48 protein-coding genes and 1 tRNA gene (1 of these 49 running past the window's edge) are annotated in these 57,671 nt (G+C 49.5%); 28 read left to right on the top strand and 21 right to left on the bottom strand.

Translation table 11 applies throughout. The features are described from left to right. The 13 genes from ACJ2PR_RS12250 to ACJ2PR_RS12190 all read left to right on the top strand — a co-directional run. A protein-coding gene (locus ACJ2PR_RS12250; RefSeq protein WP_446877192.1) for a condensation domain-containing protein crosses the window boundary here: on the top strand, positions 1-2,716 show its 3' portion. Its footprint begins 1,331 nt before the window's first position; only the last 2,716 of its 4,047 coding nucleotides appear in the window; its start codon lies off the left edge, out of view; it ends in the stop codon at positions 2,714-2,716. Between the two features lie 139 nt (positions 2,717-2,855). Beyond that, positions 2,856-3,983, top strand: a complete 1,128-nt coding sequence (locus ACJ2PR_RS12245) for an SLBB domain-containing protein (RefSeq protein ID WP_446877191.1) — start codon at positions 2,856-2,858, stop codon at positions 3,981-3,983. Between the two features lie 147 nt (positions 3,984-4,130). Further along, positions 4,131-6,473 carry a GumC family protein gene (locus ACJ2PR_RS12240; protein WP_446877190.1) on the top strand — a complete coding sequence of 781 codons (2,343 nt, stop codon included), beginning with the start codon at positions 4,131-4,133 and terminating at the stop codon, positions 6,471-6,473. A 98-nt stretch (positions 6,474-6,571) separates the two neighbouring features. After that, positions 6,572-7,768, top strand: coding sequence for a glycosyltransferase family 2 protein (locus ACJ2PR_RS12235; RefSeq protein ID WP_446877189.1), 1,197 nt, complete (start codon positions 6,572-6,574; stop codon positions 7,766-7,768). Between the two features lie 36 nt (positions 7,769-7,804). Further along, positions 7,805-9,073, top strand: a complete 1,269-nt coding sequence (locus ACJ2PR_RS12230) for a glycosyltransferase (RefSeq protein WP_446877188.1) — start codon at positions 7,805-7,807, stop codon at positions 9,071-9,073. After that, positions 9,070-10,464: an oligosaccharide flippase family protein gene (locus ACJ2PR_RS12225; protein WP_446877187.1), complete on the top strand. Its 1,395-nt coding sequence runs from the start codon at positions 9,070-9,072 to the stop codon at positions 10,462-10,464. Before ACJ2PR_RS12230 ends, ACJ2PR_RS12225 begins: the two co-directional genes overlap by 4 nt. 58 nt (positions 10,465-10,522) lie before the next feature. After that, positions 10,523-11,515, top strand: coding sequence for a class I SAM-dependent methyltransferase (locus tag ACJ2PR_RS12220; protein ID WP_446877186.1), 993 nt, complete (start codon positions 10,523-10,525; stop codon positions 11,513-11,515). Between the two features lie 65 nt (positions 11,516-11,580). After that, entirely contained in the window at positions 11,581-12,402 is an 822-nt protein-coding gene (locus tag ACJ2PR_RS12215; RefSeq protein WP_446877185.1) for a 2OG-Fe(II) oxygenase, read from the top strand. Positions 12,403-12,429: 27 nt separating this feature from the next. Further along, positions 12,430-13,854, top strand: a complete 1,425-nt coding sequence (locus tag ACJ2PR_RS12210; RefSeq protein WP_446877184.1) for an O-antigen ligase domain-containing protein — start codon at positions 12,430-12,432, stop codon at positions 13,852-13,854. Between the two features lie 108 nt (positions 13,855-13,962). After that, on the top strand, positions 13,963-14,946 hold the full coding sequence (locus tag ACJ2PR_RS12205; RefSeq protein WP_446877183.1) for an exostosin domain-containing protein: 984 nt from the start codon (positions 13,963-13,965) through the stop codon (positions 14,944-14,946). Positions 14,947-14,968: 22 nt separating this feature from the next. After that, positions 14,969-15,952 (top strand): glycosyltransferase family 2 protein, encoded by a 984-nt coding sequence (locus ACJ2PR_RS12200; protein WP_446877181.1) that lies wholly within the window; start codon positions 14,969-14,971, stop codon positions 15,950-15,952. A 218-nt stretch (positions 15,953-16,170) separates the two neighbouring features. After that, positions 16,171-16,686: a serine O-acetyltransferase gene (locus ACJ2PR_RS12195; protein ID WP_446877180.1), complete on the top strand. Its 516-nt coding sequence runs from the start codon at positions 16,171-16,173 to the stop codon at positions 16,684-16,686. Between the two features lie 206 nt (positions 16,687-16,892). Then, the gene (locus tag ACJ2PR_RS12190) at positions 16,893-17,930 is read left to right on the top strand and encodes a glycosyltransferase family 4 protein (RefSeq protein ID WP_446877179.1); all 1,038 of its coding nucleotides are present in this window, start codon (positions 16,893-16,895) and stop codon (positions 17,928-17,930) included. Positions 17,931-18,225: 295 nt separating this feature from the next. Here ACJ2PR_RS12190 and ACJ2PR_RS12185 read toward each other — a convergent pair whose 3' ends face one another. Together ACJ2PR_RS12185 and ACJ2PR_RS12180 are read right to left on the bottom strand one after the other, a co-directional pair. Beyond that, complete coding sequence (locus tag ACJ2PR_RS12185; RefSeq protein ID WP_446877178.1) at positions 18,226-19,473, bottom strand: glycosyltransferase family 4 protein; 1,248 nt, start codon at positions 19,471-19,473, stop codon at positions 18,226-18,228. A gap of 149 nt (positions 19,474-19,622) precedes the next feature. Further along, positions 19,623-20,612, bottom strand: a complete 990-nt coding sequence (locus ACJ2PR_RS12180; protein ID WP_446877177.1) for a glycosyltransferase family 2 protein — start codon at positions 20,610-20,612, stop codon at positions 19,623-19,625. Positions 20,613-21,423: 811 nt separating this feature from the next. Here ACJ2PR_RS12180 and ACJ2PR_RS12175 point away from each other — a divergent pair. Genes ACJ2PR_RS12175 through rfbB form a run of 5 tightly spaced genes read left to right on the top strand, consistent with a single transcriptional unit; the run spans position 21,424 to position 28,047 of the window. Then, complete coding sequence (locus ACJ2PR_RS12175; RefSeq protein ID WP_446877176.1) at positions 21,424-24,405, top strand: PA14 domain-containing protein; 2,982 nt, start codon at positions 21,424-21,426, stop codon at positions 24,403-24,405. 25 nt (positions 24,406-24,430) lie between these two features. After that, positions 24,431-24,976, top strand: a complete 546-nt coding sequence (rfbC, locus tag ACJ2PR_RS12170; RefSeq protein WP_446869200.1) for a dTDP-4-dehydrorhamnose 3,5-epimerase — start codon at positions 24,431-24,433, stop codon at positions 24,974-24,976. A gap of 19 nt (positions 24,977-24,995) precedes the next feature. Then, positions 24,996-25,895 carry a dTDP-4-dehydrorhamnose reductase gene (gene rfbD / locus ACJ2PR_RS12165; protein ID WP_446877175.1) on the top strand — a complete coding sequence of 300 codons (900 nt, stop codon included), beginning with the start codon at positions 24,996-24,998 and terminating at the stop codon, positions 25,893-25,895. Then, entirely contained in the window at positions 25,892-26,965 is a 1,074-nt protein-coding gene (locus ACJ2PR_RS12160) for a glucose-1-phosphate thymidylyltransferase (protein ID WP_446877174.1), read from the top strand. The genes rfbD and ACJ2PR_RS12160 overlap by 4 nt, the downstream gene beginning before the upstream one ends. Next, entirely contained in the window at positions 26,965-28,047 is a 1,083-nt protein-coding gene (rfbB, locus tag ACJ2PR_RS12155) for a dTDP-glucose 4,6-dehydratase (RefSeq protein WP_446869204.1), read from the top strand. The genes ACJ2PR_RS12160 and rfbB overlap by 1 nt, the downstream gene beginning before the upstream one ends. Here rfbB and ACJ2PR_RS12150 read toward each other — a convergent pair. Together ACJ2PR_RS12150 and ACJ2PR_RS12145 are read right to left on the bottom strand one after the other, a co-directional pair. Beyond that, positions 28,032-28,286, bottom strand: coding sequence for a hypothetical protein (locus ACJ2PR_RS12150; RefSeq protein WP_446877173.1), 255 nt, complete (start codon positions 28,284-28,286; stop codon positions 28,032-28,034). The two genes, rfbB and ACJ2PR_RS12150, sit on opposite strands and share 16 nt — an antisense overlap. Before the next feature lie 143 nt (positions 28,287-28,429). Then, a tRNA-Lys gene (locus ACJ2PR_RS12145) sits at positions 28,430-28,501 on the bottom strand. A 342-nt stretch (positions 28,502-28,843) separates the two neighbouring features. Here ACJ2PR_RS12145 and ACJ2PR_RS12140 point away from each other — a divergent pair. After that, complete coding sequence (locus tag ACJ2PR_RS12140; protein ID WP_446877172.1) at positions 28,844-28,981, top strand: hypothetical protein; 138 nt, start codon at positions 28,844-28,846, stop codon at positions 28,979-28,981. A 211-nt stretch (positions 28,982-29,192) separates the two neighbouring features. On the opposite strand, the gene mfd is transcribed toward ACJ2PR_RS12140, so the two are convergent. The 9 genes from mfd to ACJ2PR_RS12095 form a co-directional block, all read right to left on the bottom strand. After that, a complete protein-coding gene (gene mfd / locus ACJ2PR_RS12135; RefSeq protein ID WP_446877171.1) occupies positions 29,193-32,717 on the bottom strand; it encodes a transcription-repair coupling factor in 3,525 nt (1,174 codons plus the stop codon). A 450-nt stretch (positions 32,718-33,167) separates the two neighbouring features. Continuing rightward, complete coding sequence (locus ACJ2PR_RS12130) at positions 33,168-33,380, bottom strand: hypothetical protein (RefSeq protein WP_446877170.1); 213 nt, start codon at positions 33,378-33,380, stop codon at positions 33,168-33,170. Further along, on the bottom strand, positions 33,373-33,675 hold the full coding sequence (locus ACJ2PR_RS12125) for a UPF0175 family protein (RefSeq protein WP_446877169.1): 303 nt from the start codon (positions 33,673-33,675) through the stop codon (positions 33,373-33,375). The genes ACJ2PR_RS12130 and ACJ2PR_RS12125 overlap by 8 nt, the downstream gene beginning before the upstream one ends. Before the next feature lie 28 nt (positions 33,676-33,703). After that, a complete protein-coding gene (locus tag ACJ2PR_RS12120) occupies positions 33,704-33,988 on the bottom strand; it encodes a hypothetical protein (protein WP_446877168.1) in 285 nt (94 codons plus the stop codon). Between the two features lie 29 nt (positions 33,989-34,017). Further along, positions 34,018-34,176 carry a hypothetical protein gene (locus tag ACJ2PR_RS12115; RefSeq protein WP_446877167.1) on the bottom strand — a complete coding sequence of 53 codons (159 nt, stop codon included), beginning with the start codon at positions 34,174-34,176 and terminating at the stop codon, positions 34,018-34,020. Further along, positions 34,166-34,408, bottom strand: coding sequence for a type II toxin-antitoxin system RelN family antitoxin (locus tag ACJ2PR_RS12110; protein WP_446856879.1), 243 nt, complete (start codon positions 34,406-34,408; stop codon positions 34,166-34,168). Before ACJ2PR_RS12110 ends, ACJ2PR_RS12115 begins: the two co-directional genes overlap by 11 nt. 42 nt (positions 34,409-34,450) lie before the next feature. Next, positions 34,451-37,489 (bottom strand): HEAT repeat domain-containing protein, encoded by a 3,039-nt coding sequence (locus tag ACJ2PR_RS12105; protein WP_446877166.1) that lies wholly within the window; start codon positions 37,487-37,489, stop codon positions 34,451-34,453. Positions 37,490-37,573: 84 nt separating this feature from the next. After that, positions 37,574-38,044, bottom strand: coding sequence for an HNH endonuclease (locus tag ACJ2PR_RS12100; RefSeq protein WP_446877165.1), 471 nt, complete (start codon positions 38,042-38,044; stop codon positions 37,574-37,576). 5 nt (positions 38,045-38,049) lie between these two features. Continuing rightward, complete coding sequence (locus ACJ2PR_RS12095; protein ID WP_446877164.1) at positions 38,050-38,289, bottom strand: hypothetical protein; 240 nt, start codon at positions 38,287-38,289, stop codon at positions 38,050-38,052. Between the two features lie 482 nt (positions 38,290-38,771). Here ACJ2PR_RS12095 and ACJ2PR_RS12090 point away from each other — a divergent pair, with 482 nt between their 5' ends. Continuing rightward, complete coding sequence (locus tag ACJ2PR_RS12090; RefSeq protein ID WP_446877163.1) at positions 38,772-39,134, top strand: hypothetical protein; 363 nt, start codon at positions 38,772-38,774, stop codon at positions 39,132-39,134. Positions 39,135-39,172: 38 nt separating this feature from the next. Here ACJ2PR_RS12090 and ACJ2PR_RS12085 read toward each other — a convergent pair whose 3' ends face one another. Further along, positions 39,173-39,343, bottom strand: coding sequence for a hypothetical protein (locus ACJ2PR_RS12085; protein WP_446877162.1), 171 nt, complete (start codon positions 39,341-39,343; stop codon positions 39,173-39,175). 72 nt (positions 39,344-39,415) lie between these two features. Here ACJ2PR_RS12085 and ACJ2PR_RS12080 point away from each other — a divergent pair, with 72 nt between their 5' ends. Further along, entirely contained in the window at positions 39,416-40,753 is a 1,338-nt protein-coding gene (locus ACJ2PR_RS12080; protein WP_446869145.1) for a hemolysin family protein, read from the top strand. A 315-nt stretch (positions 40,754-41,068) separates the two neighbouring features. Here the strand turns inward: ACJ2PR_RS12080 and ACJ2PR_RS12075 are convergent, their stop codons facing one another. From ACJ2PR_RS12075 to ACJ2PR_RS12060, 4 genes are all read right to left on the bottom strand, one after another. Continuing rightward, positions 41,069-42,718 (bottom strand): AMIN domain-containing protein, encoded by a 1,650-nt coding sequence (locus ACJ2PR_RS12075; RefSeq protein WP_446877161.1) that lies wholly within the window; start codon positions 42,716-42,718, stop codon positions 41,069-41,071. Positions 42,719-42,797: 79 nt separating this feature from the next. Then, positions 42,798-43,379: a DUF1802 family protein gene (locus ACJ2PR_RS12070; RefSeq protein ID WP_446869147.1), complete on the bottom strand. Its 582-nt coding sequence runs from the start codon at positions 43,377-43,379 to the stop codon at positions 42,798-42,800. After that, a complete protein-coding gene (locus ACJ2PR_RS12065; protein WP_446856885.1) occupies positions 43,376-43,726 on the bottom strand; it encodes a hypothetical protein in 351 nt (116 codons plus the stop codon). The genes ACJ2PR_RS12070 and ACJ2PR_RS12065 overlap by 4 nt, the downstream gene beginning before the upstream one ends. A 754-nt stretch (positions 43,727-44,480) precedes the next feature. Further along, positions 44,481-45,440, bottom strand: coding sequence for an isopenicillin N synthase family dioxygenase (locus ACJ2PR_RS12060; protein ID WP_446877160.1), 960 nt, complete (start codon positions 45,438-45,440; stop codon positions 44,481-44,483). Between the two features lie 21 nt (positions 45,441-45,461). Here ACJ2PR_RS12060 and ACJ2PR_RS12055 point away from each other — a divergent pair, with 21 nt between their 5' ends. Then, positions 45,462-45,812 carry a TMEM14 family protein gene (locus tag ACJ2PR_RS12055; protein ID WP_446856887.1) on the top strand — a complete coding sequence of 117 codons (351 nt, stop codon included), beginning with the start codon at positions 45,462-45,464 and terminating at the stop codon, positions 45,810-45,812. A gap of 197 nt (positions 45,813-46,009) precedes the next feature. Here ACJ2PR_RS12055 and ACJ2PR_RS12050 read toward each other — a convergent pair whose 3' ends face one another. After that, positions 46,010-47,299, bottom strand: coding sequence for an ABC transporter substrate-binding protein (locus ACJ2PR_RS12050; RefSeq protein ID WP_446877159.1), 1,290 nt, complete (start codon positions 47,297-47,299; stop codon positions 46,010-46,012). A 292-nt stretch (positions 47,300-47,591) separates the two neighbouring features. Between ACJ2PR_RS12050 and ACJ2PR_RS12045 the strand changes: the two genes are divergently transcribed. The 5 genes from ACJ2PR_RS12045 to ACJ2PR_RS12025 all read left to right on the top strand — a co-directional run bounded on the left by ACJ2PR_RS12045 (position 47,592) and on the right by ACJ2PR_RS12025 (position 54,457). After that, positions 47,592-48,530, top strand: a complete 939-nt coding sequence (locus tag ACJ2PR_RS12045) for a hypothetical protein (RefSeq protein WP_446877158.1) — start codon at positions 47,592-47,594, stop codon at positions 48,528-48,530. Between the two features lie 790 nt (positions 48,531-49,320). Next, complete coding sequence (gene pilM, locus ACJ2PR_RS12040; RefSeq protein WP_446856890.1) at positions 49,321-50,436, top strand: type IV pilus assembly protein PilM; 1,116 nt, start codon at positions 49,321-49,323, stop codon at positions 50,434-50,436. Position 50,437: 1 nt separating this feature from the next. Then, on the top strand, positions 50,438-51,274 hold the full coding sequence (locus ACJ2PR_RS12035; protein WP_446869153.1) for a PilN domain-containing protein: 837 nt from the start codon (positions 50,438-50,440) through the stop codon (positions 51,272-51,274). Further along, positions 51,271-52,176, top strand: coding sequence for a hypothetical protein (locus ACJ2PR_RS12030; protein WP_446856892.1), 906 nt, complete (start codon positions 51,271-51,273; stop codon positions 52,174-52,176). Before ACJ2PR_RS12035 ends, ACJ2PR_RS12030 begins: the two co-directional genes overlap by 4 nt. 85 nt (positions 52,177-52,261) lie before the next feature. Beyond that, positions 52,262-54,457, top strand: coding sequence for a secretin N-terminal domain-containing protein (locus ACJ2PR_RS12025; protein ID WP_446877157.1), 2,196 nt, complete (start codon positions 52,262-52,264; stop codon positions 54,455-54,457). A gap of 332 nt (positions 54,458-54,789) precedes the next feature. On the opposite strand, the gene ACJ2PR_RS12020 is transcribed toward ACJ2PR_RS12025, so the two are convergent. Continuing rightward, on the bottom strand, positions 54,790-55,575 hold the full coding sequence (locus ACJ2PR_RS12020; protein WP_446856894.1) for a metallophosphoesterase family protein: 786 nt from the start codon (positions 55,573-55,575) through the stop codon (positions 54,790-54,792). A 232-nt stretch (positions 55,576-55,807) separates the two neighbouring features. After that, entirely contained in the window at positions 55,808-56,533 is a 726-nt protein-coding gene (locus ACJ2PR_RS12015; RefSeq protein ID WP_446877156.1) for a DUF1995 family protein, read from the bottom strand. Between the two features lie 152 nt (positions 56,534-56,685). Between ACJ2PR_RS12015 and ACJ2PR_RS12010 the strand changes: the two genes are divergently transcribed. Beyond that, on the top strand, positions 56,686-57,621 hold the full coding sequence (locus ACJ2PR_RS12010; protein ID WP_446877155.1) for a class II fructose-bisphosphate aldolase: 936 nt from the start codon (positions 56,686-56,688) through the stop codon (positions 57,619-57,621). Positions 57,622-57,671: the final 50 nt, after the last annotated feature.

Genomic DNA, 57,671 nt, shown 5'->3' with positions numbered 1-57,671 from the left:
GACCTCTCTGTTTGGCTACATCTACCACGGAGAAACGAAGTACGATTTGATGCTGGTCATGCGCGAACAAGATGAAGGGTTTGGCATGGTGTTTGACTACAATGCTGAATTGTTTGACGCAAGTACGATCGCTCGGATGCTCGACCAGTTTCAAATCCTACTAGAAGGCATTGTTGCTAACCCAGATCAGGCTATTGCAACCTTGCCGCTTTTGACTCCAACAGAACAGCAGTTTTTGGTAGCCATTGACACAACCACTCAACCTCCCTGTATTCATGAAGTCTTTCAAGCTCAAGTAGACCGAACTCCCGATGCCGTTGCAGTGACGTTTGGGCATCAGACTCTCACCTATCGACAACTCAACCATCGCGCCAATCAACTCGCCCACTACCTACAAAGCTGGGGATTACAATCAGGCGATCGGGTCGGCATTGATTCAGACCGATCGCTAGAAACCATTGTAGGACTATTAGCAATTCTCAAAGCAGGGGGCGCTTATTTGCCTCTGGCACCTCGTCAAAGCCAATCAGAACTATCGTTGTTGTTGACAAAGAAACCTGCGGATCACTCAAAGCGATCGATATCGAACCAAACGCCGATCGTCTATCTGGACGACTGGGACAAACTCAGCCAGCATAGTCCAGAAAATTTGGTGGGATATTCCAGCGATCGCGCTGCCTATATTGCGAATGCTGCCCCCGATCGATTTCAGGGATTTGGTATTCCGCATTCACAGGTCGTTAAAACGGCTACCAACCCGTTCGTCGAGTTGAGTCGTCAAGAAGTTGTCCTACAATTTGCTCCGCTCACTTCTGGGATGGCAGCCTTTGAGATCTGGAGTAGTCTACTAAACGGCGCACAGATTGTCATCGCTCCGCCTCACCTTGTAGACCAATTGGGTCAATTCCTTCAGCAGTCTCAGATCACGACGCTCTGGCTGGCTCCTCGCTTGTTAAATCGTCTGATTGATCAGCAGATCGAAGCCTTTACATCCGTGCGTCAAGTGTTAACGGGAGGTGATGTTTTATCGTCCCATCTCCAAAAACTCCAACAAAACTTTCCAACCTGTCAACTGATCAACGTCTATCAACCTTCTGAATCTTTGCCGATCGCTGCCCACCATCCGATTACAAAATCCACAATTCCCACACCAATTGGACACCCGATCGCATCCACCCTATATCTACTAGATGCCAATTTACAACCCCCTGCGATCGGCGTTCCGGGTGAGATCTACAGTGCGGGGTTGCTGCCTAATTGTTCTGACTCGATGGCGGAAATTATCCATCCATCCACAAATCAACCGCTGTATCCAACGGGGGAATTGGCTTGCTACTTACCAGACGGCACGCTTGAGCAGATAGGAGCACTGGCTACAATTCAAGGCTTTCGAGTTCAGTTGAGTGAGGTGGAAGCTGCGATCGACACTCATCCCCAAGTCCAAGAAGTCGCAGTTTTGTCTCAAAAAGATCTGGCTGGAAACGATCACTTAGTTGCGTATGTAGTGCCTCATTCAGTATCAGAACTCACTAGCCACGAACTTTATCGCTTTCTCAAACAGACATTACCGACCTACAGGCTACCTTCGGCCTTTGTGTATTTAACGACGCTGCCGCTTACAGACAGAGGCACCCTCGATCGCTCCCAACTACCCAGCGTGAACGATCGCCAACTTGCTCAACAACTCCAGGCCACCTTTGTCACCTCGCGAGACGACCTGGAACTTCAGCTTACTAAGATTTGGGAGGATGTGTTGGGCGTGGGAGCGATCGGGATTCGAGATAACTTTTTTGAACTGGGGGGACATTCTTTGTTAGCCGTTCGCCTGTTTGCAAAAATTGAAGAAGTTCTCAACAAAAAGCTTTCACTCTCAACGATTCTACAGGCTCCGACGATCGAGACTCAGTGCCAACTCATCCGCGATCAGGGGTTTGCACCACCCGCACAGTGGCTTGTTCCGCTTCACCAGGGAACTGCTAACACACCGCCGCTATTCTGCATCTATGGCATCTTGCTCTACTACACTCTGGCGCGTCATCTGGGTGACCAAACTGTTTACGGAGTCTACCTGCAAGAAGAAGTCGATCTTTTACTAAACGATGAAACTGCGTCACCGCTCAAGAATGTTCCCCAGATTGCCAGCTTGTACTTAGAAAAGATTCGCACCATTCAGCCCGTGGGCCCCTACTTGCTGGCGGGTGAATCCTTTGGAGGAGTTGTCGCCTATGAAATGGCCCAACAGCTACAAGCCCAAGGAGAACAAGTGTCTCTACTCGCTCTATTAGATACGCAAGTGCCCAACAACACCCTGAGACTGCCCTGGTATCAACGATCGTTCCTCCACTTTTCTGAACTATTGAACAAAGGGCCCAGCTATCTCATTCACAAGCTCAAACCTAAGCTCAAGTCTTATCTACCCCAGACGAGCGATCGTCGCTCCCAGTTTCGTCGTCAAGTTGGCAACCACTATGTTCCGCAGCCCTACTCCGGCAAAGTTACCCTCTTTAGAGCCATGCAGCGCAGCCCCTTTGAATCAATTACCATCGACCCGACCTTTGGCTGGGATGCGATCGCCCTGGATGGAGTCGAACTGTACGACATTCCCGGCGACCACCTGGGAATCTTGCAAGAACCCAACGTCCAAATTTTGGCAAAAGATTTAAGAACCTGCATTGATCGCACGCAGATTGGCGATCGCAGCCTTCCTCAAACGTGATGCTTGCCAAACTGTCTCATGGTCATCCCCCAGACAAGGACATAATCTGGTAAGACTAATCTCATAAATATCTCAAGACAAAAAATATCGGGACGGCTTTTCTTCACTCCTTACTTCACTAATGCCATCCAGCGTCACAATGCCTGATCAAATCGTCCGCATCAAAAGGTTTTCATCTATCGCCTTGACTTTGACTGTGACACTTGGGGCGGCGGTCTGCCTGCCTGCTGATAGTCAGACGGCCCTTCCTCCGGTCACGCCCTACCATCAACTCGGTTCTGCAACTTTAGGGGTCGCCCCATCCGAAAATGCCTACACGCTGGGGCCGGGCGATCTCGTTCGCGTGGATATGTTTGATGCCCCCGACCTAAAATTAGAACCCCGGTACACCGTTTTAGTCGATGGATCGCTCAATTTGCCCTGGGTGGGGACAGTGTTTGTTCAAGGATTGACGCTAGAAGAAGCCGCTAAGGCCCTGTCACAAAGCTATGCCCGATTTATTCGCAAGCCGCTGATTACCCTTAGCTCGATCTCACCGCGACCGCTCAAAATTGCTGTTTTGGGGCAGGTGAATCGTCCCGGTTCCTATATCATCAGCCCGATCGGAAATGAAACCTCGCGATCGAACCTGAGCGAACGGTCAACCGTCGATACCGGGAGCCAATGGCCAACTGTGACCAAAGCCATCCAAACTGCTGGAGGCATCACACAACTAGCCAACGTTCGCAAAATTCAGGTGCGCCGTCCTCAAAGAAGCGGCCCTGAGCAAGTCTTTGACATCGACCTCTGGAAATTTTTGCAGGCCGGGGAGCAGCGTGAAGATCTGGCGCTACGCGATGGAGACTCGATTATCATTCCAGAAGCCACCAATCTTGACCCCGCAGAAGCCACCGAAATCGCCACGAGCAACTTTTCCCCCGAAATCATCAAAGTCGGCATTGTTGGAGAAGTCGTCACCCCCGGATCGGTTTCTATTCCCCCCAATACGTCGCTCAATCAGGCAGTCTTGGCAGCAGGAGGATTTAAGAGTGGACGATCGCGCCGCGATGTAGAACTGATTCGCCTCAATCCCAACGGCACCGTTACTCGTCGCAATATCTCCGTCGATTTTTCTCAAAACTTAGATGCCGCCAACAATCCTGCCCTTCGCAACAACGACATTGTGGTGGTCAAGCCCACTGCCCTGGCTAGAACTTCAGACTTTTTAAGTGTTCTATTTAGTCCCATTACCGGAACGCTGGGAGTGCTGAAGCTTTTGGGATTTTGACGCGAGGTTTGGTCAAGAATTTTGGCGAAGAAGATTGGTCAAGAACATTGGCGAAGAACATTGGCGAAGAACATTGGTGAAAAACATTGGCAACGACAGTCCGGCTTCGATTCAATTCAACTGCAATAGATGGATAGAGGTCAGCGCATGAAACGAGGAAACACGGCTCAAGCATCCCTGCATCCAGGTGACGAGCCACTAGAATCGCCCGCAGAACTAGATCCTACGCCCGACTTTAAGCGGCTGCAAAAAGGACTCAACCTGCGGCCCTTAATTAGAACCGTTTGGCGGAATGCTTTGCTAGTGTCAGGTCTAGCAGTCACGATCGCCGTTGCCAACACCTTACATTCTTTGAGAACGCCCTACAGCTATTCGGGGGGATTTCGGCTGCTAGTCGAACCGATTACCAGTGAAGCCAAGATGACTGATCCCTCTGTGCTTTCTCGTGGGGGCGAAGTTTCATCTTTCACAGTGGACTATCCGACGCTGCTGCAAGTTCTGCAAAGCCCTGGAATGTTAGCAAAAGTTGCCAAACGAGTTCACCCCAGCTATGGCGATGTGACCCGTGATTCTCTGTTAGCAGACTTAGCCCTCAAACGATTGGTGATTCAGCGCATCGGCACCAATTTGCTAGACAATACTAAGCTGATCGATGTGAGCTATACGGCGGGCGATGTGGGCAAAGTGCAGGCGGTTTTAGAGGCCTTCTCAAAAGAGTATCTCAACTACAGTTTAGACGCGCGCAAGTCTCGGATTAGCGGCGGGGTTGAGTTTATTGAAGGACAACTTCCCAAACTTTTGCAACGAGTCGAAACCTTGCAGCAACAGCTACAAATTCTACAACAACAGTACAATCTCACCGACCCCAACACCCAAGGGGCAGAGTTAGTCAAACAAGCCCAAGCGATCGAGAACCAGAAACTAGAGGCTCGTCGCGCCATTCAAGAACAACAGATTCTTTATGCGGGACTACAAAAGCAACTGGCACTGTCTCCTAATGAAGCGATCGCCGCCTCAGTCCTCAGCCAAGATCCCCGCTATCAGGAGCTACTAACCCAGCTTAAAAAAGTAGAAAGTGAAATTGCCGTCAAGGGCGTGCGATTTAGTGAAGAAAGTCCGGTACTACAGGCGCTAATAGACCAGCAAAAAAATCTAACGGCGCTTTTGGGGCAAGAAACTTCCCGCATTTTGGGGCAAAGCATTCCATCAGACGTAAATCCCCAGGTTTTGACCTTTCAGAATACGGTGCGGTTAGATTTGATCAAGCAGCTTGCAGACGCAGCCAATCAGATTCAGGTGTTGTCGATACGCAATCAGGCAATCACCCAAGCCGAAGCCTTAACCGCCAATCAAGTGGGCCAGTTTCCAGCAATTATTCGCCAATACACTGAGATTCAACGACAGCTAGAAATTGCCACCAAAACCCTCAATCAACTCACGATTCAACGCGATACGCTGCGGGTAGATGCCGCCCAAAAAGAAGTGCCCTGGCAACTCGTGTCTGAACCTAAAGTTCCGGTGGATGATAAGGGCAATCCGATCGCCACCGATCGCGGCATCAAAAAGAAACTACCCGTTGGAGTCGTGGCTGGCTTGCTAGTCGGGATTCTCGCTGCTGTGCTGCTGGAGAAGATACGCAACGTGTTCTTTTGTACCGAAGATGTGCAAGATGCCATCAAGCTGCCTGTGTTGTCGGTGATTCCCTACAGCGATCGAGCGACTCTCACACCCAGCGGCAAGCTCGTTGGACTACTTCCAGAAATAAACGCCTTAATGGAATCGTCCTTATTTCAAGAAGCGTTTAGTGCGTTGTTTGCCAGTCTGCGCTTTTTAGAATCTTCGCGATCGATTCGTTCTCTAGTGGTCGGCTCGGCTGGCCCCGGTGAAGGCAAAACCACGATCGCGCTTCATCTCGCGCAAGTCGCAGCGGCCACAGGTCAAAAAGTTTTGCTGGTCGATGCTGACTTTCGTAATCCTCAACTCCATTCTCGCCTGGGACTGGCTAATCAAACTGGACTGGCCGACATTTTAGACAAAAAACTAGAGCCAATGGCATCGGTACAACCCTCGGCGATCGCGGACAATCTATTTGTCTTGACGGCAGGCAACCTGGGGACTGATTCGCCTCGACAGCTTGCCACCAACCACATGCAGCAATTGGTTGAGCAGTTTCAGTCTGAGTTTGATCTGGTCATTTATGACACGCCGCCTCTATTGGGATTGGCAGATACGAGCTTTTTGACAGCCTACACCGATGGACTGCTGCTCGTTGTGGGCATCCGCAAAGCAAAGCGATCTGTGATTATGCAGTCTCTAACTAGTTTGAAAAACTTCCAGTTGCCTGTATTAGGCGTGGTGACAAACCATGTCGAAAAAGTAGGGGGCGCTTCTTACGGCTATCGGCAGACAGATTATCAACCCAGCCAATTGCTCAAGCCGCGACGATTGTTGCCAGCGGGGGCTAAGGGAGGGATGAGGGATGAGGGATGAGGGATGAGAGAACTGCGGTTGGTTCGGGTGTTGATTGCTTTGTTGTAGACAGATTAGTCGCCGTTGACCTGAATGTTGTGTCGCTGGAAAAATAAATTGTGCTGATTACTCTGTTGTTGACGGCGATCGCGCTGCTGCTGCTGGTTCCCATTGTTGTGCTGGGGGTTGAATGTTTTGCGGCTCTGTTGCCTCGTTCAAACAGCTTACAAACGCTGCCAACTCGTCCTCAAATCTGTGTTTTGGTACCCGCTCATAATGAAGCGATCGGCATTGCTGCAACGTTAGAAACCTTGTTACCTCAACTGGTAGCGGGCGATCGGCTGATTGTAATTGCTGACAATTGTGACGATCAAACGGCTGAAATCGCCCAATCGTGCGGGGCTGAGGTAACTGAGCGAACGGATGTCGATCAACGCGGGAAAGGCTATGCGCTGGCTCACGGACTTGAATTTATTGCCTCAAATCCCCCTGAAGTTGTGGTTTTAGTCGATGCTGACTGTTGGGTGCAGGGTGGAACGATCGATCAGATTTCACGGCGATCGATGGCGAGTCAGCGACCCGTTCAGGCGCTTTATTTACTTCAACAGTCGAGCCAGCCTCATCCCAAAGAAGCGGTTTCAGCCCTGGCCTTTCTGGTCAAAAATCTGGTGCGTCCTAGAGGACTCGATCGCTTAGGATTCCCTTGTCTGCTAACGGGGACTGGAATGGCTTTTCCGTGGGCGGTGATCAATCAAGCCTCTCTCAACAATGGCAACCTGGTTGAAGATATGCAGTTTGGGCTGGACTTAGCGATTTTGGGCTATCCCCCTCAGTTTTGCCCAGACGGACAGATCACCGGACAACTCCCTCAACAGCAGCAAGCCACCCGCAGCCAAAGAACCCGCTGGGAACATGGACATCTACAAACACTACTAACCCAGGTGCCTCGCCTACTTCGAGAAGCCATTCGCCAAAAACGAGTCGATCTCCTGGCGCTGTCTTTACATTTGAGTGTGCCGCCTTTGTCATTGCTGATTCTGCTGTGGGGGAGTGTGACGGCGATCGCAACTCTGGCTGGTGTTTTAGGAACGTCGTGGTTTCCGGCAAAACTGCTAGCGATCGCAGGACTGTTAATGGGGGGATCAATTCTATCGGCGTGGGTGCGATTTGGGCGAGACCGCTTGCCCATCCAAACCTTACTAGCAGTGCCGCTCTACATTTTGTGGAAAATTCCCGTTTACTTGGCGTTCCTGATTCGTCCTCAAACGCAGTGGGTGCGGACAGAGCGCGATGTCGTTGACCTATTAGAGAAGTAGGGTTTTAGTTCTTCAGTCACACAATAGGCAGGCTGCATGTCTTTTACGATCGCTTATCTCATCAACCAATACCCCAAAGTCAGTCATAGCTTTATTCGGCGTGAAATTGCCGCCGTCGAAGCCTGTGGCGTAAAAGTTGTCCGATTTTCGGTGCGATCTTGTGCGTCCGAGCTAGTCGATGAAGCCGACAAAGCAGAGCTAAAGAAAACTCACATTGTTCTAGATGTGGGGTTAGCAGGTCTGGTTAAAGCACTGGTGCGAGTGGCGTTGACCCATCCGGTGAAGTTTGGACGCGCCCTAAATCTCACCTGTAAGCTGGGCTGGAGATCCGATCGCGGACTGTTGCGCCACTTTGCTTATCTCGCCGAGGCTTGTGTGTTACTCCGATGGTTTGCCCAGGCAAAAGTCAGCCATGTTCATGCTCACTTTGGCTCTAATTCGACCGCTGTGGCTGCTTTGTCTCAAGCGTTGGGCGGTCCGACTTATAGCTTCACGGTTCACGGCCCTGATGAGTTTGATCAAGCTCAAGGACTGGGATTAGCCGAAAAAGTCAAGCGGGCAACGTTTGTGGCGACGGTGAGTTCGTTTAGTCGCAGTCAACTATATCGCTGGTGTGACCCGGCCCAATGGTCAAAAATTCACGTCGTGCGGTGTGGACTCGATCGCGACTTCCTCCATCAGTTGCCAACCACGATTTCAGCAGAGCCTCGTTTAGTCTGTGTCGGGCGACTGTGCGAAGCCAAGGGGCAAATGCTGTTAGTTCAGGCAGTCGGTCAGCTTGTCTCAGAAGGCATTTCGATCAAACTGCTACTGGTCGGAGATGGGGATCAGCGTCCCAAATTAGAAGCCTTGATCACGCAGCTAAAGGTACAAAATCACGTTGAAATTACAGGCTGGACAAGTAGCGCGATCGTGCGTCAACATCTCTTATCGGCGCGAGCAATGGTACTTCCTAGTTTTGCTGAAGGGCTACCCGTGGTCATTATGGAGTCTCTAGCATTAGGACGACCTGTAATCAGTACCTACATTGCGGGCATTCCTGAACTGGTCGAATCAGGGCGGTGTGGTTGGCTTGTCCCCGCCGGATCGGTCGAAGCGCTGACTGCCGCCCTGCAAGAGGTGCTAAAAGCTCCCGTAGACCAGCTACAACAAATGGGACAGGCAGGCTCACAGCGAGTCGCCCAACAGCATGATGTCGCGATCGAAGCCACCAAACTCGTCGCCCTCTTTCAGTCCAGTCTAGAGAAAGCTCCTCTACAGTCGGTCAGTCCATCGGTTCAGCCTTACCCGGAGGGAGCCACATGAAGGTATCGAATTCGATCTCAAAGCTACGATCGCGCTTTCAAGGACAATCATCGCTCAAAAAAATGGCCATGCGCGGCGTATTTTGGAGTGTTTCTGTCTACGGATTAAGTACGATCGTGCGCCTGGGAAGCAGTCTAATCATGACGCGGCTGCTCTTTCCCGAACTGTTTGGCTTAATGAATCTGGTATTTATTTTTATTGTCGGACTGCATCTTTTTTCGGATGTTGGCTCGGCTCCAATCATTATCCGCAGTGAGCGAGGCGATGACCCAGAACTCCTGAACAATGTTTGGACAATCCAAGTGATTCGAGGGGTGCTACTGTGGTTAGGCTGTTTAGTTCTAGCCTGGCCCGCCACTCAGATTTACAACGAACCCAGACTGATTTGGCTACTGCCGATCGTGGGAATTAGCTGCGTCATTGGCGGCTTTCATTCTACGAGTGTTTTTACGCTGACTCGACGCATGGAGTCGGGACGATGGTCACGATTTGAACTAGAAAATCAGGTTCTTTCGACAGCCATCCTGATTGCCCTTGCCTGGTTTAATCAAAGTATCTGGTCGCTGGTAATCGGCGCACTCCTATCGGAACTGATACAAGTAGTTCGTAGCCATTTTCTAATCCCCAACTACCGCAATCGGCTGGCCTGGGATTGGAAATTAGTTAAAGAAATGTTCTCGTTTGGGCAGTGGATATTGTTGTCTACCATGCTGACCTTTCTCGCGGGACAGGTCGATCGACTGCTATCGGGTCGGCTGCTATCGTGGCAATTTCTGGGCGTTTACGGAGTCGCGCTGGCAATTTCTGATATGCCCCGTAACATTATTGCGGTGGTTTCAGATAAAGTGATTTTTCCGGCTGTTTCTCAGTTGATCGAGCTACCAAGAGAAACGCTGCGCGCTAAATTGTTGCACAATCGCAAACCTGTTCTAGCGGTATTAGCTCTAGGGCTGGCTATTCTGGTTAGTTTTGGCGATGTTCCGATTACTATCATGTACGATAAACGATACAGCGACGCGACCTGGATGTTGCCGTTACTTGCGATCGGCATCTGGCCCAATATCTTGTTTCAGACGCTCTATCCGATTTTGATTGCGATCGGCAAACCTAACTACCAAACCTGGGGCAACTTGTTCAAGCTCATCTTTACAGGGGTTGGCATTCTAGTTGGGTTCTCATTTTTGGGCGTGGCTGGGGTGATTATTGCCGTTGCGCTCAATGATCTGCCGCTGTATGGCGTGATGGCGTTTGGGCTTCAGCGAGAAGGGTTGAGTTGTCTCAAGCAAGACTTGTTAATGACAGGTTTGTTTGTAGGGCTACTGATTGGAATTTTGGCGCTTCGCTACGGGCTGGGCTTTGGGCTACCTATTCAGGGACTGCTGACCTCGTGAACCGATCACAGTAATGGTTAAAGTAACCGCTAAAGATGCAAAAATTGGGAAGAAAATAATGACTTGTCATATTTGTGGGAATGCGATCGACAACCAATATCACCTTGTTTCAGAGATGATGTTTGGGCTGAGAGAACAGTTTCAATACCTGGAATGTGGCGCTTGTGGATGTTTACAAATCAGTGAAATTCCCGGCGATCTGGCGCGTTACTATCCCCAAGATTTCTATTCTTTTCAAGCCCTATCAGAGCCAAAAGCACATCCGATAGAAACTTTTTTAAGACGACAGCGAATGCAACTTTTGCTAAAGGGTAACCAGACTTTGGGCATGTTGCTTTCAAAGATCCTGAGAAAAACGTTTGGCATTGAAATTCCTGAGTATTACTATCACGATTGGTTCCAAAGAATCCACTTATCTGCTGATGCAAAAATTCTGGATGTGGGCTGCGGGTCGGGCAATCTGCTCTTAAACATGCAGCTAGAAGGGTTTACAGATTTGACAGGAATCGATCCGTTTATTGACCAGGATATTGTTTATCAAAATGGCGTAAAAGTGCTCAAAAAGACGGTTCACGAACTCGAAGGAACCTTTGATTTTGTGATGCTCAACCATTCGTTTGAACATATGCCTCAACCCCTCACCGTCCTAAAAGAGCTTTATCGACTGCTCAAACCCGATCGCTACGCCCTGATCAGAACCCCCGTCGCGGCCTCGTTTGCCTGGCGAAAATATGGTGTGAACTGGGTCGCGATCGATGCCCCGCGCCACCTCTACATCCACACCCCAAAAAGTATTCAACAACTCGCAAAGCAGGCAGGTTTTGAGCTAAAGCAACTGTTTTTTGACTCTCACGCCTATCAGTTTTGGGCAAGCGAACAAATTCTCAAAGACATTGCGGTTAGAGAAAGCCAGTCTCACGCCATCAACCCCAAAGCATCGATCTTTTCTCAACAAGAAATGGCAGACTTTACGGCTCAGTCTATCTCACTCAATCAAGCAGGCGAAGGAGATGCGGCCGGCTTTTATTTATACAAACCTAACCTGACGTGAATTCGCTGAAACTTTCTCACTTCAATCGTAAATTCACGTTAAAAAATAAACTTTGAGGCAATCAAATGAACTCCACACTGATGTTTCGGCTCGACTCAAATTATTTAGAAAGTTTAGTTCTCAGACATCGAGAAGTCTACGCTCAAGCAAGGCCATTTCCTCATGTCGTGATTGACAATTTTTTGCCAACCTCTGTGCTCAACGACGTGCTGAATGAGTTTCCAAAAGTCAGTTCGATCGAGTGGAAAAAGTTCGACAACACAGCCGAAAAAAAGCTGGCATCCACCCACGAACGACAGATGGGAGACATGACCCGTTTTCTGCTTTACCAATTAAATTCATCGACCTTCCTCAACTTTTTAGAACAACTCACAGGCATTGAAGGACTCATTCCTGATCCTCATTTTGTCGGCGGTGGGCTGCACCAGATCGAAAGAGGAGGCTACCTCAAAATGCACGTCGATTTTAATCAATATGAAAGACTGCGCCTCGATCGCCGCCTCAATTTACTAATCTATCTCAACCAAAATTGGCAAGAAGACTACGGCGGACATCTAGAACTTTGGGATCAAAACATGACTCAATGCCAAAAGAAAATTTTGCCGATTTTTAACCGCTGCGTCATCTTCAGCACCACTGATTTTTCTTACCACGGACACCCCGAACCACTAACTTGCCCTGATGGAGAAACTCGCAAGTCGTTGGCGCTCTACTACTACAGCAATGGCAGACCCGCCGCAGAAATTTCGGATGCTCATACAACGATTTTTCGCGATCGTCCCGGTCTAGAGTCGCTGCACTCTCAATCGCCACTCAGTCCCAAAGCGTGGGCCAAAAAGCTAGTTCCCCCGATTTTGATTGACCTGAAAAACGCGCTACGCAAGTAGGATTCATCAATAGGATGCCAAAAGCCCATGTTTGCTTTGATCCCCCTCGTCTTGTTTGGCTGGATACCGATCGTTCTCTTTTTGTTTAAGCATCTGCCGCCTCAGAGAGCCTTGATCATCAGCTTCATTATGGCCTACCTGTTTCTGCCCGTCTATGACTATCTGATTCCAGGACTGCCTTCCTATGGCAAGATGTCAGCGACCTGTTACGCCGTTGTGATTGCGGTACTTTTCTTCGATATCGATCGCTTCAAGTCCTTTCGATTTAGTTTGGTGGATATTCCGATCGCGCTGTGGTGTCTGTGCCATGTTGCCTCTTCGTTGAACAATGGTCTTAGTCTCTATGATGGCTTTCGGGCGGCATCTGAGCGGTTTGCAGTTTGGGGAGTTCCTTACTTTTTTGGGCGGGTCTATCTCAATAGTTTGGTGGGTCTGCGAGCGTTAGCAGTCGGCATTTTTGCAGGTGGGTTGGTCTATGCGCCGCTTTGTCTGTTTGAGTTTAAGATGAGTCCTCAACTCCACAGAAAGCTGTACGGCATTGATGTCAATAGCTATGCGTTTGTGCAATCCATCCGCAAGGGAGGCTATCGCCCTTATCTATTTAATGTTCATGGCTTGTCCGTTGCGCTCTGGATGTCAGCCGTCACCATCATTGCGATCTGGCTGTGGCAATCGGGTGCGATCAAGCGCTTTTGGAATATCTCAATGGGGTGGCTAGTGGGGACGTTATTCAGTCTGATGGTTTTGATCCAATCGACGGGGGCGCTGCTTTATGTGTTGCTGTCGATCGCCGTCCTGTCTACTGTCAAGTGGCTGCGTACCTCGATTTTAGTCGTCTTACTGGTTGTGGTGATTCCGTTTTATCTCTACGTGGCGGCGACCGGAAGCTTTAATGGAGATCAAATTACCCAATTCTTTTCGAGTGCTGTCAATCCAGATCGGGCCGACTCCCTACAGTTTAGGCTAAACCAGGAGAAAGCGCTGGTCGTCAAAGCTCGTGAACGGATGATTGTCGGTTGGGCAGGGTGGGGGCGATCGCGCATCGTTGATGAATGGGGACAGGATGCTTCGGTGACGGATAGTTGGTGGGTGATTACCTTTGGTGTCAACGGAGCCTTGGGACTAGCCTGCGGTACAACGGTCGTCTTGTTGCCTGTGTTGATGTTTGTCGGTTATTACCCAGCCAGAACCTGGTTGCACCCCAAAGTTGCGCCATCTGCTGCTATTTCTCTCGTTTTAGTCTTTTATATGGTAGACAACTTAGTGAATGCAATGGCAATGCCTGTATTTGTGTTGGGAATTGGGGGTCTATCTGGTTTGATGGCCCGGCATCTAGAGTCTGACCAGCTTGGCGTTGACGGCATTGATCTATCACTAGCAGAGCGTTTGGTCGTGAAACAGCTTCAGCTATCACCTGCTCAAGAAGAAGTCGATCGGGGGCGATCGCTGTAATTCACATAACCTTCTGCACTGCCCATTTGCACCACCCAATTGACTATTTCTAATCCAACAGAAAGCCAAATGTTAGACAGCCCTCTGTATTGAGAATGAGTGGTAGAGATGAGAAAGAAAGTTAGGCTTGTTATTTTAGACTTCGAGTTTATTCACTATGACTATTACAAAGACATTCAACTAGCGCTCTCTAAAAAAGGAGTAGACTGCACGATTCAAAAAGTAGCGGGATTTGAGATTACTCGCTGCAATTCAATTAACTTAAAGCACCTGAAGCAGGCATTTAGAAAAGAAGAAAATGAGGTTGTCGTATTCATCCCTGACACCACCGAGTTGTATTTGAAAGAGCCGGACTTGAGTATTATGTTCTCTGGTTATCGCTCCTGGTGTGACGCTACTCGCCTAAAAATCATTCCGCACATTTGGACTCCTAACTCAGGCACCGCAGACATAGAAGCTTTACAGTGGAAGCACAAGCCTGCCTTGTCTATCGGATTTATGGGCAACTCTTATGAGCATTCGGGAGGAGCAAAGTTAGCCGCCTACCTCCCCACATTTTTGAAGAAGAAGTTTGTCCAGGGATGGCATCTCAAGTATCTCGAATTTCTACTTAGCCCCAAAGGGATGAGACTGCCTGTTCTCTTCTTTCCCTGCATCGCCAGAATTGAGGCTCTAAGAAACTTAGAAGCGTCGAATCTACCACTAGATATTGTCAGAAAAGGGGCTTTTGTACCCGACCCAAAAGATGCTGAGATTTATAGAAGCCATTTACTCAACAATACTTATGTGCTTTGTCCAAGAGGGGTCGAAAACTATAGCTTCAGATTTTATGAAACACTGTCATGGGGCAGAGTGCCTGTGCTAATCGACACAGATATGATGTTGCCTCTTCACGTCGATTGGGATGAAGTCTGTATTAGAGTTCCTTATAGCAACCTGGATCAACTAGAAACGATAATTCGCAAGGACTATGAAACAACCTCAGAAGCCGCCTTTATCGAAAGGCAATCTAGAAGTCTGGCACTCATGAAGGAGTTGAGAGAGAAAAACTGGCTACATGAGATTACCGAACAAATTTTTGCACTGACCTGAGCGAAAGGAGCACCTAACTAACATGCCTGGTCTAAGTCAACTAAACAAAACACATCTGCTAGTCGTGATCTTGAACTATCGTACTCCCGATTTGACGATCGACTGCCTACGATCCTTACTCCATGAGGTGCAGTCTGTACCTAATACACAAGTTGTTGTTTCAGACAACGATTCTCAAGATGGCTCTGTTGAAAAAATTGGAGCAGCAATTGAGACCGAAGGTTGGGGAGCGTGGGTGTCTCTGATGCCGCTGGATCGCAATGGGGGATTTGCGTTTGGCAATAATGCAGTCATCCGCGCTGCCCTCGATTCACCTGATCCGCCTGCCTACTTTTGGTTACTCAATCCAGATACGATCGTGCATCCCGGTGCATTAAAGGCATTGGTTGAATTTATCAGCGATCGCTTCGATGTGGGAATTGTGGGTAGTCGTTTGGAAAATCCGGATGGCACCTGTCAACATTCAGCCTTTCGGTTTCCGAGTATTTTTAGTGAGTTAGATTTTGGACTGAGTTTGGGGCTGGTGTCCAAATTGCTGTCCAGGTGGGCGGTCATTCCGCCAATCTCTGAAGCAGTCTGTCAAACGGATTGGCTATCGGGAGCCAGTATGATGGTGCGTCGTGAAGTCTTTGAGACAGGAGGCTTACTGGATGAGCAGTATTTTATGTACTTTGAGGAACTAGATTTTTGTCGCCAAACGCAGCGATCGGGCTGGTCTTGCTGGTATGTGCCCCAGAGTCGAGTCATTCACCTGGTCGGACAAAGCTCTGGTATGAATACAAACACGATCAAACGCCTTCCTCAATACTGGTTTGATTCGAGACGCTACTACTTTCTCAAAAATCATGGCTGGTGGTATGCTGCGATCGCGGATGCTGTCTGGCTAGTTGCCTTTGTTTTACGCAAGTTCAGACAGTTTCTCCAGGGCAAGCCAGAACAAACCCCACCCAGGCTACTCCAAGATTTTTGGACAAACAGTGTGTTCTTTAAAGGCAAACAAGCCTGAGCCAAGTAAAATTCGCCACTTGAAGCTGTCCGTTTAGACAACTGTCCTCTACTGGAATTGCAAAATGTACCATTGTGATTTAATAAAACAATGTTCGTTTTAGACAAGCACACAGCGGATCGGACAAAGGGCTTTTGACAGAGCAAGTTTAGGAGCAAACGTTATAATGTCCAACGCTTCCAGTCTCTCACCGTCCCCCAGCAACTTTTGAATTAGCGATGGCATCACAAGTTTCTGCTACAGAGCCAGATTGGTTACGCGAAAAATGTAGTGGCTGGTGGGAGCCGAGCCGTCAGTTGATCAAAGCAATCCGAGGCTATCAATATTGGCGGTCGCGTGGTGGAATGATTGGTCGATCGCTGGCTGCTTTGGCAATTCTTCAACATCGATTTTGGAGTGTGGTAACGGGGTCTGACATTCCCTTAAACTGTCAAATTGAAGGCGGATTGCTTTTACCGCATCCCAATGGCGTGGTAATTCATCCGTCGGTGTTGATCGGGCCAAATTGTCTGATTCTTCAGCAGGTGACGATCGTAGGTGGCGTAGAAATTGGCGGACATGTAGACATCGGAGCAGGTGCCAAGATTATTCGGGCGGTCAAAATTGGGGATCATGCTCAGATTGGGGCAAATGCTGTCGTGCTGTGTGATGTGCCACCCGGAGCTACTGCCGTCGGCATTCCAGCAAAAATCATTCGGGCTAAAAGTTCTGACCTGCTGCTTGATGCCAAGTAGCTAAAAGAACATCTAATTCAGCAGATTCATCAATGAATGTTACCAGATTAAAGCTTCCAAAACTAACTGAGTGTAGCCTTAGTAACTTTAGTAGCCACAATAGACACTAGATCAAACCGTTTCGTTGCTTTCTGAGCTTAATTGTTCCAGGTTCACTAACCCTGCCTTTTAGAAAAGTCCAACTGTTGCTGTGATTGCTGATGACTATGACACTGAATAGGACACGACCGATCGAGATTGTCTGCTGTACTCCCTTTTTTGAAGAAAACTGGCGCTGGTTTTCAGAAGAATTCGATCGACAGCAGTTTCGCTGGACATTTTTTAACGATCGTCCCCAGGGAGCGATTGAAACTGCGATTCGTCGCCCCAACTTATCCATGATTCGGGCTTGTTGGCAGGCTGTCGTCTATGTAAAAAAACATCAGGTTCAACTATTAGTCACCCACGATCCGAGAGTTTCTTTTTGGTGTGCCGTCTTTGTGTCGCTGCTCCAGGTCAAGACTGATCACATTGCTCATTCTTTTAACTTTCCTGCCCTGCCACGCGGACTTAAGTATCACTGTATGAAGTGGGCGTTTGCTAACATCAGTCAGTTTATGGTTTACTCCACCTTTGAGCAAACGCTTTATCGAGACTATTTTGGGCTGGCGATCGAGCGAATCAAAGTCGTCTTTTTTGGAGCCAGCAAACCTCAATTTCTGTCTGATGAGGGCGATCGAGAGGACTATATTTGTGCCATTGGCGGCAACTCACGGGACTATCCCACGCTGATACAAGCGTTAGAAACGTTACCCAACATTCCTACAATACTGGTGGTTAGACCTGACAATCTGGAGAAGCTAAAACTGCCTTCTCACGTCAAAGCCCTTGTGAATATCCCTTTTCCTAAAGCAATGTCGATTTTGAAGCATTCACGCTTTATGGTGCTGCCGCTCAAAGGCTCTGAGGTTCCCTGTGGTCATGTGACGCTGGTCGCTGCGATGCACTTAGGAAAGACGTTTATTGTGACAGATTCTCACGGGGTGAGTGACTATGCACACCATGAGGACAATGCAATTTTGTGCAATCCGTTTGATCCGGATGGGTTAGCGGATGCGATCGCAGCCCTCTGGAATGATCCCAAAAAGTGTCAGCGTCTGAGTCAGAATGCGCTGGGCTTTGTCGAAAAGCATTGTTCTGAAGAATCTACTTTGTCCGACTTTCGACAGCTTTTAGCAGAGCGAGGTCTGTATCAACCGACGTGAGACAAAGATCCTAAAAAACGTGCATTCGATGAAGTTTTTTTGCTTCGTTGTTCACGGCTTCTGCCCCCAAGCTGCCAATTTTGGCGGACTTTCAGAGAGGAATTCTGGTTCAAAGTCCCTCACTCGTGGGGGATTTAGGGGGCGTTCCTGGATCTAAAAGCGAAGCGAAGCGTTCATCGAACTGACGTTAGAGCAAGATTTTCAAATCAAAGTCCCTCACTTGTGGGGGATCTAGGGGGCTGCCCGGATTGACGACCGCAGCGAAAGATTCCGTCGAATTTGCATTAAAAAAATTCTACGACTGCCAACGGACGATCGTCTGCTGGTAGATTTCAATCATGCGATCAATCTTGCGTTCCCAGTCAAAGTGTTGGGCTACTCGCGCTTGTCCGGCTTGTCCCATCTGCGATCGTAGCGCTGGGGACTCAGCCAACTTCAACATCGCATCCGTAAACCCCTTCACCAAAGCCTCTCTAGAAGTTGGATCGATCAAAAATCCGCAGTCTGCATTTACATAGTCCATCGGCCCACCCCAGTTGGTCGCAATCACCGGGAGTCCCATTGCCATTGCTTCTAAGACCACGGCTCCCCCACATTCGAGTAAGCTGGTGAGTACCAATCCATCCGCCGCTTGTAGCCTACTCGCACAGTCTGATTGTGAAAGAAAGCCCGTAAACTTAACGTGATCAGACAGCTTGAGTCTGGCAGCCTGGGCCTCTAGTTGTTGCCGCAGTACCCCATCGCCAATGATTTCTAAAATCGCTCCCGTCTGAGCCGCAACAGGCTGAAAAGCGTCTAACAACAAATCGACCGCTTTCCAATCGACCAGACGGCCAATATAGACAAACTGAACGCAGCCGTAGGGATCTTTGGGCTGGGGAGTGGACGATCGCCACACAGACAAATCCACTCCATTTTCTACCAGTTCGATTACCGTTCCACGAATCCCGGCTGGAAGTGCTTGTTTGGTACGCTGATTGGCAACCAGGAGCGTCTGTGCCTTCAGTTTGCCAGGTAAAAGGTGATTGCACCCATTGGAGACTGAGCGCCCCAGTGAGACTGCCCGTTCTACCCAGTGACTTTGGCGCGATCGAAAAGCAGGCGGATACTCCATTCCTCCATTCATCGGCCCGATGACGACAGGCGCTCCGATCGCAAACATGAGCGACGGCTGCTTGGGAGATACGGGAATCGGCTCATGAACGACATCGATCTGGTGTTCTCGCACTAATTGACACACGATTCGATGCTGAATCATTTGAGTGTATAGGTGCATCAAAAGTCCTGTCGTTGCGCCTGCTATCTGCCCTGGCAACAGTTTTCCTAGCTGATAGAGCGATCGATGTACCCAGGTATCCGCGACAAAATGCATGTGGTCAACGGCTTCGGGAAGCAACGTTTGCAGTTCAGCTTGAGTCCGGGAATGAGCAACTAGCCAGGTGTCGATATTGCGCGATCGCAGCAGACGAAAGTAGTGTAGAGGCAAAAAGGCTTCCCCTCCAAACTTGGCAGAGGCATGTTCAGCAACAATCACAACTTTCATAAACGTTTTTTAATACAGCTCTTCCAGGTCAACTTCTTTGGGACAAGCTCAAAGCACCGAACATTAGACTTTCTGCACGAATCATAGATGCCCTCCGAAGGCTCTTGCGAAGCTAACATTAATCGCCAGGGTATTTTGATTCAAACACGTCATTCCTGCCTGTACTCAATGAGCTTTGTTGGAGCGCCCAACCATCGACTGCCCAAAAACTTGATTGCGCCCCCGGCCTGTGCAAACTTGCCCAACACACAGAAACTAGCATAGAGCAGGGCATGTCTACTACAGACATTCTTCTGACGCTGGTAGACAAAAATTCGACTAAATAACACTAGGTAACCTATTAGCAGAAGTAGGCTGAAACCTTGAGTCACCCCAACCATCCCAAGGGCAGCTATCGGTAAGCCCAACCCCCAAAAAACAATACTTTGAGTTTCGCGTAGCCAGTGTCGATCGGGAGTCTGCCCATGTAGCCAGGCCCCTTCTGCGTAAGCATAGCCCGATCGCAGAGTTCGCTTCCACCATTGTCTGAGATGGGTCATTTGAGCATCGTGCAGGGTCATTTCGGCATCCAGTCGCCAAATCTGCCACCCCGCTTGACGCAATCGAACACAAAGCTCTGGTTCTTCTCCCGCGATCAACGTCGGATTAAAGCCCGCCACTTGTTGAAATGCCTGTACTCGCATCATCGCAATCCCGCCGCATTCTTTTACCTCGCCAACGGGCGTATCCCACTCCATGTCACACAGTCGGTTATAGATTGATAAGTCTGGAAAGCGCTCCCGCACCCGACCACAGACGATCGCTGCTTGATGATTAGTAGACAATTCTGTTTGAGCCAGTTCTAGCCAGCCTTCAACCATTTCACAGTCGCCATCGACAAATTGCACAACCTCGATCGTCGGAGCAATCACCAACAAATGCTCAAATCCTGCGTTTCTAGCGCGCGCTGCCGTAAAGGGAATCGAAAGATCCAAGTTGACAACCGCAACTCCGAGCGATCGGGCCAGTTCTACACTGCCATCGGTTGATCCCGAATCGACATAGACAATCCAAGCTGCCTTACCAATTGCCGACAATAAGCATTGGTGTAATCGCTGACCTTCATTGCGCCCGATCGCAACTAATCCAATTTGATTCAAAATGAGTACCTAAAGGTAGAAAGTCCGTCTCAGGCTAGTTCTGACTTATCAACCAGGCTGACAATTCTAACTAGAAACCTGTGTGATTAATGACTTTGCTTGATGCGGTTATTCATCATTCAACTAAGCAGAAGTCGCCCAACTCACTGCCTCAAATAACATCGGTAATGGTAACAAAACAGCTTGCCGACCACTCATCGCACTAACTTTGCCATCCTTTCAAAAGTGTTTTTGCTCGATCGCCTCCTACACAATAATTAGCAAACTTAATAATTAGCAAACTTAATTTTCCAGTGTTTTTACTGTTAAATCATGATAGAAAGAAAATAGCAATAGGACAGCTTTGGTCTTTTTCAAGTCCTTACAGGGCTGCACTGGGTCAAAAACTCTGATCTTCTCAAAAAGGCACTCAACTCAAGTTTATTTCTTGGTGAAGATTATATGAAGCAGTGAGTTCTCTCTGTAATTTCCTGGATACTGATGATGGTGCAGTCGCTAAAACAAGTGAAAGCGATCGTTCTTTGAACACTTGTTCACGTTGTGAATACTACAGAGTTTGTAGAGACTTTGGACTCTAGCCTTTGGACAGCGAAGCAGGTTTAGTTTCTTGTCTAATGTCCTGTGTCTGGTGTCTCTTGTCCGAAAAATCCAGCTATTTACCAGAGATCTGTTCTTCTAACCTCAATTTCAACCTCAGAGTAAATTGTTTTAGCAACTTCGATCTACAGCTTTGGAGCGGATTTTAAATGGTTATTCTCAAGAAAAATGTTAGCGGAGTGTTCATACTATCCTCCATTTAGAAAAGTTAGGTATGTTCAATCCTGAGTTTGGTTCTCTGACTGATTTGAGTTCGGTTAATGTGCATAGCAATCGAGTAGCCGCCCTACAATCGTCGCTATTAGAAAATGGGATCAGCGCCTCCAGTGATCCAGCGATCACGCCTCCCTCTACTGGGAAGGGGCTATTAGGCCAATACTACGACAACAAATTCAACAGTCTCAAACTAACTCGCACTGATGCCGCGATCGACTTTAACTGGGGAGGCGGATCGCCTGATTCTACTGTTCCGATCGATCAGTTCTCAGTGCGCTGGACTGGAAAAATACAGCCTGCCTACTCCGAAACCTACACCTTCTACACGCTCTCAGATGATGGAGTCAGACTATGGATTAATGGGCAACAAATTATTAACAATTGGACAGACCACCCCCCGATCGAGGACAGCAACGCTATCACCCTGATCGCTGGTCAAAAGTACGACATCAGGCTTGAATACTACGAGGGCACTGGGGGAGCCATCTCCAAACTAAGCTGGTCTAGCCCCAATCAGCCCAAAGAAATCATTCCGCAAGCTCGCCTCTATGAGCCAGATTTGACCCTGCCCACCGCCGACCTAACTGCACCAGATGTCTTCAACAGTGGCGGGACGAGCTACCGCTTTACGGTCACCTACAAAGACACTCAAGCTATCAAACTCGCCACAATTGATCGTCAAGACATTCTAGTGAGTGGGCCCAATCGCTTTAGTCAACCTGCACAGTTAGTCAGTGTTAGCGGCGAGGGCAGTCTGGTAACAGCGACCTACAGCATGGACGTTCCGGGGGGTGCGTGGGATGCGATCGACACAGGCAGTTACACCGTTGTACTTCAAGCAAATCAGGTCAGCGATACAGATAACAACTTCATCCCAGCAGGGACTTTGGGCACTTTTCGGGTCGATCTGGCTCCGCCCACAGCAACGTTTAGGGGGACGACTGCGATCGCGGGTGGAACTGATTATCGTTTTACCATTGTCTACAGTGATGACACAGCCGTTTCTCGCAGAACGATCGACAATCCCAACATCGTGATTAGCGGCCCCAATAACTTTCGTCAGATTGCACAGTTTAATAGCGTCAACAGCGATCGAGATGGTCGCTCGCTCACTGTCCTTTATGGCACCAACGCACCAGGCGGCATTTGGGATTCAGCCGATACGGGCACTTACACCATCACCCTACAGCCCAATCAGGTCAGCGATGCTAATAGCAATTTTATGCCTACTGAAGTGTTAGGCAGCTTTCAGATTGATTTGACTCCACCGACAGCAACCTTAAGCGCGACACCTATCACTGAGGGAAGTAGCCGCTATACCTTCAGTGTCTTGTATGGAGACGAAACAGGTGTGAGCCGATCGACGATCGACAATCAAGATGTTCTCGTCAATGGCCCTAAGAACTTTAGTCAACTAGCAAAGTTAGTTAGCACCACGCTCGAACCAAGTCGCCCCCTGATCGCAACCTACAGCATTGATGCCCCCGATGGTGTCTGGAAATCAACCGATGCTGGCACTTACTCCCTCGCACTTCAAGCAAACCAGATTAGCGATCTCAATAGCAACTTCACCTCCGCTGGTGTTTTGGGCACGCTCCAAGTCGATTTTGTGGCACCAACGGCCCAACTAGCGGTCTTAAATCCTGTGATTAGAGGCAGTAACCGCTACCGTTTTGAGGTGACTTATCAAGATGATGTTGCCGTGGGACGATCGACGATCGACAATCAAGATATTCTCGTCAACGGCCCCAAAAACTTCAGTCAACTGGCGAAATTAGTCAGTGTTAAAGGTGATGGCGATCGTACGGTTCTGGCTACTTATGAAATCGAAGCGACTGGCGCATGGGATTCAGCCGACACGGGAGACTATAGAATCACGCTACAAGCCAATCAGGTCAGCGATTTGAGCGGCAATTTTGCACCCACGAGCCTTCTGAATACACTGCGGGTCAGCTTGCCGGGTGATGATTTCAACGGAGACGGTAAAGCCGATGTGCTGTGGTACAACCCTGACACCCGCAACGTAGAACTGTGGCTGATCAATGGAGTAGAACCGCCCGGAACTAAAATTGTCGGCACGAACAACGCCTCAATCGAACAGATTGGCGACTTTAACGGCGATGGTAAAAGCGATCTGGTGTGGCGCAAAAAAACAGGCGAAGTTGAGATTTGGTTTTTGGATGGGTTCAGGTCGATCGAGAAAGTAACGTTGCCCTATCGCGTGCCTGCTGATTGGAGTTCGACGATCGGCGACTTGAATGGAGACGGCAAAAGCGACCTCTTCTGGCGCAAAGATACAGGTGAAGTGGGCATTTGGCTATTCGATGGCGCACTGCCAACTGCGACCATGTTCCCCTACATCGTGCCTGCTGACTGGACTCAAACCCCAGGTGACTTTAATGGAGATGGCAAAAGCGACCTCTTCTGGCGCAAAGATACAGGCGAAGTGGGCATTTGGCTATTCGATGGCGCAAAAGTGCCGACTGCGACCATATTCCCCTACATCGTGCCTGCTGACTGGACTCAAACCCCAGGTGACTTTAATGGAGATGGCAAAACTGACCTCTTCTGGCGCAAAGATACGGGTGAAGTGGGCATCTGGCTATTTGATGGCGCAAAAGTGCCGACTGCAACCATGTTGACCTACATCGTGCCCTCTGACTGGAGTTTGGCGGTTGGAGACTTTAATGGAGACGGCAAACACGATCTCTTGTGGCGCAAAGATACGGGTGAAGTGGGCATCTGGCTAATGGAGGGCGCAAACCTGTCGAATGTGACGATTCTGCCTTTTCTGATTTCATCCAATTTCAGCGCGATCGTCAGTGATTTTAATGGAGACATCAAGACCGATGTTTTGTGGTACAACTCGCTCACTCGTGAGGTTAGACTGTGGCTCATAGACAACACTCAGATTGTCAACACTGCCAGCTACACCCGGATGATGGACTCAGCGATCGCTAACCTGACAGCCTTTGACTAAACCTACCTCCAACGGAACGATAGCCATGAATGTTTTACCGACTTCTATCGCAGATGTCCTGATTTTGGAGCCTCAGATATTTCAAGACGATCGCGGCTTCTTTTTAGAGAGCTACAACGAAAAGGCACTCGCCGAAAAAGCAGGTATCTACGATCGCTTTGTTCAGGACAATCACTCTAGCTCCAAACAACATGTTCTGCGCGGATTGCACTATCAGATCCAGCAGCCCCAAGGCAAGTTAGTCCGAGCGATCGCAGGCACAATTCTAGATGTCGCCGTCGATTTGAGAAAACAATCTCCCACCTTTGGGCAATCAGCTAGTTGTGTTCTCAGTGCCGAAAATAAACGTCAGTTTTGGGTGCCAAAAGGCTTTGCCCACGGCTTTTTAGTGCTGTCAGATCGGGCAGAAGTGATGTACAAAACAACCGACTACTACGCCCCCCAACATGAACGGTGCATTCTGTGGAATGATCCCGATTTAGCGATCGAGTGGTCACTCTCCATCGATCCGATTCTCTCAGCCAAAGATCAGGCCGGACAGTCTTTTGCAACTGCTGAACTCTTTATCTAAAACGCACAAACGCACAAGTATGAAGCGCATTCTATTAACAGGTAGCGACGGACAGGTTGGGCAAGACCTTCAGAAAAGTTTGAAGGGAACGATCGCTGTCACCCGCAACACTCTCGACTTAACCCAGCCCGACCAGATTCGGCAAATGGTTGAGCAGGTCAAGCCTGATTTAATTGTGAATGCGGCCGCTTATACCGCCGTCGATCGCGCTGAAACAGAACCCGAATTAGCCTATGCGGTGAATGCGATCGCGCCGGGCATTCTATCTGAAATGGCTCAAAAGGTTGGGGCAGATTTGATTCATCTCTCGACGGACTATGTGTTTGATGGCACGCAGAGTACGCCCTACACCGAACAAGATCTTCCCAATCCAATCAGCGTTTATGGACGGTCTAAACTAGCCGGAGAGCAAGCCATTCAGCAATCCTGGTGCTCAACTCACACAAGCTATCTGATTATCAGAACCGCCTGGGTTTATGGCGCTCATGGCAAAAGCAATTTCGTGAAAACCATGCTGAGACTTGGAGCCGATCGCGACCAAATTCGAGTTGTCACTGACCAGATCGGCACCCCCACCTGGAGCCACCATCTCGCTCAAGCGATCGCTAATCTAATTCCCAAACTCAAGGACAATTCAGGCATCTACCACTTTACTAATCAAGGAACCGCAAGCTGGTACGACTTTGCAACCGCCATTTTTGAAGAAGCCACAGCCCTCGGATTTCCGCTGAAGGTGCAGTCGGTTGTCCCGATTACGACGGCTGAGTATCCCACGCCAGCACAGCGTCCCGCCTATTCTCTACTTTCTAGCGACAAACTTTCTGCCCTACTGAAGACTGATCCTCCGACGTGGAGACCCGCACTCAGACAAATGTTGATCGAACTCAAAACCACCGCCGTTTTACAGGTAACTCAATGAAGGCACTCATTCTCTCAGGAGGCAAGGGCACCCGTCTGCGACCTCTCACCTACACAGGCGCAAAGCAACTCGTCCCGGTCGCCAACAAACCTATTCTCTGGTATGGCATCGAAGGCATCGTCGCCGCAGGCATTACCGAAATCGGCATTATTATCAGTCCCGAAACGGGCGAAGAAGTCCAGTCTAAAACTGGGAACGGCGATCGCTTTGGAGCCAACATCACCTACATTTTGCAGGAACACCCTGCGGGTTTAGCTCACGCTGTTAAAATCGCTCAACCATTTTTAGAAGATGCGCCGTTTGTCATGTATCTGGGCGACAACTTGATCCAGGGCGGTTTGTCCGACTTCCTTAACAGCTTTAAGGCTCAGACTTTGGATGCTTTGATTCTCTTGAGGGCGGTTGCCAATCCGAGTGCGTTTGGGGTGGCGACAGTTGATGAACAAGGTCGAGTCCTTCAGCTAGTTGAAAAGCCAAAAGTCCCTTCGTCCAATCTGGCACTGGTGGGGATCTACTTCTTTTCGCCTGCGGTTCATCAAGCGATCGCTCAGATTCAACCGTCTGAACGGGGGGAACTAGAAATCACCGATGCCATCCAATGTTTGATCGACCAACAAAAGCGCGTCGAAGCATCGGAGCTAGAAGGCTGGTGGCTGGACACCGGAAAAAAAGACGATCTGCTGGCTGCCAATCAAACCATTCTCGATAGCTGTCTCACCTCTGACATAGTGGGAGACGTAGACGCTAAAAGTCAAATTATTGGTAGAGTCCAGATTGGCAAAGGCTCTCAAATTACCAACTGTACAATTCGCGGGCCCGTCGCGATCGGTGCCCACTGCCACATTGAGAATTGCTTTATTGGCCCTTATAGCAGCATTGCCGATCGCGTGACCCTGATTGACACTGACCTGGAACACAGCGTGATCTTAGAAGGCGCAAAAATCAACGGCGTTCATCATCGGATTGTCGATAGTGTGATTGGGCAGCGAGCGAATCTAACCGTAGCGCCCCAACGCCCCAAGGCACTGCGCTTTTTGATCGGAGACGACTGTCAAATCGAGTTGGTTTAATGATGAATCTCAACGCTACTGCTCGTCGCATCTTGATCACTGGAGGAGCCGGATTTATTGGCTCAAATTTTGTCCGTCACTGGTGTGCGGCTCATCCTCACGATCGCATGGTCGTCCTCGATGCGCTCACCTATGCTGGCAATCGGCAAAACTTAGCCGGACTCGAAGCATCACTGCGATTTGTACAAGGCGATATTTGCGATCGCTTCCTCATCGACACCCTTTTACAAGAAGAAGCCATTGATACGATCGCTCATTTTGCCGCAGAGTCCCATGTCGATCGCTCGATTCTCAAGCCTGATGCCTTTATTCAAACCAATATTGTCGGCACGTTTACGCTATTAGAGGCGTTCTATCAAGCCTGGAAAGCTAACCAGCAGCCAGATTATCGCTTTCTCCACGTCTCAACTGATGAAGTGTATGGCAGCCTTGGGTCTGACGATCCTGCCTTTACAGAAACGACTCCGTTTGCCCCCAACAGTCCCTATTCTGCATCCAAAGCGGGGAGTGATCATCTAGTTCGAGCCTATTACCACACCTATGGGTTGCCAACGCTGATCACCAATTGCTCTAACAACTACGGCCCCTACCACTTCCCAGAAAAGCTGATTCCCTTGATGTGCATCAACATTCTCATGGGCAAGCCGCTCCCCGTTTATGGAGATGGACAAAACATTCGAGATTGGTTGTATGTGGGCGATCACTGTCGGGCGATCGAGACCGTCATCGAGCGAGGTCAACCGGGCGAAACCTACAACATCGGCGGCAACAACGAAGTGAAAAACATCGACCTCGTTCATATGCTGTGCGATCTGATGGAAGAACTTGCCCCTGATCTACCTGTGCGTCCTCATCAGTTAATCACCTTTGTCAAAGACCGACCAGGACACGATCGCCGCTATGCCATTGATGCCACCAAGATCAAAACGCAACTCGGCTGGACTCCTAACGAAACGATCGCGAGTGGTTTGCGACACACCGTTCAGTGGTATTTAGATCACCCTGACTGGTGGCAGCCTCTCCTCTCCCCAGACTATCAGACCTACTATCAACAGGTTTACGCGACTCATGGCTCCTCTTGAGCACGACCGCTCAATATTTCGAGGATGCGACGATTTTCGGTTTGCAGTCCCCTCACTTCTGATTGCATTTCATCAATTCGAGTCAGGACGGATTCAAATAATGTCTCAGTTCTCTCCATATATTGCTGCTGAGTTTGAGCTAGGCGATCGACAGCTTGCATCGTGGTTCTAAGGTGTTGGCTGTTGTCGTAGACTACATCAATGATCGTCTGATGATGAGTCGCAGCGATCGCCCCCAACCACCCCTTGACTAAATCTTGACTAAAAACAGCGTGTCATTCAGGTACGTTTAGGTACATTCAGGTATATTAATCATTTTTGCCAGTAGGCTGAAGTTCTTCTAACACAAGGATTTCAGCCTATTTTTTTTCATCTTAAAAAGTGGATGACCTGGGACTCGAACCCAGAACCAGCGGATTAAGAGTCCGATGCGCTACCATTGCGCTAGTCATCCTTGGATCAGACCATCATCATAGCATTTTGAGCGTAAACCACTTCGTGGATCTGGTCGAAAAAGTTTCTATGCTGTCTGGGCGGCATCCTCTTGTCGTCGGTATCTCTCATCCCAGTTTGCTGCAATATTACGATTTTAAGGTTTGGGTAGATTGTCCTTTAACGTGAATTCGATGGGAGTTTTTCGCTTCGGTCTTCAGCGCTTCTGCCCCCCAACCCCCCAATCTGAGGGACTTTTAGATCATATTTTTCGTTCAAAGTTCCTCACTCGTGGGGGATTTAGGGGGCTGCCCGGATTTGTAACAGCAGCGAAGGATTTCATCGAATTCACGTTCCTTTAGAGTTGGCGCAAAAGCGGGGACTCGATCGCGGCAAACACGAGTACGGCATTGATGAAACTGAACATTGGATCAACGTTTGGGCACCTAACGATCGCGCCTATTTTGAAAAATATTGCCCTGATTTAACGTCAGTTCGATGAGAGTGACTCGCTTCGTTTCACTCGGCTTCAGCCCCCTAAATCCCCCACAAGTGAGGGACTTTGAACGAGAAATATTGTCTCAAAGTCCCCCAAAATTGGGGGGTTGGGGGGCAGAAGTGCTGAATAACGAAGCGAGAAAACTCCATCGAATTCACGTTGATTTATTGGCTGATTTTTTATATTCAACCAGAGCAGACTGATGAAAGGGTCTCTACACCAAAGCGAGTTCTGGTAAGGCTCCTTGCATTCGACCCAGCCAATCGATCAGATTTGACAACTGCTGGTCAGCGCTCAACATGCCCAACCCGCGCACTGTGACTTTACCCGGCATGAAGACAAAGCGCGATCGCAGATGTTCTGGCAAGTTTTCCTTTAATAAATTCCAGGCGGGTTCTTCCATTGGCGTTTCCAGAATCACATGCTGTTTGCCTTCGGGCTTGATGCGGGAGAAGCCGAGTTTTTTGGCGACTTGTTTGAGTTCCATGACGCGCAGCAGTTGGAGAGAAGCAGGGGGAATCGTGCCGTAACGATCGCTCCAGTCGGCGGCAATTTGCGTGAGTTCGGATTTGGATTGGGCAGAGGCCACCGATCGGTAAGCATCCATCTTTTGATCGAGGTCGGGGATGTAGTCGGCAGGAATAAAGGCGGTGAGGTTGAGGTCGATTTGGGTGTCGTCCACTTTGGGAATCTCTTGCCCGCGAATTTCTTTGATGGCATCTTCAAGCATTTCCATATAGAGGTCGAAGCCGATCGCGTCCATTTGTCCCGATTGTTCGGCTCCCAGCAGATTGCCTACGCCGCGAATTTCCATATCTCGGACTGCAAGCTGATAGCCCGATCCCAGTTGAGTAAATTCTTGAAGGGCGCGGAGTCGCTGTCGAGCCGCATCAGATAATTGATGTTGTTTGGGGTAAAACAGCCAGGCGTGGGCTTGAATGCCAGCCCGTCCGACTCGACCGCGCAATTGATAAAGCTGAGACAGCCCAAATTTTTGAGCATCTTCGATCAAGATTGTGTTGACTCTGGGAATGTCTAACCCGGATTCGATAATCGTGGTGCAAAGCAAAATGTCGGCTTCCGCGTCTCCAAAGGTGAGCATCGTCGATTCGAGTTCGGCTTCGGGCATTTGACCATGTGCGATCGCAATCCTCGCCCCCGGAATCATCTCGCGAATCGTCGCTGAAATTTCCTCAATCCCTTCAACTCTGGGCACGACGTAGAAGACCTGTCCACCGCGATCGAGTTCTTGCCGAATCGCCGATCGAATCATTTCAGGATCATAAGGGGACAAGTGAGTTTTAATCGGACGGCGAGAAGGCGGCGGTGTGGTAATCAAGCTCATTTCGCGGACACCAGACAGAGCCATATACAACGTTCTCGGAATCGGCGTAGCGCTTAAGGTGAGCACATCAACCTGTGTCCGCAGTGATTTAATTTTCTCTTTTTGGTTAACGCCAAACCGTTGTTCTTCGTCTACGACTAGCAATCCTAAATCTTTGATTTGAATTCCTTTTCCTAATAGCTGATGCGTTCCCACAACGATATCTAATTCTCCCGTTGCGAGGCGACGCTGAATATCTTTGCGTTCGTCAGCGGTGCGAAATCGATTCATTAAACCAATCTGAATCGGGTATGGCGCGAATCGTTCTTTAAGCGTGTGATAGTGCTGTTGAGTGAGAATTGTGGTTGGAGCTAATAACGCGACTTGCTTTCCCGCAGTCACCGCTTTGAAGATGGCCCGAATCGCGACTTCGGTTTTGCCAAAGCCCACATCGCCGCAGACCAGACGATCCATTGGGCGATCGCTCTCCATATCCAATTTGACATCCTGAGTCGCTTTAAGCTGGTCGGGAGTCGGCTGATAGGGAAACGAATCCTCCATTTCTTCTTGCCAGGGCATGTCGGCGGGATAAGAAAAGCCTTGCTGTTGGGCACGTTGGGCGTAGAGTTGCAGCAAATCCACGGCGACTTTTTTGATCGCTTTACGAACTTTGCCTTTGGTTTTTTCCCAGGCTTTGCTCGACATTTTGTTGAGTTGAGACACTGCATCTCCCGCTCCCCGAAATCGAGACAGCGCACTGAGTTGATCTGCCGCGACTCTCAGCAATCCGTCGGCATATTGCAGCACCAAATATTCACGAGTTTCTTGATTGAGCGTCAGACTTTCTAGCTTGAGAAATTTGCCCACGCCATGATTTTTGTGAACCACATAATCGCCCGGTTGCAGCTTATTGGGATCGACCTGCTTAGACGCTGCGCGGCGACGTTTGCGAACATAACTGGGAGTGGTGAGGGTATGCTGACCAAAAAATTCACGATCGGTCACTACCACCAACCGAAACGTCGGCAAAATAAAGCCTTCTAGCTCCGCCAATCCAGAATATTTGACGGCAACGGGCACATGCTGAGTTTGCAGTTTGTCGATCGCCAAAAAGTCCCGTGGATTGGGCACAAACTGAGCAGGGCAATCGTGTTCTTGCAGCAGGGCGACCGATCGCGACGGTTGGGCCGACACGAGCCAGGTAGAGAACCCACGATCGCGCTCTCCTCTCAACGTTTCGGCCAACCGCCCGAACTGATGAGGCACCGCGGGAACAGGACGACTCGCTAAGTTCAAGCCATTTTTTTCTTCGGCAAGCTCGTTTAAGTAGAGGCGATCGAAGCATTCCACTTCAGACCGCGTTTCGGCAAAGGGGCGATGCAGTTTGGGGAAATTTGGAGATTGAACGGCTCCCACTTCTTGCCAATGTTCTTCGACGTGATCAAACCAGCGATCAGCGTGAGCCTCACACATTTCTGGCTCATCCAGAGCGATCAGCGTATTGTCCGGTAAGTAGTCCAGCAGAGAAGCAGGCTTTGAGAATGCCACACCCAGGAAACGACGCATTCCTGGAATCGCCTGTCCCTGTTCAAATTTCTCCAGATCTTCGGCAGACAAATAGGTTTCCGCTTGGCGAGACGTGAGAGCAGATTGGATGATCGGACTGAAACTCGTCGGCGTGAGAACAAGCGCTTGAATGCGATCGAGCGATCGTTGTGTAGACGGGTCAAACTCCCGAATCTGATCCAACTCGTCGCCAAATAGCTCTAACCGCACAGGCAACTCAGCCGCGACGGGAAACACGTCAATAATGTCTCCCCTCCGGCTCCATTGCCCTTCAGTTTCGACGAGATTTGTCCGCTCATAGCCTAGTCGAGCCAGCTCATTGCTCAAGGTGGTCAGATTAATTTCTTTGCCCCGCTCCAACGTCAAACAGTAGGGCGCAAACAGTTCGACAGGCGGGAGGTGGGGTTGAAGGGCGCGTTCGGTGGCGACGATCGCCAGTGAGGCGTGAGGCGTGAGGCGTGAGGAGGATTGAGTAGAAGCTTTGGATGGAGCATCATTCTCTTTGGTTTCGTCCCTCACTAAATCCGCCAACGTCTGCAACTGCCCCCAGGTCATCTCGGCTTCGGGGTCAAACGATTCGTAGGGCGAGGTTTCTGACGTGGGGTAGAAATGAACGGTTTGCCAACCCATCGCTTCGAGTTGGGCGACCCAGCGTCCGGCTTCCTCTAGGGTGGCGGTGACGACGAGGAGGGGACGAGATTGCGCCTGAGCCAGCGTAGACGCGACAAATCCTTTGGGCAGTCGTGCCAGACCACTCAGCTTGAGAAACTGCTGCTGACCCAACTTATTAAGAAGTTCTGTGGTGAGGGGCGATCGCCCAAGCGCACGAGTAATCGAAGAAAATGCCATTGTCAAAAGCCGAGAGGGAGCATCTAAAGTTTGTCTATCTTTACATGTTAGGGGAAGGATTGAGGGATGAGGGATGAAGAGTGAGGAGGGAGGAGGGAGGGAGGAGATCGAGATTGGAGAGAGTTGTGTTTCTAATGGCAGATCTTCAGATGGAGATTCGTAGTCTCGATCGACCTTTTCAAAGCTTTTCTTTGCTTCAGGAATCCTTACTCGCCTGCTTCTTGGAGTATGAGATCGTATAAGCTTTGACTTCTAGATAGGCTTGAAAGATTTCGGAAGCTGTATTGCTCAGATGTCTGAGCCAGGAGCTTTGCTAAGTCCGTCAAATCGATCGATCATTTCTCGAATCTCGCGGCTGCAAGGTTGGTTTCATCCGATTTGGAATACAGAGTGACCAGAAGAATGCAAACTTTGTCCCTCAGTTGGTAAATGACCCGATAGCCCGCACTTTTACCTTTTTGAAGGTCGCTGTTTTTGACACGGACTTTGAAGACAGTAGTAGGATGTGCCAGGAATTTGGTCGTCGGGACGGTTTCCAGTTTCGAGGTCGTCAAACAGAGGTTGTAAATCAGACCGGATACTGCGATAACGTTTGGCTAGTTTGCGAAGTTGTGCCTGAAAGTCAAGTGAGACTAAGATCTCAATGGCAGAAGACTCAGACATCAATTCCATCCCAAAGTTCAGAAATGGGTTTTACTCTGCCTTCTTTGATGTCCTGTAAGGAGATCCGCAAATGGGCAAGAATGAGTTCGTTTGGGTCGTCGTCAGGGTCGCTTGGGGCAGTTAGGATTGCGCGATCGACAAGCAGTTGATAGAAATCATCGACATCCATCTCGATGACTTTGGCAGCTTGCTCAATGAGCAGGATTTTTTGTTGAAAGAGCGCGATCGCAAGTTCAGCTTTGAGGTCGCTTTCGGTGAGGGTCAGAGAGTCGGGAAGGTCGATCGTGATTTGCATGATTTTGGCTCCTGTTGTCGTGGTGACTCTACTTCACGTCTTCGCTCACGCCTTCCAGGAATGCAATTGCGCCTTTGCCCCAAGGATTTGATTCGACAAAGTGTTCTCCGACTTTGAGCGCTGCTTTTTTGCTTCCGTTCCAGAGGCGTTTGAGGTTGAGGAAGTTTTGCCAGCGAAGTTTGTCCTGCGATTCGATCAGTTTTGCTTCGACATCAATGATTTGTGCAATTGCAGTTTCATCCGTCACAGCGGTGTATTTCTGCTGCAAGCTAAGGATGAATGCTTGAAAATCGTTTACTACAGCATTTTTCAAGTAGATGTAGTACGATTAACTAGTCAGTGTCAGTAGAAAATTTGATCTCCAGGCAGTTCACCAGATTCAAGTTGATCGATGATGGGTTGAATGTCAAGCCGGATACGGTGGTAGCGTTTGCCAAGTTGACGGACTTCACTTTCAAAGCGATCGCTCACTCTAACTTCAATAGGTGAATCAATCGACATCCATGTTCTCCCAAAGTTGAGAGACAGGTTTGGTTCTTCCAGCTAGGACATCTTGCCAACCTTGATAAAGTCCTTCGCGAATCACTTCGATCGACGTGTCTTCGAGGTCTTCTTCGGGTTCAGCAATGAGGACAATGACGCGAACTCTGCTATTGTGGGCAAGGTTGAGCGGTTCATCCAGCGTGAGTTGTCCTGTTTCTGTGAGAGTTGCGGTGGTTTCGATCGCTTTCATGGTTAAGTTTCCTTTTAGCTGGGAGTTACGAGTCGTACGTCTCTATGGTGGGGGATCTTTGGGTGGGGCTTCGTGATAGCGATCAACATTCTCGAAGATTTTAATCTCCTTGGCGTTGGGAAAGTTGTTGATGGTAGTGGGAGATCGATCGCTGTCTTGGTGAGTTGAGCGATCGTTCTTCTGTGCTTTGAGATAGTCTTGAAAGATTTCGTAGTTGTAGTATTTGCAGTTCTCTTGGATGGTAGAAATTACCCAAAAGACTTGAGAAATATAATGTTTGAAAGCTATGTTTTTTAAGGCTGATAATTGGTTTGCTACAACTTCAGGTTGGCATTTGACTAAAACTAAAGCAATCCTATTAGAAAAATATTGATCTGCTTTGTGTGGCTCTGGATTATCTAATGCTTCTACGAGCCACCTACATGTATCAAGATCAGCAAATTTAGATAGAAGACGTAGAATTTCGTCTGGCGATTCATATCCTAAATCAGCTAATGCTTGACGCAAATAGGGTAAGACTTCAGCTCTACTAAGTTTTCCAAGCTCAACAGCAGCAGTCTGCCAACACGTTTCTCTTGCCTTGAGCATGTTCCATAATGGCTCTTCTATCTTAAGTTTTGCTAAACTCTTAATTCCCTTTACCCGCGCATCTAATGAGCCTTTATTTAGAGCAGATAGTAATTCTGGAATAGCCTCTTGGTTACCAAAATTACTTAATGAAAAAGCTGCTTTTCTACGAACGTCTGGACTGGGATCGTTACGCAAAGCATTGAGCAGACATGAGACTGCCTCTTCGTTATTAATCGATCCCAAGGCTTCAGCACCCATCCGCCGGATTGCTGTTTGTTCATATTCCTCCAGAAATGCAGCCTGTGCAGAAAAAATTGATGAGCTAGTATACTGCATCGCACTGAGCAGCATGGGAAGAGCAGAGGCATTGCCCAAACTGCCCAACACAAAAGCAGCAGACCTCACAATGTCTAAATTTTGATGAGTTAGTAGTTTCTCCAGTTGCTTGAAGTCTTTAATATTCCTTTGAACAAGCTGTTTTTTAGCTCCGTGTCGCAACTCTGGATTAGCGTGAGCGAGCAGCTTGATCAACACCTGTGTGGCAAGCTCACTGGTTGATTTTCCTATCAAGTCAATCAGTTTTACTTGAATAGATGAGTCTTGCTGTTGCTCTAGAATTTGTGCTAACTCAGGAACGATCGCCTCATATGCAGCTTTAGGTGTAGATCCAATTAGGTTGAGTAAATGGTTTTTATCATATTCAGAGTCTGGGTCTTTTAACTTATCAAGCAATTCTGGAAGAAATTCTTCAGCATCAAGTTTCATTAATAATGCTGGTGCTTGAGTGAAGAAAGTTAATACAAATCGAGTTCTTTGGTTCATAAGTCTATTGCGGAGAAGCTCAATTGCCGCTTGTGGATCAACATACGCGAGTGCTTCGACGTGTTTCTCCCATACACCGCCTGTTTGATCATTGCCACCAAACGATTCTTGAGCAAAAAATCTAGAATCTATTTCCTTTAACCTATCTCTTAAAAGGCTGACTACAGACTGATTGTTGGTTTGTCCCACAAAAGCAGCAACAGTCCTGACTATTTCAATATTTGGACTATTCAAAGATTCAAGAAGTCTTGGTAATGCTTCATCTAGTCGCGTTTTTTGCCAAAGTTTCACTCTTAACCACTCTGGTAGATTTCTCTCCTCAATTAGATCGTTAACTAATTTGACTGTCTGCTTCTGGAGCTTTTGCTTTACCTCTCCCGCTAACCGTGCTCCTAGTATCCAATCCACATCCAACGCTAGCGTTACCACTCGCACTGCCTGCGCCTCATCCTCCACCAACGCCAACATCAACGCCACAGGCTCCGTCCACTTCAGATAGTTCAAAAACTCCTGCTTGAGTGGCTCATTCTCTAGTTGCTGAACCCGATCGAGCAAAGCCTCCGCCACATAATATTCCTGAATCAGTTGATGGCGAAACTCAATTTGATCTACGGTTCGATTTTGCAACAGATGATAGTTGAGCAAGTCATCTAGAATATCTCGAATCGGAAATTGCTCATTCGGAAAAATTCTACTGAGTTCTCTTTCTGCTTCATCTCGATGAATTACAACTCGGAAATCGACAGGTGTTTTTCCCTCCATCATGACTAGCGCTAAAGCTTTCAAAGCTGTCTTCCACAGTCTGCGATCGCTCAGTGGTCTGACATCGCCCTTTAAAGCAGCAACCTCATGCTTACGAACACTACTTTTCTCATAGGCTTGCGTGAACACTTGAAACACATTACCCAGATTCGTGGGTAGCTTTGAGTCTGGGCTTTGCTGCACAACTTCACACAGCATCCACAGCAGCAACGGCGTTTGTCCTAACTCTTGCAATCGGTCTTTTAGCTGCCGCAGCATTTCCTCGGCTTGCTCTGGCGACAAATACGATCGAATAAGCGTTTCCATCTGCTCCGGCTTGAGCGGCTGCATTTCTAATTTCTTCTCAATCCCCAGATCTCCCCCAATGCTCAAGTCTCGCGTTGTGAAAATCATCGGTAATTTGAAATTGTTGCGTCGAAATGTTGAAAGCTGCGATCGCGCTTCTTCAGACGGCAATTCATTCACTCCATCAAATAAGATTAGCGATCGAGATAACACCGCTTCATATTGCTCCGTCGATAGCCCATGTCGAGTCAGCGAATTGAGAATTAGTTCTTTAATCGAGCTTTGCCAATAGCGCAGTTCCACCAAGACTGGAATTCTCGCCTGTGGAGTCGTCGCCTCTTCCAGCATCAACCGCGCCAACGCTGTAGACTTTCCCGATCCCGGTCGCCCGACTAACAATACATGCTCGTCTGCGTACATACGAATCCCTTCGAGAACTGGAAACCGCTCGACCGTCTCTTTTTTCTGCTGTTCTCGATCGTCTTTTGCGACCGTTTGAACCGTTAGACCAAAATCAAAAAATGGTGACGTTTCCTTTGACTGCTCTTGCTTTCCTATCGCATCTGTCAACGTGTAAAGCTGCCACCACTTTTCATAAGCGGCACAAATCGACTCAAGATAAGGCTGAAATTGAGAAGACATCGATCGTGCAACCTTAAAAAGGGCTTGTTCTTTATCCTACACATTCAAACTTTCAACACCGGATTTCTTGAGTATTTCTTTGGCTCAGGGACTTTTTCTATCATCCATGATCCGCTGGGCTGCGTCGGTCGGATATCGGCTCATCTCTCTTAGCGCTTCTCGTTCTAGCAAGCGATCGATGTTATTAAAGTCGAGAATCCGACAGGTGACTGCACCAATATTGCTTAAAGGCTGAATGGTAATTCTATCCGTATTATCCAAAACAAAGTGTTCACTCCAGCGATCTATGCGCGGATTGAAAAATCGACTAAAAATACCACTGTCTAATGGCAACACGATCGAGCCGACATCGCTTCCTTTGTTTCGATTACAAGTTGTGCAAGCATAAGCTAAATTGCTGGCATCGGTCACACCCCCATGTTTCTCACTGATGATGTGGTCAACCTGACACCCAAAATAAGAATCTTCTTCATCAAGCAAACAGTACTCACACAGACTACTTGCTCTAGAAATGACAAATCGGCGCAACTCGGTGCTAATGTATGTGGTACTCAAGAGGCTTAGGTCGAGAGATATTTGCGGGCGCGGGCTTTGGCTAGACGCATTAGGTGTTCTAGCTGAATGTAGTGATTTAGTTCAGAGGTTTCATCTAGAGTGAGTCCGGTTGTTTTCTCACGATGAATCAGATCTGCCACTCGTTCCTTAGTTTCCTCAGAAGGACGAAAGGCAATCAGACTATCGGGTGTTGTGCCTGCTGCAATTAAATTAATGACTTCCTCGTAGGCGCGTGATAAGGGCATAGCCTTGTTGCTTTGGAGATAGTGATTGCTTGATCTTACTAGATCGAGAGAAGTCGAAGGGAAGCGCGATCGCAAAAAACACTTGTCCCTAAACTTACACACTCAACTTTGAATCACCGGGACGCTTGAGCATTTCTTCCATCCGCCAAGCAACTCAAAAAGAAGGAATGCCGATCGTATCTCCCCCACGTCGCATTCGATCTCCCCTGCGGAACATACGGAATCTTGTCGCGTTTATCGAATTTTCCCTGCGTCGCATTCGATGTTTCTTTTGTCACATTCGATCTTCTCCGCGGAATATACATAAGTCGATCGCGTTTATTCAATTCGCCCTGCGTCGCATTCGATTTCTCTGCGGAATTTGCTGAATTAGCGCGATCGTCCCCCATCTCAACAGAGATAATTTCAAGGCTTTTCACGGATTTAGCCACAAACAATTGCCGGGAATATTAAAAATGATCATCTAAAGACACCCTTTTTTTATGCCCAGCAAACGTCTCTCCCGCGAAATCATTCAACAAGACGTAGATTCCATGAACGGACTCAATGCCGTCATCGGCTACGCCACCAGCCGCACCGAAGCCACCCCCGAAAGTCTACAGATCGCCTACCAAACCATGTTGTCTAAACAACAACTCGAAACCGAACAGCAAGTGATCGCCCGCGAAGCCTCCGAAGCCGCCCGCAAAGCAGAACAAACTTTCCATAGTGCCGTCCTCGCCATGAAAGAAGCCGTCAGAGGGCAATTTGGCTCAGATGGCAAAGAAGCCGTCGCCATCGGACTCAAACGCAAATCCGATCGCAAACTCCCCTCCCGCAAACTCAAAGAAACCGCCGCCAGCTAAGTCAGTCGATCGGTAGCTGCCCTAAAAAACCAGAGTAGCTACTCCCCGATAAACAGCACCATCCCACCCAAACCTTCGCCACCCTCAAAAACTTCAACCACAACTCCTCCCTCCTCCCTCCTCCCTCCTCCCTCCTCCCTCTTCCCTCCTCTCTCCTCCCTCTTCCCTCCTCTCTCCTCTCTCCTCTCTCCTCCCTCCTCCTCCCTCATCCCTCCTGACCATTCAGCGATACACTAAGACAGTCGATACCTTCCTGCCATACCAACAGGCAGTTTCAGGGAATGCCTTCCTTCAGCATTGAACTTCTGGTCATTTTGCTTTTAACGATCGCCAATGGGCTGTTTGTCATGTCAGAAATGGCGATCGTCTCCGCCCGTAAGGTTCGCCTTCAGCAGTCGGCAAATCAGGGAGACCGTAAGGCGAGGGTGGCGCTAGACCTGGCAAATGATCCGAATAACTTCTTGGCGATCGGACAAGTGGGGATCACGCTGATTGCGATCGTCTCTGGTGCTTTTGGCGAAGCCGCTTTGTCACGCAGGTTTGAGCCGTTTTTTGCCTCAATTCCGCTATTTCAGCCCTATGCTCAGGTGTTGGCATTTCTGATCTCGGTGATTTGCATTACCTATCTGACGCTGATTATTGGCGAATTGGTGCCTAAACGGTTGGCTCTGACCCATCCCGAACGGATTTCAGTAATGGTGGCGACTCCGATGAGTCTGCTGGCTAAAATTGCTGCCCCGATCGTCCTTTTGCTGGGCACCTCTACTGATATTGTCATGCGAATCTTAGGCGTTCGTCCCTCAGAAGAGCCACAGGTGACGGAAGAAGAGATTCGCGTCATGATCGAGCAGGGCACCGAAGCCGGGATGTTTGAGCAAGCAGAAGAAGACATCATGAAACGGGTGTTTCGGCTGGGCGATCGGCGCATCAGCGCGTTGATGACTCCCCGACTCGACATTATCTGGCTCGATCTAGAAGACTCCGCCGAAGAAAACCGCCGCGCCATGATGGAGAGTTCTCACTCGCGATTTCCGGTCTGTCACGGAGGCTTAGACAATTTGCTGGGGGTCGTGCAAGTTTACGATCTGCTGGTCAAAAGCTGGTCAGGGCAAGAATTGGATCTCACCAGTTCCCTGCAAACTCCTGTATTTGTCCCCGAAAGCACCCGTGCGCTCAAAGTGTTGGAACTGTTTAAACAGTCGGGAACTCAGATCGCTTTTGTCGTCGATGAGTATGGCGTGATTCAGGGATTGGTGACGTTTACGGATGTGCTGCAAGCGATCGTGGGCGATATTCCGTCGATCGAAGAACTCGAAGAACCGCAGGCTGTCCAGCGTGAAGATGGCTCCTGGCTACTGGATGGAATGTTACCCATCTACCAATTCAAAGAAATTCTCAACCTGGAAGACGAAGAACTGCCGGGGGAGCAGCGGGGCACTTATCAAACCTTGGGCGGCTTTGTCGTCATGCACCTGGGGCGAATTCCGGCTCCGGCTGACCATTTTGAGTGGAGTACGATGCGCTTTGAAGTGATGGATATGGATGGCAATCGAGTTGATAAAGTGCTGGTGATGGTGGACGAAGAAGCCGAGCGGCGATCGCGCGATTATCGAGATTAGCGATCGAGGGTAACGACTCAAGAGCTACAAGAAATCGGGCGTTGCTGATTGGAGGGATGAATCTGTGGGAAGTGTCCATCTTTTCGCCCCCTAAATCCCCCAAAAATGGGGGACTTTGAACCTTGGGTTTCCCGCCGCTTTGGGGCAATTCATCCCCTGATTCAGCAACGCCAGAAATCGAGGTCTGCGAAGGCAACCTTTGCTCTTTTGAGCGCATTTCTAATCCAGATTCCCTTCTAGCAGAAAACTTGGAGACAGTTCGACTCCACACTCCAAGCGAAGAATTCTGTCGAGTTCAAATTTATCGAAATTGCGTTATCTCAAATCCTCAATTAGCCGCACCTCAAGCAGTTGACCCGGCTGAAGGGTCGCAGGTTTGGGAGAAGTCACATACGTCAAAGCTGCCCCCGCGGCCGCTCCGCCAAACACATTCCCGCCCGACAGACCGCCCAAAATTGCCCCCGCCAACGCCCCAATCCCTGAGTTGCGAAAGAGACGATTGTCAGAAACTTTGCGATTGCCGCCGCCGATCGGTTCAGATTGAGCGGCGATCGTCACACTTTGCCCCGGTAGCGAAATCGTCTGTGTGATAAATCGACTGCCATTGTTATCGGTTTCAAATCGTCCCAAAACGGTGGTGCCTTCGGGCGCAATCACGTTCCCATTCACATCCCGCAAATCGGCTGGCAGCACTAACGCTTCTTGACGAGGTTGACCGCCTTGTAACGACAATGGTTGAGTTCCGGGGTAGCGCAGATTAAACGCCGTCCCCGCAGGCAACAACAGTCTCAAGGCAGAACGGGTGTCGTTTGTGGGCGGAGAACCCAACTCCATGCCACCCGTGGGCAGCGGTTGACCAAACTCGATCGCACCCGATGTCCCCGATGAATTCTCGATACGTGCCGCAGGCTGCACAGGAGGAACCGTCATCGTCGCTGGATTAGGGATCTCAGCCGGAGGAAGCGGATTGGAATTAGCAGGGCGACGATCGATCGGAGGCACACTCACACTCGGAGCCGTCCCCGGACTGGGCGCACTCACCGGCGGCAAAGACTCTGGAATACTCAAATTAGAACTCACCGCCGGAAGCTGGAGAGAAGGTTTGGCACCCATCGAACTGGCCGCTGGAGTGGTGGCACTTTCTAAAGCAGGCGTTGGATTAATCGAAGCCGTCTCTGGCACAACAGGCGCGATCCCCGGCGGAAAGAGATCGGGCGATGGCGGCACCGGGCCCGGACTGGTCGAAACCACCGTCGGAGGCTTAGTCGGCGGCAGACTGGTCGAAGCCGCAGGAGAAGGAACCCGTTGAGCAGGCCGCGAAACCACAATGTCGATCGGCTTATCGGTTGGCTGATTTGTCTCAGGCTGGTTCGATTGGGCAGTATCTGCGGGAGGCGCGTCGTCTTCTGAAGGAACCGGAGGCTGGGAACTGAGAGGCGGTGCGGTCTTGGCAGGCGCGATCGGGGGGTCAGCAGCAACTCTCGGCGACTCACTCACAGCGGTTGGTTTAGGAGTCGGTGCCTGCGCCAAAAGCGGCCGAAGAACCCAGCGATCGCTCGACTTTTCGGCATCTCCCACTTGTTTTAGCTGCGCTTGATCCCGCGTTAAGACTGTATCTGGCGAAAGCTCTAATACAATTCGCGTCACTCCTGGCTGAAACTGTGACACCCGAACTTGTCTGACCGCTCCGTCAAAACTCTTTTGCGTCGGCACCGTTCCTAACTCTGTTTCAGGAATTTCTAAAATGATGCGAGCAGGTTGCGCCATCAAAAAATAGCGGGGCTTGACCCCATCTTTGACAGTAACTTCTAGCTGATTTGCGGCAGGGTCATATTGCCAGTTTTGTAGCGGGGCCGCCCATGCCGAGGAGCTTGCCAAACAAACCGCAAACGGCAAAAGGTGAATGCCTTGACCAAACCCATTCGATGTCCGTCTCGATCGCTGGTTAAACTGCTTTTTAAACATGAGGTTGCCGCAAATTTTCAACCGACTTGGCTTTCTAGGATAGTCGCAGGTGTTGATTTTGCAGCAAAAGTTTCGACTTTTAAGACGACTGAGATTCGACCAGGTTCAATCGGTTAGAAATCTGCTCAACTTGCTGTAAATAAGCAGTGTCGTCGAAAACAGGGGTTACGTCCGTAACGTCAAATGGAGTCTCTAAATCAATCCACGATCGACAGCCTCCATACGCTTCTCGATAAGGAATCATTTGGGCTTTGGGCAGTCGAGAAACCCTTAGTAAAAGCACATAGAGCGGCGATTTTGGCTTCCATTGAAAGCGTTCTTCTGCGAAGTCAGCCGTCCAGATGTGAAAGGGCAACAAAGACTCTAAAACCGCTGCTTCAGTGACTTGAAAAATGTGAGTCATGTCAGCGAGCGAGCCAATTCTCACCGTTTCAGGATGCCACCCGGATGTAACAGGCTCAACCGATCGAGACTTGTCTTTCAACAAATGGGGCTGCTGATGTTCGTAAGTGGGATAGAGCAACACCTGATTTTGAGAGACGGTAAAGCGGCCGCCCTGTTCTCGAATGCCGCCTTTGCGAAGCAGCACGATCGTTTCACCCTGTTCGAGAGCTTGGACGGCGATCGCCCATTCTTTAAGCGCATGTCTGAGACTAGTCATCCAAATTCTAAGTTTGAGAAAAATTCAACACAAACCGTAAACAGAGGAAATAAAATGCCCGCTAACCCAATCCAGCCGCCAAATTGTCCCAAAAAGCTGTAGAGCAATCGATTGTTGTTGGCTCGTTCGTGAGTCATCGCCATAAATCGCGAACTGCTGCTGATCAAAAGCGCTCCCCCGATTCCCAGCGGAAGGCTCATCGTAAACCATGTTCTCAGTCTAGCGCCCGGATTAATCAGCCCCAACGAAGGAAAAAACACAAAGCTCACAAACTCGACCACGAGCCACAAACCTAATGCGATAAACAGGTCTTTTCTCTGTAACTCATCAAAGGAGAAGTTATTCATGGGGGAGAGAATTGGTAGAGTGCGGTTGGTGTTTGGTTGGCAGGTGCTGACCCAGGGTCTACCTGACAATCTTCAGGTTTTCTCAATCTCGAAAAAGCAAAAAATCGCTCTCTATTTAACTAGCATGGAATGAGGGACAAGTAACCGTGTTGGCTGACACCAGATTCAAATTCTTGTCGTGACGAAATCGTAACCTTCTAGAGAGAATACTCCATGACTACTCATGATCTGCTAATGCTCGTTTTGATGCTCTCTCCTGGCATTCTATTGTCGGTCTTTGTGATGGTCACATTTGCCGCAGGAGGTTGAGGAGGAGGGAGGAGGGATGAGTTTAAGATTTCTGGCTGGTGATGCAGAACGTAGGTTAACGCAAATTCAGTAAACCCCTTGACTTCGATCGCCACTCCAGAACGCCTCCCAAATCCCTCGCCCCTGAGAAACGTTGACCTAAAATCACGTGAATTCGATGAAATCCTTCGCTGCCGTTACAAATCCGGGCAGCCCCCTAAATCCTCCACGAGTGAGGGACTTTGAACGAAAAATATGATCTAAAAGTCCCCCAGATTGGGGGGGTGGGGGGCAGAAGCGCTGAAGACCGAAGCGAAAAACTTCCATCGAATTCACGTTAAAATCTCGTCTCAAAGTCCCCCAGAATTGGGGGCAGAAGCACTGAACACCGAAGCGAAAGAACTTCATCAGACTGACATTGGATTAAAACGCAAAAACGCTCTCATTTCTATCCAAGCCTCAGAACTCAGAACGCAAAATCTCTTTCATCCCTCCTCCCTCCTCCCTTTTTAAGTCCGATCTCTCGAAGACGTTGCTGTAAGTATTCGCCTGCGGTGATAGGCGGAAATTTTGCGACTCCTCCCGTTTGCTCAACGCAGCTAGGGAGCGGTGTCAGATCGATCGCTCCGCTCGGATGGACAAAAAATGGCATCGAGAACCGACGATCGCGATCGTTGTCCGGGTTTGTGACGCGATGGGTTGTACTTTTGAGTCGCCCGTTGGTCAGTTGTTGGAGCATGTCACCACTATCGACAATAATTTGACCCGTGACCGCGTGAATTGGTTGCCAGGTGCCGTCTCGCTGCAATAGTTCTAGACCTTCGGCGGTGGCTTCACAGAGTAGCGTGATCAGATTGATGTCTTCGTGGGGTGCTGATCGCAAGCTATTTGGATGGACACGATCGGGAATGGGCGGATAGTGAATCACGCGCAAAATGGTATCGCTGTTTTCGGCCATCTCACTCAAAAAATCTCTGGGCTGCTCCAGATACAGCGCACAGGCTTCGAGCAGTTTGGCAGCGCACTGATCTAACTGAGCATATAGCTCGTTCAGGGTGGGATGAAATTGAGGAATTTCTTGAGGTCGCAGATTGGGCAAGATTGCATCGCGTCCGACGTGCCAAAATTCTTTTAGATCAGGAACAGGATGATCTTTGGCGTGTTCTTGCCCAAAGCGAGTAAAGCCCCTCTGTCCGTTGAGTTTTGGGTCTTCGTAGCGCAGCTTGATCGAGTCGGGCAACGTAAAAAAATCTTGAGCAACTTGATACGCAGACTGAATTAAGCTTGCATCAACCTCGTGATTGACGATCGCAAAAAAGCCAATTTCCTCCAGTGCTCTCCCCATCGTTGATACAAAACTTTGTTGTCGCTGTGGCGAATCAGAGAGAAAATCCTGTAGATCGACGACGGGAATCGTTTGCAGCATTATCACAAGCAGGATGAAATTATGGATTTATTGTTGCCGCTTCTGGGCATCTGGTCAATTTTGGGATACGGAATCCTGGTGGCGATCGGAGGCATCATCGGCTATGTCAAATCTAGAAGCAAGGCATCGCTGATTTCAGGGTTGGCTAGTGGAGGGGTGCTGGCGATCGCGTGTTATCTCTGCTGGCGGGATCTCTTGCTCGGATTTGGTCTAGCCAGCCTGGTTGCCCTTTTGCTGTTGGGGGTGTTTGCCGTTCGGTTTTCCAAAACGCGCACCTTTATGCCTGCGGGTCTGATGGCGATTCTCAGCTTTTTAGCAACGGTTGGCTACGGGCTGCCTACGCTGTCAATGCTCAGTAGCAGACGTTTTTAGCGTGAATTCGACGAACTTCTTCGCTACGGCTACGAACGCGGGAGAGCTAACTAAATCCCCCACAAGTGAGCAACTTTGAACCGGAAATCTTCTCTGAAAGTCCCCCAAAATGGGGGGTTGAGGGCAGAAGAACCTGAGAACGAAGCGAAAGAACTCCATCGAATTGATGTTAAATCGGAGTCAAGGCTTAACAGGAACTATAATCGTCCATTCCAGCTTTGGGCGGCATCATTCACAGCCTGATCAACAGTCTTCTGGCCCAGCATCGCAGCTTGCAGATTTTGATAGACGACTTTTTGCAATTCCTTGACATCTTTCATCGCTGGAATCAATACTTCAGCCGTTTTTAATTGGCTGGCACTGACCATTCTGGCCTTGTCTACCGGAGTCGCATCCGCAGGAATGTTGGTGAAATAGCGATCTTCTGAAGCCTTGATCGTCGAAGGCAACACATTGGCCGCTTTGGCAAACGACAACTGATTTTGATCATTCGTAACAAACAGCGCAAACTTAAGAGCCGCATCGGGCTGATCGGTGTCTCTAGGAATCACTAAATTCATGACGGCAACGTTCTTTTTGCCCGTATCTCCGGTGATCTGTGGCGCAGAGGCAGACACCTTAGAAATCGAAGGCGCATTCTTTTCGATCGTCTTCAAAAACTCCGCGCCCGATGCCAAAATTGCGGTTTGTCCTTGCTGATAAAGGTCGATCGCATGGCGGTGTCCCTCAGTCAGCACTTCTTTGGGCATCAGACCATTTTTGTACAAATCCACCCAATATTGAAACGCAGCTTTCCCTTGGGGCGTATTGAAGGCAGCTTTTCCCTGTCCGTCTACTAACTGCACCCCCATTTGCACAAACGATTCGAGAACCTCACCAGAATCTTCAGGAACTAAGGTCGCAAAAAAGGCATATTTTCCCGTTTTGTCTTTGATCTGTTTGGCGGCTTGGGCCAATTCTGCGTAGGTTGTCGGAGGTTTAGTCAGACCCGCTTGCTTAAGTAGATCATTGTTATAGATAGCTACTCGCGTCGTCAGATACCAGGGCAACCCAAAACTTTTGCCATCCAACGTACTCGACTGCCAAATGTTAGAAAAATACTGCTGTTTGACCTCAGCGGGCACTTTGCTATCGAGTTCGAGCCAGGCGTTTCGGGTGGCTAACTGAGAGGCAAAATTGGGATTGAGATTCACCACATCGGGCGCACTTTTAGCGGCAACTGCTGTGAGAATTTTGCGCTCCATCTCCGCCCAAGGCACATCGACCCAACGGATTTTGGTGCCCGGATTTTCGGTTTCAAAGGTGGCAATCAGTTGTTTAAAGTAATCGGTGAACTGAGGCTGTAGTTGCATCGTCCAAAACTCAACCTCCCTCGAACTGGATGCCTGCTGCCTGACTGCGGGTGCGCCACAACTCACCAACCAACTCAACACAATGCCCAACAGCGCAAGCACTCCAAATTTTTTCCAGGCTCTCATTTGACGCATCTTAATTTGATTCTTAACTTGATTTGATTCTTAACTTAAGCAGCGATCGGTAGCTTAGTCTACCTGATCCTCTAAAGATTCAGTTTTGAGTTTTGCGGCTTGAAGTTCAAGATTTTCTAGCGGCAAAATGATCTAAAAGTTTTTTTTTTAAGGTTCATACTGTTTAACCTGACCTATCAAAGTTCAAAACTCAGAACTGAGATATTAGCGTTCTCCTTTCTTTTGGTAGAGGTAATGGTCTCGGTTTTCGATCCAATCTGAAAACAGCAAACTTCCAAGGAGAGAAGACGACATGATCAGGGTTTCAAAACTGAGCGCGATCGCGAAACATTCTTCTGTCGGCCTTGCGTCTCTGGCGTTGGCTTCACTGTTTCCCGCTGCTGGGTTGACTCAATCGACGACCGCAGGCTTTCCGCTCTTAATCGCACAGTCTTCGAGGGATCAACCTGTGACCAATCCAGGGATTTCTGGAGGAAACACACCTGCGTCAACGATTCCCTCGACGAGTGCGCCCTCGGTGCCGACGGGTGATCAGCCTGTGTCCAATCCTGGTGTTTCGGGGGGAAATGCTCCCGCATCAACGATTCCCTCGACAAGTGCTCCCTCAGTGCCAACAGGTGATCAGCCTGTATCTAATCCTGGCGTTTCGGGGGGAAATGCTCCCGCATCAACGATTCCCTCGACAAGTTCTCCTTCGGTGCCGACGGGTGATCAGCCTGTGTCCAATCCTGGCGTTTCGGGGGGAAATGCTCCCGCATCAACGATTCCGTCTACCACTCCCGCAACAGGCTCTCCAACGGATGACCCCGCAAACCCGCCCAATGTCATCGAGCGGAGGATTATTCAAGGAGATGACGTGATCATTCCCAATAATCAGACCCCAAGACAGCCCATCAGAACGGCTCCAGCCCAAACGCCCAGTCAATCAACCACCCCGGCTCCAGTTTCTCCCACATCTCAGCCTCTTCCTCAAACCACAGGCTTTATCCGAACGGCGATCGCCAGTCAGCTAAACAACTCGACTCCCGGATTGGATGCTCAACTGCTCCAAGCGACCTGCAACCAAAACTGGCGAGGAGCCATTGCTATTGTGGATCGGGCCCTTGCGGCGGCTCCTGCCAGCCAGGGACTTTATCGATCGCAGCTTCGTCAATATCGGGGTCGATTGGAGTCTTTAGCCGCCGCCGGAACCGCCATCCCTAACTGGACTCAACGCTGCACAGGAAGCTAACACAGTTCGTTTTGCTCAGAGTTTTACTCAAAACAACCTAACCCAAACTTCTCCCATCTTTTTGCAGAGGCCGTGTTGCGATAGCGACATGGTTTTCCTGTGTTCATCTGTATTTATATAGAAGAAACTCTTTCACGCCTGACTTTTGTTATGTAGAGGATATCAAAGCAAACTTTACCCTTCCATACTCTGATTTTTAGCTACCAATATTTCAATTAGGCGATCGTGAATCGTCTGAGTTCTTAACCGATCGCTCTTGATTCCTAAACCCGCGATCGTTCAAAGCTCGATCGTATAATCCTGTGTCTCCCTCTTTCCTCCTCGCCCCTCACCCCCCACTCCTCACCCCTCACGCCTCCACCCCACTTATCACAGCTTAAAAGAATTATTCGTCTGTTTTCTGAAATAGCGTGTACTATTCACTGAAGAGTGGTCAACGCTATCAAAATCGGTGAATTTTAAGCAAACAAATTCTCGATCGAAGCGTCTGCCAACTATCAGGTCAGTGCGTTTTACCCTGGAGAAATCAAAACCTTTTAGGTCTGAGATTCCTTTAGAATGACCTGGTTTGTTCACTGCTCAGTTTGGGGTAGTTTAAAGTCGTCAATCAAAATTTATTGCGTGAATGTACAATAAATTCCTTACATGATTCTGATGGGTTCGCAAGTTTGTATCCAAACGAGTCATTGTGAATTAAATTGTGTACTATGCACTAGCACCTGACTGTGTTGTGATGAATTCTGTCGGTAAACCGGGTTCCTAAACTATTTCTTAGTGGGCTAACAAATCTGTGGTGAACGGTCTAAAAGGTCTCTTTTCAAGAAAGTCGAAAGGGGTTGGCATAGAGTTAGCCCCCGATCGCATCAACATTGCCCAGTTACGCAAGCAGGGTCAGGGGTTTAAACTGACCAGCTTCATAACCGTTCCCGTGCCTGACGGGGTGTTTGAAGAAGGGCAAATTGTCGATCCGCCAGCGATGTCTGAACTGATTCAAACCGCTTTGGCTGATAACAAAATCAAAGTTAAACAAGCCGCGACGGCCGTTCCGGGAGGGCGCGATACCGTCACTCGAATCATTCCTGTCCCCGCCGAGCTAGACGATCGCGAGCTGCGAGAAATGGTTCTTAACCAGGAAGCCGGCCTCTACCTGCCGTTCCCGCGCGAAGAAGCCGACGTAGACTATCAAAAACTCGGCTTATTTATTGACGAAGACGGCATCGAAAAAGTCCAGGTTTTGCTCGTCGCCACCCGCAAAGAAATTACCGACGTTTATATCAACACCTTTCGCCAGGCGGGCCTGCAAGTAGACGTACTAGAGATTAGCAGCTTTTCGCTGATTCGCACGATTCGCGACCAACTGCGGCAATTTGCCCCCCAAGAAGCGGTCGCCCTCGTCGATATCGAGTTTGAAAGCACCGAAATCTCGATCACAGTGGATGGCGTTCCCCAATTTTCGCGCACCGTGCCGATCGGGTCGTTTCAGATCCAGAGTGCTTTGTCTCGCGCGATGAATCTGCCTCCGTCTCGCAGCATCGATTTGCTCCAGGGCATGACCATTCCCTCTAACCCGATGGATACAATGGGCAGTCCGCGAATGAGCAGTGGCACCAATCCCGGCACCGCCGCCATGCTGAGAGTTTTAGGAGAACTGGCTGACGAATTGCGCCGATCGATCGACTTTTACCTCAACCAGGGCGAAAACCTGGAGGTGGCCCAACTGCTTTTGGCTGGGCCAGGCGCGTCGATCGGACAACTGGACGAATTTTTTACCCAACGGCTGAGTCTGCCCTGCAATCAAGTCGATCCGGTGGCAGCCCTCTCGCTAGAAACGCCGCAAGAAATTCCCCTGACCGCGAGACCAGGATTGGGCGTTGTATTGGGCTTAGGACTGAGGGAGGCATGGTGAAATGTATAGTTTAGACATCAATTTTCTCAACGATCGCCCTGAATATAAGCCCGATGGGGCGAGGCGAGGCACCCGTCCTAGAACGGCTACGTTTGCGTCAAGCGATCGTCGTCCCCTTTACTGGGGTCTAGCCGCAGGCGTGTTTTTCCCGGTCGTGATGCTGGCGCTGTGGGGCATTCTTCAGGCGGAAAGTTCCAAACTCACCACTGAGCAGGCCGAGTTAGACAGTCAGCTTGGCAACTTGGAACAGCAGAAGAAAGAACTCGCCGCCGTCAACGAGCAAATCAAGCAGACCACCGACGAAACGCAAGCGCTGGCAACAGTGTTTAACCAGATCAAACCCTGGTCAGCGATGGCTCAAGATATTCGCGATCGCTTGCCACCGGGGGTACAAGTCACCGCCATCAAACAAGTGGCTCCTCCAACGACGGGGGCCGCTGCCCAGCCTGCGCCTTCTCCCGCTGCCGGGGGCGCTCAACCCGCTCCACCTGTTTCAGGCGTGATTCAAATCACAGGGCTTGCCAATTCTTTTAATGATGTCAATGACTTTATCTTGACTCTACAGCGCTCTAACTTTATGCAGAGCGACAAAACACGGCTTTTGGCAGCAAAACTAGGGACTCCTGGAACTCTACAAAGCCTCAATTTTCCGGGGTCAACTCCAGGTGGAGGGTCTAGAGAAACGCCAAAATTGCCGCCCCAAGTCGAATTTTCCATTGAGACTGCTTTGAATGAGGTTCCTGCTTCTGAGTTAATTCGTGAACTCGAACGCAAAGGAGCCGTTGGACTGGTGACTCGCATTGATGCGCTCAAAGATAAGGGAGTGATTAAACCATGACGGCAGGTGGAGATTTTATTCCTCAAGACTCTGACTTTGATCAGGGCCCAAGCTACCCCACGGTTTTTGGGGTCACGATCACGCCCGTCGTCAGTGGGGTTTTGTTGGCGACCGCAGGGGTAATTGGTGCGGCGGCTCTTTGGGCCTATGTGGTCAGCCCTGCCTGGGAAAGTTATCAGACCCTCAAAGCAGATGTAGAAGCCAAGCGCGAACAGGTCAACCAGATTGCAGCCGTTAAAAAACAGGTGGCAGACGCGAAAACAAAACTGACGCAGGTTAATCAGCAACGCGATCAGGTGTATGCACTATTTGCCAACGAAAAAACGCTGGATACCCTGCTATATGACCTCAACCAGTTAATCGAGAAAAACAATGCTGGGCGAGTGGTTGCGACTCAGAGCAAGTTGAATAATTGCCCCTCCTGGGTGAGAGATCAGTATGCCAACATCCTCACTTACCAGAAGTTTGAAGACCAAGCCGGGGCGCTGATTGCCGAAGCCAAGCTAAATCGGTTTGAACCCAATCCCAAGGGAGCCGAAGTGATTACTGACAGTTCTTTAGGGCCAGCCATCAACAACAAGCTTAAGCGTCAAAGTGTGAGCGTTGACTTTAAGGGCAACTTTAACCAAACGCAGTCGATTTTTAGAACGATCGAGCGACTTCAACCCTTGCTTCTGGTAAAAAATCTCAGTGTGCAGGTCGGCACTGGCACAGGAAATAAGCCGGGTACCGTTCTCTATGAAACCGGGCCGGGGGGATCTGTGCGATTTTTGACGAATTGCCAGCCGGATGCGGTGCTAACGACAAGCTTTCAAATGGAGGCGCTATTGCCTTTGAGCGCGGCAGATAGAAAAGCATTGGCTCCCAGCCCTGTGGTCAGCCCGGTGGCTTCACCTAAATAGATGGACAAATTCTGCGAGGTTGTCCATTTGTCTAACGTCTCGAACGCTTTAACTAATTATCTTTGTTGAGGGAGGAGTGAATTCAGTGAAAGAACTTTATGGAATCAGTGGCATAGCCGCTACGACGATCGCTTTGATCGCTAACTTGCCAGCGGTGGCGGCTCCATCTCAGATTACCAATGTCAAGCTCAATCCAACTCGCGCTGGCGTGGATGTGGTAATCGAAACTCAAGCGGGCGATCGCCCTCCCCAGGTGTTTAATGTCAATCGAGGCAACACTTGGACAGCCTACGTGTTTAACACTCAGATCCGCGCTCCTTTTCAGCAGAGCAATCCTGCCCCTGGGATCTCGTCGATCGCAGTTACGCCAGTTGCGGGGAATGGAGTACAAGTGACCGTGGTTGGTCAGGGTGGCACTCCCACAGGGCAAGTTTCTAGCCGCAATGCTCAAGGGGTAATTTTGAGCGTCAACAGTACAGGGGGCCCGATCGCTCAAGCGACTCCTGCAACTCCCACGGCTCCCACGCCCTCAGCCTCGCCTTCTCCGACCGTTCCTGTTGCGCCGCTAACGCCCAACCCGGCTATTTCGCCGAGTGCGCCGAGTGTTCCTACATCTCCAGTGCCACCGTTTCAGAGAAGGGCTGTCCCGCCGCCTGTCGGAGATATTTCGGTTTCACAGACGGATACGAGTGCTGCGTCGATCGACCTGGGCACCGCCGAACGGATTCCCCGGTTGGTGTTGAGAGATGCTCCGGTACGAGAAGTGTTGTCTCTGCTGGCACGGGCAGCCAATTTGAACCTGGCTTACAGTGAAGGAGCGCCTGCTGGAGCGCCCGGAGCGGCTGGACGAACGTCTGGTGGCCCAACGATTTCTCTCGATATTGAGAATGAGTCGGTGCAGGATGTCTTTAACTATGTGCTGCGGATTGCTTGTGTCCCGGCGGCAGGGGGCGCTCAGGGCGGCGGTGGCGCTCAATGTGGCAGCTTGGATGCTAACCGGAGCGGACGGACGATCTTTGTCGGCCCAAGATTGCCCAATGCAGCTCGCAATTTGGCTTCTCGCAGTTTGCGGCTCAATCAGATTCCGGTGACCAGTGCGGTCAATTTTTTGGTGGGCTTGGGCGCAGAAAGTGCGGTCACTCGCGAACGTCAAGTTAGAACGGTGGTGGCTCAGTCAGCCGCGCAGCTAGAAGGTGCCCAGACAGGTGGAGGGGGCAACCAGCCTCAGACGCAAACCGAAACAACTACTGAGTCTAGAGTTGAAGTTCAGCGAGCCAATTTCCAAGATTCTACGCCGCTGTTGCGGGGGTTGCAGGTGTCGGGGGATGAGCGAACCAACTCGATCACGCTGATTGGGAGTCCCAAACAAATCGAGTTGGCGACGAGTCAGTTGGTGCAGCTTGATTCGAGACGGCGGTTGGTGGCTGTCAATGTCAAAGTAGTGGATATCAATCTGCTTGCCCTCAACCGAGCAGGTGTGAGTTTCTCCTTTGGGGTCGGCAATTCACAGTTTGTTAACTCAAACGGGGTCGCCCTGCTCAACTTTGGCACCAGAACTCCCGGCTCAACCGGATTGACAGGACAACCTGGTCTTGTAACCAGTGTTCCTGGAACTGGCACCGCTGTTAATTTCGCCCGTGCTTTCTTTGCTCAGTTGCAAGCTGCGGTAACGAACGGCAATGCCAAAATATTAACCGACCCAACGCTGGTTGTTCAGGAGGGTCAAACAGCGACGGTAAACCTGACTCAGGAGGTCGTTACCAACTTCACCCAGCAGATCACATCGGTTGGTACGAGTGGCGCTCAATCTACAGTAACGGTTGAAAAGAAGCCTGCTGGACTCATTTTGCCCGTTAAGATCGATCGCATCGACGACAACGGTTATGTCTCTCTATCGGTTGCTCCTTCTATCTCGCAGCCAGACGGCACCGCCGAAATCGTTTTGACTGCGGGCAGCAGCAACAGAATCACGCTCTTGTCAGAACGAAAAGTGGAGTCAGGTCAGATCCGTCTGCGCGATGGTCAAACGCTCGTGCTCTCAGGCATCATTCAGGAACAGGATCGCGTCGATTCCACTAAGGTTCCGATTTTAGGAGACATTCCTCTGTTGGGTGCTCTGTTCCGCAGCACTCAGCGGACGAGCCAACGGCGGGAGGTAATTGTACTATTGACTCCCCAGATCATTGATGATTCTGATCGTTCTGCTTATGGGTATGGCTACACGCCTGGAGCCGATGTTCGCCAATTCTTGCAGCAGCAACAACAGAATGGAAACCGCTAACTCATAGACCTGTTTCTAGAATGGTGAATGACTCAAACAGTTGTTCATCGTTCACCCACTAAAAACCCAGAATTCGGGAATGGTTCCTGAGTCCTGGCTTTTTGAGTAGAGAGACAACTAATTGAACCTGACCTTTAACGTGAATTCGATGAAATCTTTCGCTGTGGTTGTTAATCCAGGCAGCCCCCTAAATCCCCCACGAGTGAGGGACTTTGAACCCAAAATCTTGTCTGAAAGTCCCCCAAAATTGGGGGTTGGGGGGCAGAAGCGCTGAACAATGCAGCAAAGAAACTTCATCGAATTCGCGCGACCTTTAGAAGAGCGATCGCGCTCTACCGATGCAAGGCCTGTTTGCGTGAGACTCGACCCAGTTCAACTCTGGTGGTGGCTTCTTCGAGCATCAACGTCCGCACCGTCTGATTGTAAACATTTACCTGGACAACCTTACCGTGATCAACATCTAGCGCCGTCAGCCAACCGCTCTTAGGATGATAAGCGCCCGTATCAATGTCGAGCCAGCCTTGTCCTTGAGCGATCGCCCCTGGGGTCACGCCCGGAAACGTAAAGGTGATCGTGTGTCCAGTAATAATCGTCTTGTTGGCAAAATAAGGGCGCGGACAGCCGTGAAACTCTTCGCGAATCCAGCAAAATTCTTGAGAAGTCTGATGCTCGATCGGCAAGTCAGGATGCACCCCTGCATGAACCAACCACAAATCACCCAGATCTAGATGCGTTGGCAATGTTCGTATCCAGTCAACGTGTTCGAGCAAGATTCCAGAATCGCCATAGCTAGCTACCGTCGCCCGTCCGCCACTTTGTAGCCAAGCCTGGAGCGCAGGCGCAAACACTTGCCCGTTGGGAAACGATTCGAGCAGAAGCTGTTCATGGTTGCCTAGCAGCGATTGATAAGGGCTACTTTTGACAAATTCGACCACCTGAGCACTCTGCGGGCCGCGATCGATCAAATCCCCCAAAAAGTAAACTTGATCTTCTGTGCCAGGAGCTAGCGCGTCTAAAAGCGTCATTAGCCCAGCGTAGTGACCATGCACATCACCAATGATAATTCGACGGGGGGAGTTTGAGGTCATGCGATCGCCTTTCTCGAAAAGTCTAAACACAAGCTTGGAGGAAATATGAAAACGCGAACTTTATGGAGATACCCCTTGTCTGGACTAGTTTCTGGGAAGTAAGAAATCAATTTTCTACCCATTGCGTCCAGAGTCTCTGCAAGAAGTGTCCAAGGTGGAAAAGTCGTGAATAATCGACCTGCTTACTAACTGCAATTATGCCCCTTCGCTTTCCGGATCTCACGAGACAGGTGTTAATCATCACAGGATCTCTTCAAAAACTTTATCTTCCTAAAGCTCTCAAAAACTGCTGCAAGCCTGAAAGTAGCCCCTGTCTTGATTGTTGGCTTCCAGTCACCGACGCAAATAGCTCATCTAGCTTTTCAGAATCAGGCTTTTCGGCAACTTCAGCGATCGCTTGATAAACGCCATCCGTTTCGAGCCAGACTTGCCAGGGATCAGGGTAGCAGCGCAAAATCGCCGAGTGGTCATCCAAAGGGCGCAAGTGATAGCAGGGTTCGATCGTATCCAAAAAACGCTGTCGAAGCTGACGACCTGCATAGCCGATGCCGATCGTAGATACGTCTTCTAGTCGGGCATTGAACAACACAATTGGACGATCGCCCGCCACACTGCAAATCTGCTCAACTGGGGCAACCTCGACAGCACTGGGAGCTACAAAGATATAAAGCTGATCTTCAGGATCAACCTGCTCCTCAGCCGATGTGGTTTGTCGTGCGCCTGCGACATCTAAACTGCGAATCTGAAAGGGAACTTCTCCCCAATCCCGTTTTGCCAGAGCCGCCATGCCCGCATCTGTAAAGAAAACTTTTAGTCCGCTTCCCCAATCTGTAAAGGCTGTGAGAAACGTTCCTGCGATCGGTAGAGGTTTGAGTTCGGGAAACAAAATCTCGACCTGAAGACGTGTGTAGCCCGCAGCGATCGCCGCCTGAATTGCAGTTTGAGCCTGAGCGATCGCGTCATCTAGCGTGGTAGGAAGTTCAGCCATAAAGCAATCAATTAGAAAGCAGTTAGAAAGCGTTACGTCCGTCTGCAAAGATAGAGATAATTTCACTACCTACTCTGGGACGGCTCAAGTCTAGACCAACACTTTACCAAGTTTTTCCAATTTTTATCGACTCACTCCCCTACTCCCTACTTATGCTGACTTCTACAAGAGAACTGCTAGAGACGGCTCGACGCAACGTTTATGCGATCGGCGCTTTCAATATCTACAACTTAGAAGGCGTAAAGGCTGTGGTCATGGCAGCCGAGGCAGAAAACAGTCCCGCGATGCTACAACTTCATCCCAGCGCCTTGAGCTATGGCGGATTTCCCTTGGTGGCGCTCTGTTTGGAGGCGGCCCGATCGTCTACTGTCCCCATCTCCGTTCATCTAGATCACAGCACGTCTGCTGACGATATTCGCACAGCACTGACGTTTGGGATGGCTTCGATTATGGCGGATGGTTCTCACTTGCCCTACCAGCAAAACTTAGAATTTACGCGAGAAATAACGCAATTGGCGCATCGAAAAGGAGCCGTCGTCGAAGCAGAAATCGGCAGAATCAGCGGCACTGAAGATGGTTTAACGGTGGCCGAAAAAGAAGCCAAAATGACCGATCCGACCCAAGCAGTCGAGTTTGTCAAAGCGACAAAAGTAGATGCGCTTGCGGTGACGATCGGCAATGTCCACGGAGAATATCGCAGTGAACCAAAGCTCGATTTTGCTCGCCTCGAAAAAATTCGCCATCTTTTGGGAGCCTTGCCGCTAGTGCTACATGGGGCTTCAGGGTTGCCAGAGTCGATGATTAGTCGCTCGATCGAACTAGGGGTTTGCAAATTTAATGTCAATACCGAAGTGCGGGCGGCCTACATGAAAACGCTCAAACAGGGATTGTGTTCTTCATCGCTCAAGGATTTGGTGGACTCGATGGGGGCAACGATCGAATCCATGCAGTCTGTCATCGTCGAGAAGCTGCGGCTGTTTGGTTCTTCTGGCAAAGCTCACCTGCATGAAGGCCCCTACGCAGATATGCTGCGATTTAACGGTCAGTTCCCCGAATCTGAGATTCTTGAATTTATTATGAAAAATTAACGTGAATTCGATGAGAGTTTTTTCGCTTCGTTGTTCACGGCTTCTGCCCC

The organism is Phormidesmis sp. 146-33, assembly GCF_052939515.1.
Note: the sequence above shows the minus strand (reverse complement) of the source record. Positions and strands in the feature narration are given on the sequence as shown.

What these genes read in the sequence shown, in the direction of transcription:
- ACJ2PR_RS12245 (WP_446877191.1), top strand. Translation starts at nt 2,856, where the DNA reads ATGCCTGATCAAATCGTCCGCATCAAAAGGTTTTCATCTATCGCCTTG.
- ACJ2PR_RS12240 (WP_446877190.1), top strand. Translation starts at nt 4,131, where the DNA reads ATGAAACGAGGAAACACGGCTCAAGCATCCCTGCATCCAGGTGACGAG.
- ACJ2PR_RS12230 (WP_446877188.1), top strand. Translation starts at nt 7,805, where the DNA reads ATGTCTTTTACGATCGCTTATCTCATCAACCAATACCCCAAAGTCAGT.
- ACJ2PR_RS12225 (WP_446877187.1), top strand. Translation starts at nt 9,070, where the DNA reads ATGAAGGTATCGAATTCGATCTCAAAGCTACGATCGCGCTTTCAAGGA.
- ACJ2PR_RS12220 (WP_446877186.1), top strand. Translation starts at nt 10,523, where the DNA reads ATGACTTGTCATATTTGTGGGAATGCGATCGACAACCAATATCACCTT.
- ACJ2PR_RS12215 (WP_446877185.1), top strand. Translation starts at nt 11,581, where the DNA reads ATGAACTCCACACTGATGTTTCGGCTCGACTCAAATTATTTAGAAAGT.
- ACJ2PR_RS12210 (WP_446877184.1), top strand. Translation starts at nt 12,430, where the DNA reads ATGTTTGCTTTGATCCCCCTCGTCTTGTTTGGCTGGATACCGATCGTT.
- ACJ2PR_RS12205 (WP_446877183.1), top strand. Translation starts at nt 13,963, where the DNA reads ATGAGAAAGAAAGTTAGGCTTGTTATTTTAGACTTCGAGTTTATTCAC.
- ACJ2PR_RS12200 (WP_446877181.1), top strand. Translation starts at nt 14,969, where the DNA reads ATGCCTGGTCTAAGTCAACTAAACAAAACACATCTGCTAGTCGTGATC.
- ACJ2PR_RS12195 (WP_446877180.1), top strand. Translation starts at nt 16,171, where the DNA reads ATGGCATCACAAGTTTCTGCTACAGAGCCAGATTGGTTACGCGAAAAA.
- ACJ2PR_RS12190 (WP_446877179.1), top strand. Translation starts at nt 16,893, where the DNA reads ATGACACTGAATAGGACACGACCGATCGAGATTGTCTGCTGTACTCCC.
- ACJ2PR_RS12185 (WP_446877178.1), bottom strand. Translation starts at nt 19,473, where the DNA reads ATGAAAGTTGTGATTGTTGCTGAACATGCCTCTGCCAAGTTTGGAGGG.
- ACJ2PR_RS12175 (WP_446877176.1), top strand. Translation starts at nt 21,424, where the DNA reads ATGTTCAATCCTGAGTTTGGTTCTCTGACTGATTTGAGTTCGGTTAAT.
- rfbC (WP_446869200.1), top strand. Translation starts at nt 24,431, where the DNA reads ATGAATGTTTTACCGACTTCTATCGCAGATGTCCTGATTTTGGAGCCT.
- rfbD (WP_446877175.1), top strand. Translation starts at nt 24,996, where the DNA reads ATGAAGCGCATTCTATTAACAGGTAGCGACGGACAGGTTGGGCAAGAC.
- ACJ2PR_RS12160 (WP_446877174.1), top strand. Translation starts at nt 25,892, where the DNA reads ATGAAGGCACTCATTCTCTCAGGAGGCAAGGGCACCCGTCTGCGACCT.
- rfbB (WP_446869204.1), top strand. Translation starts at nt 26,965, where the DNA reads ATGATGAATCTCAACGCTACTGCTCGTCGCATCTTGATCACTGGAGGA.
- mfd (WP_446877171.1), bottom strand. Translation starts at nt 32,717, where the DNA reads ATGGCATTTTCTTCGATTACTCGTGCGCTTGGGCGATCGCCCCTCACC.
- ACJ2PR_RS12130 (WP_446877170.1), bottom strand. Translation starts at nt 33,380, where the DNA reads ATGTCTGAGTCTTCTGCCATTGAGATCTTAGTCTCACTTGACTTTCAG.
- ACJ2PR_RS12125 (WP_446877169.1), bottom strand. Translation starts at nt 33,675, where the DNA reads ATGCAAATCACGATCGACCTTCCCGACTCTCTGACCCTCACCGAAAGC.
- ACJ2PR_RS12115 (WP_446877167.1), bottom strand. Translation starts at nt 34,176, where the DNA reads ATGTCGATTGATTCACCTATTGAAGTTAGAGTGAGCGATCGCTTTGAA.
- ACJ2PR_RS12110 (WP_446856879.1), bottom strand. Translation starts at nt 34,408, where the DNA reads ATGAAAGCGATCGAAACCACCGCAACTCTCACAGAAACAGGACAACTC.
- ACJ2PR_RS12105 (WP_446877166.1), bottom strand. Translation starts at nt 37,489, where the DNA reads ATGTCTTCTCAATTTCAGCCTTATCTTGAGTCGATTTGTGCCGCTTAT.
- ACJ2PR_RS12095 (WP_446877164.1), bottom strand. Translation starts at nt 38,289, where the DNA reads ATGCCCTTATCACGCGCCTACGAGGAAGTCATTAATTTAATTGCAGCA.
- ACJ2PR_RS12090 (WP_446877163.1), top strand. Translation starts at nt 38,772, where the DNA reads ATGCCCAGCAAACGTCTCTCCCGCGAAATCATTCAACAAGACGTAGAT.
- ACJ2PR_RS12085 (WP_446877162.1), bottom strand. Translation starts at nt 39,343, where the DNA reads ATGAGGGAGGAGGAGGGAGGAGAGAGGAGAGAGGAGAGAGGAGGGAAG.
- ACJ2PR_RS12080 (WP_446869145.1), top strand. Translation starts at nt 39,416, where the DNA reads ATGCCTTCCTTCAGCATTGAACTTCTGGTCATTTTGCTTTTAACGATC.
- ACJ2PR_RS12075 (WP_446877161.1), bottom strand. Translation starts at nt 42,718, where the DNA reads ATGTTTAAAAAGCAGTTTAACCAGCGATCGAGACGGACATCGAATGGG.
- ACJ2PR_RS12070 (WP_446869147.1), bottom strand. Translation starts at nt 43,379, where the DNA reads ATGACTAGTCTCAGACATGCGCTTAAAGAATGGGCGATCGCCGTCCAA.
- ACJ2PR_RS12065 (WP_446856885.1), bottom strand. Translation starts at nt 43,726, where the DNA reads ATGAATAACTTCTCCTTTGATGAGTTACAGAGAAAAGACCTGTTTATC.
- ACJ2PR_RS12060 (WP_446877160.1), bottom strand. Translation starts at nt 45,440, where the DNA reads ATGCTGCAAACGATTCCCGTCGTCGATCTACAGGATTTTCTCTCTGAT.
- ACJ2PR_RS12055 (WP_446856887.1), top strand. Translation starts at nt 45,462, where the DNA reads ATGGATTTATTGTTGCCGCTTCTGGGCATCTGGTCAATTTTGGGATAC.
- ACJ2PR_RS12050 (WP_446877159.1), bottom strand. Translation starts at nt 47,299, where the DNA reads ATGCGTCAAATGAGAGCCTGGAAAAAATTTGGAGTGCTTGCGCTGTTG.
- ACJ2PR_RS12045 (WP_446877158.1), top strand. Translation starts at nt 47,592, where the DNA reads ATGATCAGGGTTTCAAAACTGAGCGCGATCGCGAAACATTCTTCTGTC.
- ACJ2PR_RS12035 (WP_446869153.1), top strand. Translation starts at nt 50,438, where the DNA reads ATGTATAGTTTAGACATCAATTTTCTCAACGATCGCCCTGAATATAAG.
- ACJ2PR_RS12030 (WP_446856892.1), top strand. Translation starts at nt 51,271, where the DNA reads ATGACGGCAGGTGGAGATTTTATTCCTCAAGACTCTGACTTTGATCAG.
- ACJ2PR_RS12015 (WP_446877156.1), bottom strand. Translation starts at nt 56,533, where the DNA reads ATGGCTGAACTTCCTACCACGCTAGATGACGCGATCGCTCAGGCTCAA.
- ACJ2PR_RS12010 (WP_446877155.1), top strand. Translation starts at nt 56,686, where the DNA reads ATGCTGACTTCTACAAGAGAACTGCTAGAGACGGCTCGACGCAACGTT.